At 47.4% G+C, this 57671-nt stretch carries 46 protein-coding genes, 1 tRNA gene and 1 riboswitch (2 of these 48 cut by a window edge); of the genes, 21 read left to right on the top strand and 26 right to left on the bottom strand.

Going from position 1 to position 57671, the window contains the following annotated elements:
• Nucleotides 1-6933, top strand: partial view of a S8 family serine peptidase gene (locus tag K6Q96_RS09650; RefSeq protein ID WP_251875311.1) — the 3' portion only. It extends 3243 nt beyond the left edge of the window; only the last 6933 of its 10176 coding nucleotides appear in the window; its start codon lies off the left edge, out of view; the stop codon is at nt 6931-6933.
• A 560-nt stretch (nt 6934-7493) separates the two neighbouring features.
• On the opposite strand, the gene K6Q96_RS09655 is transcribed toward K6Q96_RS09650, so the two are convergent.
• Nucleotides 7494-8648 (bottom strand): amidase family protein, encoded by a 1155-nt coding sequence (locus tag K6Q96_RS09655; protein WP_251875312.1) that lies wholly within the window; start codon nt 8646-8648, stop codon nt 7494-7496.
• Nucleotides 8649-8717: 69 nt separating this feature from the next.
• Nucleotides 8718-9848 (bottom strand): hypothetical protein, encoded by a 1131-nt coding sequence (locus K6Q96_RS09660; RefSeq protein ID WP_251875313.1) that lies wholly within the window; start codon nt 9846-9848, stop codon nt 8718-8720.
• Nucleotides 9849-10234: 386 nt separating this feature from the next.
• Nucleotides 10235-10347, top strand: a riboswitch (glycine riboswitch).
• A 129-nt stretch (nt 10348-10476) separates the two neighbouring features.
• Here K6Q96_RS09660 and K6Q96_RS09665 point away from each other — a divergent pair.
• Nucleotides 10477-11865 (top strand): alanine/glycine:cation symporter family protein, encoded by a 1389-nt coding sequence (locus K6Q96_RS09665; RefSeq protein ID WP_251875314.1) that lies wholly within the window; start codon nt 10477-10479, stop codon nt 11863-11865.
• Nucleotides 11866-11927: 62 nt separating this feature from the next.
• On the opposite strand, the gene K6Q96_RS09670 is transcribed toward K6Q96_RS09665, so the two are convergent.
• The 3 genes from K6Q96_RS09670 to K6Q96_RS09680 form a co-directional block, all read right to left on the bottom strand.
• Nucleotides 11928-12608: an HAD family hydrolase gene (locus K6Q96_RS09670; protein WP_251875315.1), complete on the bottom strand. Its 681-nt coding sequence runs from the start codon at nt 12606-12608 to the stop codon at nt 11928-11930.
• Between the two features lie 275 nt (nt 12609-12883).
• Nucleotides 12884-13141, bottom strand: coding sequence for a DUF6482 family protein (locus tag K6Q96_RS09675; protein ID WP_251875316.1), 258 nt, complete (start codon nt 13139-13141; stop codon nt 12884-12886).
• 116 nt (nt 13142-13257) lie between these two features.
• Nucleotides 13258-13331 (bottom strand) — tRNA-Cys (locus tag K6Q96_RS09680).
• A gap of 347 nt (nt 13332-13678) precedes the next feature.
• Here K6Q96_RS09680 and K6Q96_RS09685 point away from each other — a divergent pair.
• The 4 genes from K6Q96_RS09685 (at nt 13679) to K6Q96_RS09700 (ending at nt 18026) form a co-directional block, all read left to right on the top strand.
• On the top strand, nt 13679-15835 hold the full coding sequence (locus K6Q96_RS09685; RefSeq protein ID WP_251875317.1) for an adenosylcobalamin-dependent ribonucleoside-diphosphate reductase: 2157 nt from the start codon (nt 13679-13681) through the stop codon (nt 15833-15835).
• Nucleotides 15836-15899: 64 nt separating this feature from the next.
• Nucleotides 15900-16598, top strand: a complete 699-nt coding sequence (locus K6Q96_RS09690; protein ID WP_251875318.1) for a TSCPD domain-containing protein — start codon at nt 15900-15902, stop codon at nt 16596-16598.
• A gap of 193 nt (nt 16599-16791) precedes the next feature.
• Entirely contained in the window at nt 16792-17382 is a 591-nt protein-coding gene (locus K6Q96_RS09695) for an FMN-dependent NADH-azoreductase (protein WP_251875319.1), read from the top strand.
• 167 nt (nt 17383-17549) lie between these two features.
• Nucleotides 17550-18026 carry a hypothetical protein gene (locus K6Q96_RS09700; RefSeq protein ID WP_251875320.1) on the top strand — a complete coding sequence of 159 codons (477 nt, stop codon included), beginning with the start codon at nt 17550-17552 and terminating at the stop codon, nt 18024-18026.
• A 109-nt stretch (nt 18027-18135) separates the two neighbouring features.
• Here K6Q96_RS09700 and K6Q96_RS09705 read toward each other — a convergent pair whose 3' ends face one another.
• The gene (locus K6Q96_RS09705; RefSeq protein ID WP_251875322.1) at nt 18136-19491 is read right to left on the bottom strand and encodes a MipA/OmpV family protein; all 1356 of its coding nucleotides are present in this window, start codon (nt 19489-19491) and stop codon (nt 18136-18138) included.
• Between the two features lie 159 nt (nt 19492-19650).
• Complete coding sequence (locus tag K6Q96_RS09710) at nt 19651-20286, bottom strand: 2OG-Fe dioxygenase family protein (RefSeq protein WP_251875324.1); 636 nt, start codon at nt 20284-20286, stop codon at nt 19651-19653.
• Between the two features lie 322 nt (nt 20287-20608).
• Between K6Q96_RS09710 and K6Q96_RS09715 the strand changes: the two genes are divergently transcribed.
• On the top strand, nt 20609-21367 hold the full coding sequence (locus K6Q96_RS09715) for a nucleotidyltransferase family protein (protein ID WP_251875326.1): 759 nt from the start codon (nt 20609-20611) through the stop codon (nt 21365-21367).
• Between the two features lie 24 nt (nt 21368-21391).
• On the opposite strand, the gene K6Q96_RS09720 is transcribed toward K6Q96_RS09715, so the two are convergent.
• The 8 genes from K6Q96_RS09720 to K6Q96_RS09755 form a co-directional block, all read right to left on the bottom strand.
• Nucleotides 21392-22162 carry a class II glutamine amidotransferase gene (locus K6Q96_RS09720; protein WP_251875328.1) on the bottom strand — a complete coding sequence of 257 codons (771 nt, stop codon included), beginning with the start codon at nt 22160-22162 and terminating at the stop codon, nt 21392-21394.
• Nucleotides 22163-22253: 91 nt separating this feature from the next.
• Nucleotides 22254-23441: an NnrS family protein gene (locus K6Q96_RS09725; RefSeq protein ID WP_251879622.1), complete on the bottom strand. Its 1188-nt coding sequence runs from the start codon at nt 23439-23441 to the stop codon at nt 22254-22256.
• Between the two features lie 151 nt (nt 23442-23592).
• Entirely contained in the window at nt 23593-24534 is a 942-nt protein-coding gene (locus K6Q96_RS09730; RefSeq protein WP_062661225.1) for an ABC transporter permease, read from the bottom strand.
• 2 nt (nt 24535-24536) lie between these two features.
• Complete coding sequence (locus K6Q96_RS09735; RefSeq protein ID WP_002540561.1) at nt 24537-25499, bottom strand: ABC transporter permease; 963 nt, start codon at nt 25497-25499, stop codon at nt 24537-24539.
• Nucleotides 25496-26512 (bottom strand): ABC transporter ATP-binding protein, encoded by a 1017-nt coding sequence (locus tag K6Q96_RS09740; RefSeq protein ID WP_251875330.1) that lies wholly within the window; start codon nt 26510-26512, stop codon nt 25496-25498. The genes K6Q96_RS09735 and K6Q96_RS09740 overlap by 4 nt, the downstream gene beginning before the upstream one ends.
• 10 nt (nt 26513-26522) lie before the next feature.
• Nucleotides 26523-27470, bottom strand: a complete 948-nt coding sequence (locus tag K6Q96_RS09745) for an ABC transporter ATP-binding protein (protein ID WP_251875332.1) — start codon at nt 27468-27470, stop codon at nt 26523-26525.
• An 8-nt stretch (nt 27471-27478) separates the two neighbouring features.
• The gene (locus K6Q96_RS09750; protein ID WP_251875334.1) at nt 27479-29134 is read right to left on the bottom strand and encodes a peptide ABC transporter substrate-binding protein; all 1656 of its coding nucleotides are present in this window, start codon (nt 29132-29134) and stop codon (nt 27479-27481) included.
• Between the two features lie 635 nt (nt 29135-29769).
• Nucleotides 29770-30618: a TauD/TfdA dioxygenase family protein gene (locus tag K6Q96_RS09755; RefSeq protein ID WP_434802140.1), complete on the bottom strand. Its 849-nt coding sequence runs from the start codon at nt 30616-30618 to the stop codon at nt 29770-29772.
• A 387-nt stretch (nt 30619-31005) separates the two neighbouring features.
• Between K6Q96_RS09755 and K6Q96_RS09760 the strand changes: the two genes are divergently transcribed.
• Nucleotides 31006-32247, top strand: coding sequence for a GGDEF domain-containing protein (locus K6Q96_RS09760; RefSeq protein WP_251875336.1), 1242 nt, complete (start codon nt 31006-31008; stop codon nt 32245-32247).
• Complete coding sequence (locus K6Q96_RS09765; protein WP_251875338.1) at nt 32244-34307, top strand: EAL domain-containing protein; 2064 nt, start codon at nt 32244-32246, stop codon at nt 34305-34307. Before K6Q96_RS09760 ends, K6Q96_RS09765 begins: the two co-directional genes overlap by 4 nt.
• A gap of 41 nt (nt 34308-34348) precedes the next feature.
• On the opposite strand, the gene K6Q96_RS09770 is transcribed toward K6Q96_RS09765, so the two are convergent.
• A complete protein-coding gene (locus tag K6Q96_RS09770) occupies nt 34349-35467 on the bottom strand; it encodes a hypothetical protein (RefSeq protein WP_251875340.1) in 1119 nt (372 codons plus the stop codon).
• A gap of 403 nt (nt 35468-35870) precedes the next feature.
• Between K6Q96_RS09770 and sbcB the strand changes: the two genes are divergently transcribed.
• The 7 genes from sbcB to purT all read left to right on the top strand — a co-directional run bounded on the left by sbcB (nt 35871) and on the right by purT (nt 42506).
• The gene (gene sbcB, locus K6Q96_RS09775; protein WP_251875342.1) at nt 35871-37295 is read left to right on the top strand and encodes an exodeoxyribonuclease I; all 1425 of its coding nucleotides are present in this window, start codon (nt 35871-35873) and stop codon (nt 37293-37295) included.
• Nucleotides 37296-37416: 121 nt separating this feature from the next.
• Nucleotides 37417-37926: a hypothetical protein gene (locus tag K6Q96_RS09780; RefSeq protein WP_353621765.1), complete on the top strand. Its 510-nt coding sequence runs from the start codon at nt 37417-37419 to the stop codon at nt 37924-37926.
• A 135-nt stretch (nt 37927-38061) separates the two neighbouring features.
• Nucleotides 38062-38406: a CidA/LrgA family protein gene (locus tag K6Q96_RS09785; RefSeq protein WP_251875346.1), complete on the top strand. Its 345-nt coding sequence runs from the start codon at nt 38062-38064 to the stop codon at nt 38404-38406.
• 3 nt (nt 38407-38409) lie between these two features.
• A complete protein-coding gene (locus tag K6Q96_RS09790; protein ID WP_251875348.1) occupies nt 38410-39099 on the top strand; it encodes an LrgB family protein in 690 nt (229 codons plus the stop codon).
• 149 nt (nt 39100-39248) lie between these two features.
• Nucleotides 39249-40136: a cytidine deaminase gene (cdd, locus tag K6Q96_RS09795; protein WP_251875350.1), complete on the top strand. Its 888-nt coding sequence runs from the start codon at nt 39249-39251 to the stop codon at nt 40134-40136.
• A 122-nt stretch (nt 40137-40258) separates the two neighbouring features.
• The gene (locus K6Q96_RS09800; RefSeq protein ID WP_251875352.1) at nt 40259-41143 is read left to right on the top strand and encodes a DMT family transporter; all 885 of its coding nucleotides are present in this window, start codon (nt 40259-40261) and stop codon (nt 41141-41143) included.
• Between the two features lie 187 nt (nt 41144-41330).
• Nucleotides 41331-42506, top strand: coding sequence for a formate-dependent phosphoribosylglycinamide formyltransferase (gene purT, locus K6Q96_RS09805; RefSeq protein ID WP_251875354.1), 1176 nt, complete (start codon nt 41331-41333; stop codon nt 42504-42506).
• Nucleotides 42507-42572: 66 nt separating this feature from the next.
• On the opposite strand, the gene K6Q96_RS09810 is transcribed toward purT, so the two are convergent.
• Entirely contained in the window at nt 42573-43211 is a 639-nt protein-coding gene (locus K6Q96_RS09810) for a thiopurine S-methyltransferase (RefSeq protein WP_251879624.1), read from the bottom strand.
• 197 nt (nt 43212-43408) lie between these two features.
• On the opposite strand from K6Q96_RS09810, the gene K6Q96_RS09815 reads away from it, so the two are divergent.
• Both K6Q96_RS09815 and K6Q96_RS09820 read left to right on the top strand, forming a co-directional pair.
• Complete coding sequence (locus tag K6Q96_RS09815; RefSeq protein WP_251875356.1) at nt 43409-43927, top strand: hypothetical protein; 519 nt, start codon at nt 43409-43411, stop codon at nt 43925-43927.
• A gap of 207 nt (nt 43928-44134) precedes the next feature.
• Entirely contained in the window at nt 44135-45544 is a 1410-nt protein-coding gene (locus K6Q96_RS09820) for a basic amino acid/polyamine antiporter (protein ID WP_251875358.1), read from the top strand.
• Nucleotides 45545-45599: 55 nt separating this feature from the next.
• Here the strand turns inward: K6Q96_RS09820 and K6Q96_RS09825 are convergent, their stop codons facing one another.
• Nucleotides 45600-46025: a hypothetical protein gene (locus K6Q96_RS09825; protein WP_251875360.1), complete on the bottom strand. Its 426-nt coding sequence runs from the start codon at nt 46023-46025 to the stop codon at nt 45600-45602.
• A gap of 330 nt (nt 46026-46355) precedes the next feature.
• Nucleotides 46356-46724 (bottom strand): MarR family transcriptional regulator, encoded by a 369-nt coding sequence (locus K6Q96_RS09830; RefSeq protein ID WP_251875362.1) that lies wholly within the window; start codon nt 46722-46724, stop codon nt 46356-46358.
• 346 nt (nt 46725-47070) lie between these two features.
• Between K6Q96_RS09830 and K6Q96_RS09835 the strand changes: the two genes are divergently transcribed.
• On the top strand, nt 47071-47760 hold the full coding sequence (locus K6Q96_RS09835; protein ID WP_251875364.1) for a DUF2982 domain-containing protein: 690 nt from the start codon (nt 47071-47073) through the stop codon (nt 47758-47760).
• A gap of 4 nt (nt 47761-47764) precedes the next feature.
• Here the strand turns inward: K6Q96_RS09835 and K6Q96_RS09840 are convergent, their stop codons facing one another.
• Nucleotides 47765-48418, bottom strand: a complete 654-nt coding sequence (locus K6Q96_RS09840; RefSeq protein WP_251875366.1) for an MBL fold metallo-hydrolase — start codon at nt 48416-48418, stop codon at nt 47765-47767.
• Nucleotides 48419-48697: 279 nt separating this feature from the next.
• Between K6Q96_RS09840 and K6Q96_RS09845 the strand changes: the two genes are divergently transcribed.
• Together K6Q96_RS09845 and olsF are read left to right on the top strand one after the other, a co-directional pair.
• On the top strand, nt 48698-49522 hold the full coding sequence (locus tag K6Q96_RS09845; RefSeq protein WP_251875368.1) for a UDP-2,3-diacylglucosamine diphosphatase: 825 nt from the start codon (nt 48698-48700) through the stop codon (nt 49520-49522).
• Nucleotides 49523-49557: 35 nt separating this feature from the next.
• Nucleotides 49558-51294, top strand: coding sequence for a bifunctional ornithine lipid synthase OlsF (gene olsF / locus K6Q96_RS09850; RefSeq protein WP_251875370.1), 1737 nt, complete (start codon nt 49558-49560; stop codon nt 51292-51294).
• Between the two features lie 43 nt (nt 51295-51337).
• On the opposite strand, the gene mepK is transcribed toward olsF, so the two are convergent.
• The 6 genes from mepK to K6Q96_RS09880 form a co-directional block, all read right to left on the bottom strand.
• On the bottom strand, nt 51338-51892 hold the full coding sequence (gene mepK / locus K6Q96_RS09855) for a peptidoglycan L,D-endopeptidase MepK (protein ID WP_251875372.1): 555 nt from the start codon (nt 51890-51892) through the stop codon (nt 51338-51340).
• Between the two features lie 287 nt (nt 51893-52179).
• Nucleotides 52180-53817, bottom strand: coding sequence for a L,D-transpeptidase family protein (locus tag K6Q96_RS09860; RefSeq protein WP_251875374.1), 1638 nt, complete (start codon nt 53815-53817; stop codon nt 52180-52182).
• Nucleotides 53818-53918: 101 nt separating this feature from the next.
• Nucleotides 53919-55007, bottom strand: coding sequence for a DUF1513 domain-containing protein (locus tag K6Q96_RS09865; protein ID WP_251875376.1), 1089 nt, complete (start codon nt 55005-55007; stop codon nt 53919-53921).
• A gap of 3 nt (nt 55008-55010) precedes the next feature.
• Nucleotides 55011-56024, bottom strand: a complete 1014-nt coding sequence (locus K6Q96_RS09870; protein WP_251875378.1) for an imelysin family protein — start codon at nt 56022-56024, stop codon at nt 55011-55013.
• A gap of 11 nt (nt 56025-56035) precedes the next feature.
• Nucleotides 56036-57412 carry a di-heme oxidoreductase family protein gene (locus K6Q96_RS09875; protein WP_251875380.1) on the bottom strand — a complete coding sequence of 459 codons (1377 nt, stop codon included), beginning with the start codon at nt 57410-57412 and terminating at the stop codon, nt 56036-56038.
• A gap of 82 nt (nt 57413-57494) precedes the next feature.
• A protein-coding gene (locus tag K6Q96_RS09880) for an imelysin family protein (protein ID WP_251875382.1) crosses the window boundary here: on the bottom strand, nt 57495-57671 show its 3' portion. It continues 1080 nt past the right edge of the window; 177 of the gene's 1257 nt are visible here — the last part of the coding sequence; its start codon lies off the right edge, out of view — the gene reads right to left on this strand; it ends in the stop codon at nt 57495-57497.

The following is a 57671-nucleotide window of genomic DNA, read 5'->3' on the forward strand; positions in this document are numbered from 1 at the left end:
ACAGACTCGGATGGCGACGGCGTGGGTGATAATTCGGATATCGATCGTGACAACGACGGTCTTTCCGACGAGTTAGAGCTGCGCACTAAAGCTGACATTGTTGATTGGCCCGTGCTTTATGGGGCGAGCTTCTCCAATGGTGAACTCTCAGCCAATGGCGGTACTTGGCGCTATCAGGCGAACTCGGTGCGTTTCTCTGAGTACGGCTACCGCGATAACTACCGTCTGAATTTCACGGTTGAATCGCTGGGCAGCAACAATATGTTTGGCTTGGGTACTGCTGAAAGCAGCGCAAATTATCCTGATATTGATTACGCCTTCTACATTGTGAACACAACGCTCTATATCTACGAGAGCGGTTCGTACCGTGGCAACTTTGGCGCGAACAGTGTCGCTACCGGCGATACCCTCTCGCTGGAAGTGAACAAGGGCACGATCCGTTATCTCCGTAACGGCGAGGAAATCCGCACAGTAAGCTACAGCGGAGAAACACCGGACTTTTACGTTGATTCAAGCTTCTACAGTGGCGCTATCCGCCTGTCAGGTATTGAGCTTTCGCCACTTTCAGGTGCAGGTTTTGCCATCGATAAAGACGCTGATGGCATCAACAACGATGTTGACCTCGATTCCGACAACGACACTATCCCTGATGTGATTGAAGCCGGTTTAGCCGATGCTGATGGCGACCTGAAAGTCGATTCTGTAAATCTCCAAGGCTCCATCGACCCGGCCCCTGATTCAGACGGCGATGGCATTCCTGATTACCTCGACCTAGAGAGCCAGAATGCCGCCAATGACGGCACGGCCTTCGATATGCATGGCTACGACTTTGCGGCCTTCGATTCAAATGGCGACGGCAAACTCGATGGCAATGATGAGCTAGGCGGCAATGATGTGAACGGCAACGGTGTCGATGATCGTGCGGAAGATGCTGACGGAGATGGACTCTCCAACCCGAATGATGACGACGACGATAACGACGGCACCTTAGACGTGAATGACGCCTTCCCATTCGATCCAAACGAAGATACCGATTCTGATGGTGATGGCGTAGGCGATAACGCTGATGCCTTCCCAACAGATGCCACCGAAACCCAAGATACTGATGGAGATGGTGTCGGCGATAATTCGGATGCCTTCCCACAAGATGCATCTGAGACCACGGACACTGACGGTGATGGCGTCGGCGACAATTCCGATGCCTTCCCCAACGATGCGTCTGAAACCACGGACTCAGACGGCGATGGTGTGGGTGATAATTCGGATATCGATCGTGACAATGACGGTCTTGCTGACGAGTTAGAGCTGCGCACTAAAGCTGACATTGTTGACTGGCCCGTGCTTTATGGGGCTAGCTTCTCCAATGGTGAACTCTCTGCCAATGGCGGTACTTGGCGCTATCAGGCGAACTCAGTACGTTTCTCTGAGTACGGCTACCGCGATAACTATCGCCTGAATTTCACGGTTGAATCGCTGGGCAGCAACAATATGTTTGGCTTGGGTAGTGCTGAAAGCAGCGCAAATTACCCTGATATTGATTATGCCTTCTACATTGTGAACACCACGCTCTATATCTACGAGAGCGGTTCATATCGTGGCAACTTTGGCGCGAACAGTGTCGCTACCGGCGATACCCTCTCGCTGGAAGTGAACAACGGCACTATCCGCTATCTCCGTAACGGCGAGGAAATCCGCGCAGTAAGCTACAGCGGAGAAACACCGGACTTTTACGTTGATTCAAGCTTCTACAATGGCGCGATTCGCCTGAGCGACATTAGCCTCACACCAATGTCCGGTAGCGGTGTATCCGCTGACGCCGATCAGGATGGCGTCAACAATGACGTCGATCTGGACTCTGATAACGACACCATCCCAGACGTGATTGAAGCCGGATTGACCGATGCTGACGGCGACCTGAAAGTCGATTCCGTCGATCTGCAAGGCACTGTCGACCCTGCCCCTGATTCAGACGGCGATGGCATTCCTGATTACCTCGACCTAGAGAGCCAGAATGCCGCCAATGACGGCACGGCCTTCGATATGCATGGCTATGATTTTGCTGCCTTCGATTCCAACGGCGACGGCAAACTCGATGGCAATGATGAGCTCGGCGGCAACGATGTGAACGGCAACGGTGTCGATGACCGCGCCGAAGATGCTGACGGGGATGGACTCTCCAACCCGAATGACGATGACGACGATAACGACGGCACCTTAGACGTTAACGACGCCTTCCCATTCGATCCAAACGAAGACACCGATTCTGATGGTGATGGCGTCGGCGATAACGGTGATGCCTTCCCGACAGATGCCACCGAAACCCAAGATACTGATGGAGATGGTGTGGGCGATAATGCCGATGCCTTCCCACAAGATGCGTCTGAGACCTCGGACACTGACGGCGACGGTGTGGGCGACAATACTGATGCCTTCCCCAACGATGCGTCTGAAACCACAGACTCGGATGGCGACGGCGTGGGTGATAATTCGGATATTGATCGTGACAACGACGGTCTTGCTGACGAGTTAGAACTGCGCACCAAAGCTGACATTGTTGATTGGCCCGTGCTTTATGGGGCGAGCTTCTCCAATGGTGAACTCTCAGCCAATGGCGGTACTTGGCGCTATCAGGCGAACTCAATACGTTTTTCTGAGTACAGCTACCGTGATAATTATCGCCTGAATTTCACGGTCGAATCGCTGGGCAGCAACAATATGTTTGGCTTGGGTAATGCTGAAAGCAGCGCAAATTACCCCGATATTGATTACGCCTTCTACATCGTGAACACCACGCTCTATATCTACGAGAGCGGTTCATACCGCGGCAACTTTGGCGCGAACAGTGTTGCTACTGGCGATACGCTTTCATTGGAAGTGAACAACGGCACGATCCGCTATCTCCGTAACGGCGAGGAAATCCGCGCAGTAAGCTACAGCGGAGAAACACCAGATTTCTATGTTGATTCAAGCTTCTACAATGGCGCGATTCGCCTGAGCAATATTAGCCTCACGCCAATGTCTGGTAGCGGTGTATCCGCTGACGCCGATCAGGATGGCGTCAACAACGATATTGACCTCGATTCCGACAACGACACTATCCCTGATGTGATTGAAGCCGGTTTAGCCGATGCTGATGGCGACCTGAAAGTCGACTCAGTAAATCTGCAAGGCACTGTCGACCCTGCCCCGGATTCAGACGGTGACGGTATTCCTGATTACCTCGACCTAGAGAGCCAGAACGCCGCCAATGACGGTACTGCCTTCGATATGCATAGCTATGACTTTGCTGCCTTCGATTCCAACGGCGACGGCAAACTCGATGGCAATGATGAGCTCGGCGGCAACGATGTGAACGGCAACGGTGTCGATGACCGCGCCGAAGACGCTGACGGGGATGGACTCTCTAATCCGAATGATGACGACGACGATAACGACGGCACCTTAGACATTAATGACGCCTTCCCATTCGATCCAAACGAAGATACCGATTCGGATGGCGATGGTGTCGGGGATAACGGTGACGCCTTCCCGACAGATGCCACCGAAACCCAAGATACTGATGGTGATGGTGTGGGTGACAATGCGGATGCATTCCCTGACGACGTGTCTGAGAGCACGGACACTGACGGTGATGGCGTCGGCGACAATGCCGATGCCTTCCCCAACGATGCGTCTGAAACCACAGATTCTGATGGCGACGGCGTGGGTGATAATTCGGATATCGATCGTGACAATGACGGTCTTGCTGACGAGTTAGAGCTGCGCACTAAAGCTGACATTGTTGATTGGCCCGTGCTTTATGGGGCGAGCTTCTCCAATGGCGAACTCTCTGCCAATGGCGGCACATGGCGCTATCAGGCGAACTCAATACGTTTTTCTGAGTACGGCTACCGCGATAACTATCGCCTGAATTTCACGGTTGAGTCACTGGGCACCAACAATATGTTTGGCTTGGGTAATGCTGAAAGCAGCGCAAATTACCCCGATATTGATTACGCCTTCTACATCGTGAACACCACGCTCTATATCTACGAGAGCGGTTCATACCGCGGCAACTTTGGCGCGAACAGTGTTGCTACTGGCGATACGCTTTCATTGGAAGTGAACAACGGCACGATCCGCTATCTCCGTAACGGCGAGGAAATCCGCGCAGTAAGCTACAGCGGAGAAACACCAGATTTCTATGTTGATTCAAGCTTCTACAATGGCGCGATTCGCCTGAGCAATATTAGCCTCACGCCAATGTCTGGTAGCGGTGTATCCGCTGACGCCGATCAGGATGGCGTCAACAACGATATTGACCTCGATTCCGACAACGACACTATCCCTGATGTGATTGAAGCCGGTTTAGCCGATGCTGATGGCGACCTGAAAGTCGACTCAGTAAATCTGCAAGGCACTGTCGACCCTGCCCCGGATTCAGACGGCGATGGCATTCCTGATTACCTCGACCTGGAGAGCCAGAACGCCGCCAATGACGGTACGGCCTTCGATATGCATGGCTATGACTTTGCTGCGTTCGATTCCAACGGCGACGGTAAACTCGATGGCAATGATGATCTCGGCGGTAACGATGTGAACGGCAACGGTGTCGATGACCGGGCCGAAGATGCTGACGGGGATGGACTCTCTAATCCGAATGATGACGACGACGATAACGACGGCACCTTAGACGTTAACGACGCCTTCCCATTCGATCCAAACGAAGACACCGATTCTGATGGTGATGGCGTCGGCGATAACGGTGATGCCTTCCCAACAGATGCCACCGAAACCAAAGACACTGATGGCGACGGTGTGGGCGATAATGCGGATGCATTCCCTGACGACGCGTCTGAGACCACAGATACTGACAGCGACGGTGTGGGCGATAATGCCGATGTCTTCCCCAACGATGCGTCTGAAACCACAGACTCGGATGGCGACGGCGTGGGCGATAACAGTGATATCGACAAAGACAATGACGGACTTTCCGATGAGCTGGAAGCCCGCACCAGCGCACCTGTCGATGATTGGCCTGTTCTAACTGGCAATGCCGCTTTCACTGACGGAGTACTCACAGCCAATGGAGGAAGCTGGGGTTATCAAGCCAACTCAAACCGTTTCTCCAGTTATGGTTTCACAGACCAATACAAGCTGAGCTTCCATGTCGATGCTCTTGGCACTTACAACATGTTCGGCTTGGGCAACGTTGAAGGTTCAGCAAGCTATACCGACATTGATTACGCCTTCTATATCGCTGGAACCACGCTTTATATCTACGAAAGCGGTGCTTATCGGGGCAGCTTTGGCTCTGTCGCAGTCGGTGATGACCTAACACTGGAAGTGAATAACGGCACCATTGTTTACTATCGCAATGGCACCCTCGTTCGTTCGGTTAATTACAGCGGCGATACGCCAGACTTCTACCTTGATACCAGCTTCTACAGTGGCGCTATCCGCCTGTCAGGTATTGAGCTTTCGCCACTTTCAGGTGCAGGTTTTGCCATCGATAAAGACGCTGATGGCGTCAAAAACGATGTTGACCTCGATTCCGACAACGACACGATTCCAGACGTTGTTGAGGCAGGGCTAGCTGACGCTGATGGTAACCTCAAAGTCGATAACACTAACCTTCAAGGTTCAGTGGATCCTGCTCCAGATTCAGACGGTGACGGTATTCCCGATCACCTCGACCTGGAGAGCCACAACCCAGAAAACGATGGCACCGCCTTTGATATGCACGGGTATCAATTTGCAGCCTTTGATACCAATGGCGACGGTATGCTGGATGCTCAAGACGGTGAAGGCGGTACTGACCAAAACGGAAATGGCGTAGATGACCGCGCTGAAGATTCCGACAGTGATGGGCTCGCCAATCCGAACGACGAAGATGATGACAACGATGGTACCTTGGACATTTACGATGCGTTCCCCTTCGATCCTAACGAGGATACAGATTCAGATGGTGATGGCATCGGGGATAACACAGATGCCTTCCCAACAGATGCCACCGAAACCCAAGATACCGACGGTGATGGCTTAGGTGATAACCGTGATATGGACAGAGACAATGATGGTATTGCCAATGAGCTCGAATCCAATATCAATGCCAGTGTGTCCGACTGGCTGGTTCTGACTGGCAACGCAAGTTTCAATAATGGCTCTCTAACTGGGAACGGTGGTTACTGGCAGTCACAGGCAAATTCTGAGCGTTTTTCTGAATACGGTTTCCGTTCGCATTATCAATTGAGTTTCATCCTCGATAGCCTTGGCACCTACAACATGATTGGCTTAGGCAAGGAAGAGGCCTCCGCCAGCTACGGGGACATCGACTACGCCTTTTATGTTGTCGGGAGTACGCTTTACATCTATGAAAGTGGGTCCTCAAAAGGCTCGTTCGGTAGCATTGCGATTGGTGATACGCTCTCCATTCAAGTAGCTGACCGTGTGATTGCCTATTTCCGCAATAACGAACTGCTGCGTACTTCTCTCTATGAGGGTGAAACACCAGATTTCTATATCGACTCCAGCTTCTACAGTGGCGCCATTGAAATCAGCCGTTTCTTGCTTTCTCCTCTGCCGGGCACTCAGTTTGTTGCTGACTCGGATGGTGATGGCATTCCTAATGATTTGGACTTGGACAGTGATAACGATGCCAAGCCAGACATTATCGAAGCTGGATTTGAGGATTTGGATAACAACTTCATGGTGGATAACGACAATATTGGTGCGTCTGTCGCAACCCTTCCCGATTCAGACAACGACGGTATTCCGGACTTTATTGACTTGGAAAGCAATAATCCCGGCAACAACGGTATCGACTATGATATTGCCGAAACCAGCTTCAGTAACTTCGACACCAACGGCGACGGGAAGCTTAGCGAGTTGGATGAGTTTGGCGGACTAGATGCGAACGGCAACGGCGTTGATGATCTGATTGAAGCACTGTAATACCACCAAGCCAGACTGAGACATATCAGTCTGGCTTGGATTTTCTAGCAAGAAATTTGTCCGACCCACAGAGGTGAACAGAAGGAAATATTGGTTAGTTTTAAAACAATTTGCACCCTAGAGGTTAAAAAGACTGTAACAAATCTCATTCACAGCTGAGTGGGCAAAATCAAATCGACCTAAAATGAAATTTTTAATTATATATTTCATCTGGTTACATTTTTCGTCGCCCAACTAATTCACCTAGTTATCCACAGATTCTGTTGATAGGTTCACCATGAGTCAATGGCTAATATTTCCTTTAATATCTGATAGTTACTTTAAATTTAAAGAAAAAATAATTTTTTCTTGACCTAATGTCTAAAGATGAGGTCGATGTGAGTGGTCGAAGTTCGGTAAAAATAGTTCGTTAAATAACGAACAAACTGTTTGCACATCACCATGTTACATTTAAGTCGAAATAGTGAGACAAAATGAGACAGCCTGTTGACAACTAGGCTGCAGTACGAAAATGGTAATGAAATGAAAGCGCTTGTTTAAATTTGCAGCGGAAAATTAGCTTATTTAAGTAAACGGCCTGCTGCTTCAAATAGAAGTCTGTCTTCTCCGGGATGCGCAAGCAGAGAAACACCCATCGGTGCACCTTCAACAGTTAGCATTGGTAGCGTAATTTGTGCTAACCCTGCCACCTCAGCAATGGCATAGAGCCTGCGTTGGTTTATCAGAAAGGTGTCGTCGACAAACATTTCGTTTGGTGCTTGTCCTGGTGACGTGGGGATCATCATCACCTCTCCGCTACCAAAGAAACCCTGCAGGCTGTCACTGAAAAACTCTCGTTTCTTTTTCGTTTCGACAAACTCTTTAAAGCTTTTTCCGCGAATGAGCTTGAGATAATCCATCGTTTCATCAGTCATCTTCGGGCTAGCGGTATCTAACCATTGTCCGTACTGCAAGTCTATTTCTCGGCCAAGCATGACAGTATGGATGTTATGCGCTTGAGTGAGGGTGAGTTTGCTAAGGCTAGGAACTTCATCCACCCGCCAATTTGATTCAGACAGAGTAACTTCCCACTCAAGCATTGCTTCAATAGGCAACAACTCATGGAAAAGCGATTTCGCGTACTTAATGGATTTTAAACGTGCGGTTCTAGGCGCTTTTGTCCAACATTTTTCCGCGATTTGATACATCGTTGGCAACTGTTTCGTCACAATTCCAACTGCATCAAATGATGGAGAAAAGGAAGTGACGCCACGGAGGTCAATCATCCCTTGTGAGGGCCTGTAGCCAAAGAGGTTACAGAACGAAGCGGGTATCAATACGCCGCCACAACAGTCATTACCGATACCGATAGACGCTCTACCCCGAGCAACGGCCACTGCGATGCCTGAAGATGACCCGCCAATACGAACCTCAGGGGATACTGGGTTGGATAATTTGGCACGGAAAGGGTTTTGTCCGCTAATACTGGTGCCAAAATCATCAATCTGCGCCTTACCAATTAGTTTGCAGCCTGAGTGCATCAAAGTAGAAACGACATGCGCGTCACTTTTAGCGGGCTCGTGGTTATCGGCCCATTCAGGCACACCAATACCCGTTACAACGTCCTTAACACCGACACAATCACTCACTACTAGTGTTTGGCGCTTTAATACACCAGTTGCGATGTCCTGTCGTTCCGGCTTGAAGCTGCTAATGAGAAAGTTATCTTCAACCATTACATTACCATTATTTTTTATTCACATTCATAAACTTAGAACGAAAAACATGAGATTGCACAATTGGAACTAGGTACCAGTACACATTTCGAGCAGTGCTTCGCGGCTATCTCTGAATGATTCGCTCGTAAACAGTTCGTCGTTTATCTCTAACTTGCGGCTTTGTAACCAACTATCCGCACTTGAACCTTGCCCATATGGAATTTTATATACGTGGAAATGTTGATTTTGATGCAAATAAATCAAGTTCGCAGCCACTCGCAAGGGCTTCAGAGGTTCATTCAGATAAAGCCTGAACTCACCACTACAGTCATTCACGACATAAGACCCATTTGCGCTCCTGATAGAAATGTAAGGTCTGTTCGACTCTGTATAAGATGCCAAGGACCACACACCCGTTTTGCTTGTTAGCTTCAAAAATGGCAGACGCAAAGTTTCTTCCATCATTGGGACTATTTCTTCGATGGTCGGTTCGTTGTCAGTAATGGTTTGGTTTTTCGGTTTGGCATGAACCACTCGGACGGGTGGCGGTGTCACTTCTGGCTCTTCGCTATCAAACCAGGCTGTCATCGCAGACCAATTCACCATGCTCGCCCCAAGGAGCAAAACCACAATCAATGACGACATCGCCATTGCCGGTAACCAGAACTTCTGTGCCCACTGAACAGCGCCTGGCATTTTTACGCCCGAATTTCTCTCGAGCTCAGTTTCTAACATTTCGTTTTCAGACAGCGCCCGTCGTAACTCACCCGCTAACTTGCCCTGTTCGACAATGGCAGCATCTTTCTGGCTTTGAAGACGATTGCGTTCTTCCTTGAGAAGTACCATCTCACCTTCTAGCTGTGCGATTCTACGAGAGTAGTCGATGCCACTACCGCCAGCATTTCCCTTTTTGGACTGGTTGAGTTGCACCTTGAGTAGCTGATTTAGCGCGGAGAGCTCGTCCCTTTCCTTTTTCACTGCGGCCAATTCACGCGCCAGCGCAGTGCTGTTGCCGCCTGAAGAGACAGATGGAATCGCGAGGGGGTGTTCGCCTTTTCCTTTGACGATGTTGTCGTAGGAATGGCGGACAAGATGCATCAATGCCTTGGAACCACCTTTATCTGGGTGCACGCGAACAGACAGCAATTTGTAACGCTGCTTCACAGTGGATTCAGGATCACCCGACTTAGTACCAAGGATTTCGTTAAACGTGGTCATTGACAGATTTAATTACAGTTCAGATGAAGTTTTATCGGCCTCTCAGGGACTTTCTTGAGCCAGAAATCGTCTCAAAACTAAGATAGCTCAAAGCCCAACAAACTGAGAGAGCAATTGTTTAAGGTTTGTTCAACCTCTCCTTTTACTAACAAACAAAAGAAACGTTTCATTAACATAGAATTATCTTTTTAAGCCTTTGTGTTCAATTTTATACCAAACACTCTATTTTCAATTGCATTCATATTTTTGTGATCTATGATACTGATGAAAATTTGAAGACCCGGTGAACGCTGCTGGAGAGAGATGGTATTAGCCATCCGCCGAAGAAGTAAATCTTTCAGGCACTCATTAACACTGAACTTGGTGTTTGAGTAAGGACAGTAGCGGGAGGGAACTCTGGAGAGAGGTAAGCACGACTTACCCGCCGAAGGAGCAAGCTCGCCCATCCTTAAAGATGGATTCGAGTGAAACTCTCAGGCAAAAGGACAGAGGAGATAACCGCATTAATTTTCGTTATAACCAAATAACCTGAAAACACACGATTCAGCGAGCATATTCTGATCATTTGGTTATACATACTGCTATTTTTCTGCGGCTACTCTCCTCCTTTTAATCTAAAGGGGGATAAATGAACCATTCGCTTTACGACTTTCTACAAATCATAGACAACCTCGTCTGGGGTCCACCACTTCTGCTGCTGCTTGTCGGCACTGGTATCTATTTCACTTTACGCCTTGGCGCACTTCAGTTTTCTAAATTGCCTTTAGCGCTATCTTACGTTTTCAAAAAAGAAGAAGGTGTCACTGGCAAAGGCGATGTATCAAGCTTCGCTGCGCTTTGTACTGCCCTTTCTGCCACTATTGGAACCGGTAACATCGTTGGTGTTGCTACCGCCTTGAAACTGGGTGGCCCGGGCGCTCTGTTCTGGATGTGGATGGCAGCACTTTTCGGCATGGCAACCAAATATGCTGAGTGTCTACTTGCGGTGAAATACCGCGAAAAAGATGCCCAAGGAAACATGTTGGGTGGACCCATGCTCTACCTGGAGAAAGGTGCAGGCAAAAAGTGGCTCGCGCGCCTGTTTGCTTTCTTTACCATTGGCGTTGCTTGCTTTGGTATTGGTACTTTCCCGCAAGTGAATGCGATTGTGGATGCCAGCCATATCGCATTCAATATTCCACATGAAATCACTGCGATTGTACTGACCGTGCTGGTTGCTGCAGTGACCATTGGTGGCATCAAATCCATAGCGAGACTCGCGAGCAAGATCATTCCGACCATGACAGTGGTTTACGTCACCGCTTGTGTAGGCATTCTGGTGAACAATGCAGGTGCCATTCCTTCTGCGATTAGCCTGATTGTGGAGTCTGCGTTTACCGGTCAAGCAGCAACTGGCGGTTTCGCAGGTGCCTCTATCATGATTGCCATTCAAGCAGGTGTTGCCCGTGGCGTTTTCTCAAACGAATCGGGGTTGGGAAGCGCACCAATGGCAGCTGCTTCAGCACAGACCAACTCTTGTGTACGACAAGGTTTGATTTCCATGGTCGGTACTTTCCTGGACACCGTCGTCATCTGCTCAATGACTGGCCTTGCACTGGTGCTGACAGGCGTTTGGTCGATGAACATTGAAGGTGCGCGCATGACCACAGAGGCATTCTCACTTGGCCTGAACGAAGGTTTTGGCCCAATGATTGTTGCTATTGGTCTGATGTTCTTTGCCTTCACGACAATCCTTGGCTGGAACTACTATGGCGAACGTTGTGTGGTGTACCTGTTTGGTCAACGCGCAGTACTGATTTACAAGCTGGTGTTTGTCTCACTCATCCTGTCTGGTGCTTTTATCAAGCTGGACATGATTTGGCTGATTGCTGACATTGTGAACGGTCTGATGGCAGTGCCAAACTTGATTGGCCTCATTCTCCTGCGCCATGTGGTCGCGGAAGAAACCCGTGTCTACTTTGATGCGTTGAAAAATGCGGTTAGTTCATCATCTGATTCTAAAGCCGCTAAAGCCTGAATTACTGACTCGATAGAAACAAAAACAGCGCCAATTGGCGCTGTTTTTGATTACCGAAAAGGCTATGCGGTTTTAGCATTTAACATGTTACTCAAACCCAATTTACCGAAAATAGCATCATAATGAACGAAGTTCGGGATTCGGGTGTGATGTTGGACTTTAGTACCAACGGAAACAAACTCATACCCGAGTGTGCTGGTTGCCATTTTGTCCCACTCTCCATCACCAAAGTAGACACGGCGGGTAAATACTGCACCTGTGTCTTGCTTGGCACGAAAAGCGGCCAGCGCCATGATTTCGCTGCGTGTCATTGCATCAGAGCAAGACGCAAAGCTAACACCGGTGACATCAAAGCCTGCGGCACTCAGCTTCATTTTGGCAGATTCTTCCCAACCACCGGTCGCAATAGCCAACACCACATTGGGGTGTGCTTTCATGTCATTCACGAACTCAATAGCCCCTGGTGTCGCGGTCAGATCGTTTTTGTTCGAAGAAATATACTCACGCAGCTTTTGTAGAAACAGCGCTTTGACCTCTCGCAATATACGCATTCTTTCCTGACGCATTCCCTGCTGTTCAATCAATTCTTCCAGAATGCCAACGTCGGTAACGTTGGTAAACGCACCCCAATCATCCGTGAGTTCGATACCGACCACTTCCTCTACTGCAGAACGAAAGCAATCAGAATCAAAATCGTAGCTGTCGATCAACGTCCCATCGACATCCAACATAAACAGGTTCATTAACGCCTTTCCCCAAATCTAGGATACAGAAACAACCCTCAAGGCTGATTTGAAATTGCGCGTGGCCGTTACCCAATTCCGCGCAAGCCGAACATTGTATTTACAAATGCAACGTATGGGCAACAATCTTGACTGATAATTACAGATAGTAGACCCACATCAAGGTTGGCGCATACGCTAGAAAAGAAATGTGACAAAGTGATGGCTACTCACAATTTGTAACCATCACTTTCAAGGAATGTGTGATGTGGGGCGACGCCGAAGTCTGCCCAAATTTAAAGCGAAATAATGTGGCTGCTGGTTTCGCTGGCTTCTTCACCAATCATTTCATCGTAAGGATTGTCCATCACCAACGTCGCCGATGTAAAACCCTGCTGTGTAAGGGCTTCTTTTGCTGTATTTAGGCATTCGAAGAACATCAAATCCCCGTTCTTGCTCCGCTGATATGTCACTGAGCCGCGACCTGCGCTGGTACCAATAAGGTATTTGCTGGTGTCTCCGCAACTAACAATGATGGCTTCTGCATTCGACATTGGTCTTCCCTCTTGTTGTGATTTAACAGAGTTACGCGCAGTAAAGTCATAGCGATCAGAAAGTGGTGTTTTTGTAAGGCCGGAAGTGAGAACAAAGAAAATCGGGGGAGAGAAAATGGAGGCGCGTCCCGGAGTCGAACCGAGGTCCACGGATTTGCAATCCGCTGCATAGCCACTCTGCCAACGCGCCTTCGGGTACCAGAGAGTGTCTCTGGTTAAGGAACGGAATTATAGAGTCCCCAACGCGCAACGCAACGGTTTTTTACACCTTTCCAACTGAGTGTTTCTGATTTGATTACTCCGAGCAAAAACGTCTCTTTGCAAGTGCAACACCTTTTACATTGATAGGTTTTAGATGCACAACACACTATCCTGTAAGGGGAAGTGAAATTTCTGCTGAAAAGAGTGTTTGTCAAGACTTGAAGATCACAGGATATAGTGGTTTGATCTGCGCCCTTGTCGATCAGGGGCACAATATAGTGTTTCTGGCCAAGCTTCGCTCAACAAGACGGCATTACTTTCGAGGTGCAATTCATAATGGCTAAAACCAAGTCAGCTACTGATATCGAATCCACTGGCGTACTCGCTATTCCTTACCAAGATACGTCGATGGAAATTTGGGACAGCAAATACCGCCTGAAAAGCAAACACGGTGACGCAATCGACGCGACACTGGATGACACTTTCAAGCGTGTTGCTCGCGCACTTGCCGATCTCGAAGAAAAATCAGTATGCGAAAAATGGTACAACGAATTTCTGTGGGCACTTCGTCACGGTGCTATCCCAGCAGGCCGTATTACGTCTAACGCTGGCGCTTTCGAGCACAAGCCTGCTACCTCAACCATCAACTGTACGGTGAGTGGCACTATTGAAGATTCAATGGACGACATTCTGGGTAAAGTGCACGAAGCTGGCCTGACCCTGAAAGCGGGCTGTGGTATCGGCTACGACTTCTCTACCCTGCGTCCACGCGGTGCGTTTGTTTCTGGCGCCGGTGCCTACACCTCTGGCCCACTGTCGTTCATGGATATCTACGACAAGATGTGCTTCACCGTTTCTTCAGCAGGTGGTCGTCGCGGTGCGCAAATGGGCACCATGGATATCCGCCATCCAGACGTGATGGAGTTCATCCGTGCGAAGCGTGAAGATGGCCGTCTGCGTCAGTTCAACCTGTCTCTGTTGATCACTGAAGAGTTTATCGAAGCCGTTAAGAACGATGGCGAATGGCAACTGATCTTCCCAGTGACCGCGAAAGAAGCGCGTCAAGACGGCACCGATCTGCAGAACGATGACAGCATCGTTTGGGTAGACTGGCCGAGCAAAGATGGCCTGGTTGAAGATGATAAAGGCCGCGTGGCGTGCAAAATCTACCGCACCATGCCGGCGCGTAACCTGTGGAACGTGATCATGTCATCGACTTACGATTACGCAGAACCAGGCTTTATCCTGATCGACAAAGTTAACCAAATGAACAACAACTGGTTCTGCGAAGACATTCGTGCAACCAACCCATGTGGTGAACAGCCACTGCCCCCTTATGGCGCGTGTCTGCTGGGTTCAGTGAACCTGACCAAGTTCGTTCGCGACCCATTCACTGAAAATGCCTACTTCGACTGGGATATGTACCGTAAGGTTGTGGCTATCTTCACCCGTATGCTGGACAACGTGGTTGAGATCAACCAACTGCCGCTTGAGAAACAACGTGAAGAGATCGAAACCAAACGCCGTCATGGCATGGGCTTCTTAGGTCTGGGTTCTACTCTGACGATGCTTCGCCACAAATACGGCAGCGCAGCGTCTATCGCTTTCACTGAGCAAGTTTCTCAGGAAATGGCGATCACCGGTTGGGAACAAGCAATCGAACTTGCTGCAGAGAAAGGCGCAGCACCAGTGATGGACAAAGAATTCGACGTTACTCCTAAAATGATGCGTCTGCGCCCTGAAATGGCGAAAGACGGCATCAAAGTGGGCGACAAAGTGAAAGGTAAAGTCCTGCACGCAAAATACAGCCGTTACATGCAGCAAATTGGCGAAGTTCGTCCAGACCTGATTGAGAAACTGGCGGCGAACGGTGGTCGTTTCACCCACCACAGCTCTATCGCACCAACAGGTACCATCTCTCTGTCGCTAGCCAACAACGCAAGTAACGGTATCGAACCAAGCTTTGCTCACCACTACACTCGTAACGTGATCAAGCCAGGTAAGAAGTCGAAAGAAAGCGTCGATGTCTTCAGTTTTGAGCTGTTGGCATACCGCGAACTGATCAACCAAAAAGCAATGCCATACAGCGCGAAAGAAGACGAAAAACTGCCAGAGTACTTCATCACTGCCGATGACATTACTCCTAGCCAGCACGTTGAAGTTCAGGCTGCTGCACAGCGTTGGATTGACTCTTCAATTTCGAAGACTGCAAACGTACCGACTGACTTTCCGTTTGAGAGCTTCAAAGACATCTATATGGATGCGTATGACAAGGGTCTGAAAGGTTGTACCACCTTCCGCTTCAACCCAGAAGTGTTCCAGGGTGTTCTTGTGAAAGAAGAAGATCTGGAAAACACCACTTACGTATTCACGCTGGAAGATGGCACCACCTTTGAAGCCAAAGGCAACGAGAAGATTGAGTATGACGGTGAAGAACACACCGCTGCTAACCTCTACGACGCCCTGAAAGAAGGCTACTACGGTAAGTTCTAACCGCAGACAGACAGATAAAGGGGTGGCGATTTCGCTGCCCTTTGTGAGAAAGAAGTAATTCGTTATGACACGTAAAATCGAAAGCAAAATTGTTGCGTACAAAGTAAAAAGCAGAGACGCCGTTCAAGAAGCGCCTGTTGCTCCTGTTGTTGAAGTACCAACATTTGAAACCATGCATGAAGAAATGCCGCGCCCAGAAAAACTGCTGGGTTCGACGTATAAACTGAAGACGCCAGAACACGTTTCTGAGCATTCTCTGTTTATTACCATCAACGATGTTGTGCTGAACGAAGGCACTGATCACGAAGTGCGTCGTCCTTTTGAAATCTTCATTAACAGCAAGAGCCTTGAGCACTACCAATGGATCGTCGCGCTTACTCGCATCATTTCGGCTGTCTTCCGCAAAGGTGGCGACGTGACTTTCCTGGTGGAAGAACTGCGTTCCGTATTCGACCCTAAAGGCGGTTACTGGAACAAAGGCAAATACGTGCCTTCTCTGATTGCTGAAATCGGCAATGTGATTGAACAGCACCTGATGGAAATCGGCATGCTGAAAAACCCAGAGATGGACGAACACCAGAAGGCATTCCTTGAAGCCAAACGCGCTGAAAACGCAGCAAAAGAAGAAGTGAAAGAGGAAGAACCGGCAAGCACGGGTTTTCCGCCTAGCGCAACCCTTTGCTACAAGTGCCACAACAAAGCCGTTATCGTGAAAGACGGTTGTCAGACTTGTCTGAATTGTGGCGACTCTAAGTGCGGTTAATGCACTGAATACCCACATTTTAAGGGCTTCCTTCGGGAAGCCCTTTTTTCTATCTCATTGCCCTCTTTTAGCCATGTTCAATTAATTCGAACAACCAATCCAAATTTTTCTGCTTTTTCCCCTGATGCCAGCCACCTATAGTTAGTCTCAATACGACAAAACACGTGAAAAAGACACTTAATTGGAGCAAATCATGGCTAATATACTGGTTTTAAAGTCAAGCATTCTCGGCGAATACTCTTCTTCAACAAAATTGATTGACCAGTTGGTTTCACAGTTTGGTGAAGACACTTTTGTTATTGAACGTGACCTTGCAGCTCACGCAATTCCAGTATTGGATGGCGAGCTGGCAATGGGATTGCGTGGCGCAGATAACCCAACGCCACGTCAACAAGAAGCATTGACTCAATCTGACCAACTGATTGACGAAATCAAAGCAAGCGATACCTTGGTTATCGCAGCGCCAATGTACAACTTCAACATTCCAACCCAGTTGAAGAACTGGATTGATTTTATCGCCCGCGCTGGCGTGACGTTCTCTTACACCGAGAATGGTCCAAAGGGATTGCTCACTGGTAAGAAAGCCATTGTGGTCACCACCCGCGGTGGAATGCATTTGGGCCAACCAAGTGAACACATCACGGGTTACCTGAAAACTGTGCTGGGCTTTATAGGTATTACCGAAGTGCAGTTTGTATACGCTGAGGCATTGGCAATGGGTGATGACCCCGCAAAAGCTTCTATGGAACAGGCTGCCAAAGATCTCATGGCTCTGGTTTCCTGATTCAGATTTCCATTTACTGCTAACTTAAATTTCCTTTTTCATTTTGGGTGTCTGTGTAGACACCCTTTTTTTGTTGGATCTTTCTCTCAGCATCGCCTTTTCGGCATTTTCATTTGGTAAATAATCCGTTCTTATGTGGCCTTTGGTTTGCCCTGCTGGAGCCCTAAGTGATTAAAGCAAATCCATTTTTAGGAAATGACGAAGACCGCGCTGAAATTTGGGACATGTTGGTCGCAAAAGATATTCGCGCTTATACCCAAGCGGATTGGTCGATGGTAGAAGATGATTTCCTTGAGGACGAGTTCTTTGCCGTCAACGCGGGTTTCGACAGCGACCCGAGTAAATGGAATCTTGCCTTCTCGCGCTTTGAAAGCTACCGCGATTCTTGGCTGGAAGCTGCTCGCGCAAGTTTGGATACCGAATATGCAGAGCCGCTGGAAGACGCTGTTCACAAGCTGACAACACTGGAACAGATTGAAGTGAAAGACGGTAAGGCGATTGCTAGAAAGCAGTTTGATGGCACGATTCAAGTTGTAGGCAAAGAGCCAGAAGTGCTTAACTGGCAAACACTTTACTATCTGAAGAAAACACCTGCGGGTTGGAAGATTGTCGGTTTCACTGGCTACCTGCCTTACACAAAATAAGACCTAAGAATTAGAGCGTCGGGAAATTGAAAGCATCATATCCTTTCTCTCCCAAATGTCCCGGCGCTCGCCTAATCACCCTCTAAAATCCTCTAAGTCCCAAAACCAACTAGAACTCGATCTGCAAGTAAATCGTGTTGTAGTTACTCCCGCCTTTGATACGGCCAAACTGGCTCGCTTTTTCAAAGATTGCCGAGCGGTGATGAATGGAATACCCCAACCAAGCACGGTTCCAGTCGGACTTCCCAAACAAGTCCCCAAGATTCACATCAAGAGACAGATCGATGAAGTTGAGCAAATTGCTTGGCTCATACCCTTTTTCATCCATTTCTGTCTGCTCGATATAAGTGATGTTGTTCACATAAGAGAGGCCTTCTGCCACACCGAGTCGCCACTTGGTTGGCCAATCGACGGTGTAATAAGCTTTAATTGCCATCACAATTTCGGCTGAAGAAGCCTGAACTTCTGAGTTCCAGTGCCAAACAATACCTGGAGTCAGGTACAAGTCCATAGGGATACCAAACAACTCGTCGCTCAGTGGGTGGCCATAGAAGACCGAAGTCAGTTGGTTGTTAAATGGGTCTTTTTCAGTGTCACCGGCGAGGATATCGCCAATATTAGAGGGGGTGGCCCAACCATGCGCTAAACGCCAATATGGACGGGTCGAAATTTCACGCTCGCTGTGACGGCGGTTATCATTAAAGAAACCGAAGCCCGCGTAAACTTCACCATGCCAGTCGTTGCTGATGGTTTGCGCATTGCGCACATTCTCATCAAAGTAGGTAGCATAGGCCGCGCCAACCAGATAAAGATTGGAATAGACGTGGTAACGCCCTTTTACGCCCGCTTTAAAGTCCATCCCCGCACCAAGTTCTACACCATCATTTCTGTATTCAGAGAGACCGTAATAGAAACTGTTGAAGTCTGAATCTTTATATCGCGCAGAAATAGTCGCATTCAAATCGTAACTTTCACCTTCGAGTTTTTTACCCAAGGTCGCGATGCCATGGAAGCGGTTGCTTTTGTCAGAAAGTAGATCTAAATCCGCATACCAGCCATCGTCCATTTGGCGCTTCAACTGAAAACCAAAATCACCAGTGTCTCCACCAATATCATTTTGTACCGCTGTTGGGAGGTCGATAAAACGCATACGAAGAATAGTATTCAATCGCCATTCATCTTCTTCCCAAAGTCTCAGACCACCCTCGGTACCGTCGATAAAAAAAGCTTCGTCTTCATAGAACATCATCGGCACAAAACTGGAGACAATATCACTGCCGCTGCCAGAAAAAGGAATACCAGCAGAACGAATTGTTGCCGCCAAACCCCAGTTCTCACTTCGCTTTAAGCGCAATGTCTCTACAGTCTCTGACTCTTCAATTGGTTCGGGGTCGCTGTTAGCGTGTGATACTCCGGTAAAACAAAGTGATGCAGCAACAAGCGCTAAGGGAAACTGACTTTTCATTCATCTTCTATGCATTAATCCAAGTGAGGTAATTGTAACGCATTCAAAGGGAAGTGCTTCGGATTAATGCATGGAATCAGTAAGTTAAGACGTATGAAAAAGGACTGGCAGCCGATTTGGCCACCAGTGTCTATTGTTTTAGCGCTTTGCTTTTTGGTGTTAATGCTCTCTTGCTGTCAAAACAAAGAGATCCAGATGACCATGCTGTGATGGATTGAGCGGTCTAATGGGGTTCGCATTATGCCAAACAGCATGATCATCCAGCAATGCAACATCACCATTGTTCATTGCCAGAGAAAAGAACGGCTGGTCACTCCTATCTTTGTAAACCAGAATTTCGCCACCTTGCACATTCTTTCTGTCTATCGCAGCAATCGCAATGTGATCAAAACCATCTTGGTGAATACCCTCGGGAGATACTGGCGTGATGTCATTAAGGGTGATCACCCTCATCTGATGAATTTCGATATCTTGCTCGTCATCCAACTCATTGTTGTCTTTAAACAAGCGGCAAAGTTCAAACAAACCCTCAGAGTGAAGCACTGCAGAAGTGAGTTCTTCAAAGTTTCTCACCACACCACCTTGGTGCTGGTTGATAGCTTGAGATTGTACAAAGGTGTGATGCTCCATTTGCCGGAGCGCGCCATCGTGGCAGTGCACAATCGAATAGCGTCTTAACCGATACTGACCATCTGCATAAGGGGTAGTGGGCAGATCATCAAACATTGGTTCAAGTTCTTTGACAGCTTGGTCGCTGATATGACAAAGCTGCATAAGGTAATCTGGATGGTACATGTGACGTCCTCCATATTGGTCCTCAATCAGGTACTCTGGGTAAGAGTTTCCTGACCACAGTCATCACATAAAGTTAACGACAATGCAGCAAGTTTGACAAACTTTTATAGATTATAAAATCACCTAAAACGACAAATACACACAAATAATTCGCACCAGACAGAATAAGTAGAAGAATATTTTGCAATATTTGATCTGTACCAAATTGCTCCAATCTACTTTGAGAGGTTGAACGCGAACCTAACTCTTTCATTCAGCTAACATTCATGTTCCACAGATAAGATATCAATGTGGATGCCCAAGGAAACCAAGAGGTAAGTAAATGGGAAGAATGATTAAGGCGCTGATTATCGTACCAATTCTGGTGATTCGTGTTCCAGCATATGCCAATCAACCTGACACTAAGCCCCTCCCTGAACACCCTAGCCCAGCGTATGAGCAAACTCAGCCTCAACAAGCACTGTCTGATTTACTCGCTATTCCTTCTTTTCGTGCCCATCAAGTGAATCAACCCGCCAACGATTTAGATACTCTGTACAAGCTCGCCCCAGACGCACAACAAGAATTGGAAACACTAGCAGCAGGTATTGCCGATTCTGTAAACGCAAAAGTATTGAGTGCTGGCATGAAGGGGCAGGATCGTGCGGCCGTAAAAGTGGAGAAAGAACTGAATGGTGATGTGTCTAAGCTCACTGATATCGTACGAATCACCATTGAATCTGACTCAATTGACTCTTTAAACCAAGCATATGAAAAGCTTGCTGCAAGTACACAGACACTCGAGGTGATTAACCGCTTTCAGTCTCCTCGCCCCTCAGGCTATCGTGATTTGAAAGTACTGGTGACACTGCCGGAAAGCCAATTGGTTGCAGAAGTACAACTGCATCTTAATGCTATTTCTAAAATTAAAAATGGCCCTGAGCACGGTATATATGAGCAAATCCAGCGCATTGAACGTGATGCAGCGAGTCGTGATTTAACGGAGTTTGAAGTGACTAAGATTGCCCAGCTTCGTCAGCAATCTCGAAAAATGTACCAAATGGCTTGGGCGCAATATCAGCCATACAGCACAGCGGTATAACCAACCTTGGGGCGGTTTTCCGCCCTATCTTATCTCGAATTGCGTAATCTCTATTTGCTCGCCTTCAAGTGCAATAAAGCTCTGCGCTGGCACGCTTTTCCACCCTTCTCTGTCTGTGTCGTATGGCTCTGATGCAAGCACTACACCGCTGTCTAGATGCTTGTAGAACAACGTCGGAGGTACACCATGAGTGGCATATCTTAATCCCCAAAATTGTTTACCGTTACTGACACAAATTGATGCTTTGAACGGATCTTTCACCTCTTTGGCTCGCATTTCAGCTTCCACCCTAGCGATGACTTTTTGAAGCGCTTCTTTGGGTGACGATTCCATTTTGTATTGCAAAAGAAGAAGGAAGATAAGTTCACTGTCTGTAGACCCTTTTCGCTTAAGGTAGTAAGACTCCTCCAAATGCCGCTCAAGGCTGTAGCGCGTCTGTTCAAATTCAGGGACTTGCCCGTTATGCATGAACAGCCAGTGATCAACATTGAATGGATGACAGTTTTCTCGGGAGGTATTCGTACCGGTCGACGCACGGACATGCGCCATAAAACGGTGAGACCGCGTGTGTTCTGCTAACGATTTTAGATTGGCATCAGACCATGCAGGTAACACCTCTCTATAAAGTGCAGGCGTTGGTTTTTCACCATACCAAGCAATGCCAAAACCATCCGCATTGACGGCAGTCACCGCTTTGGTTGCATCCATACTTTGCGATACCAACGAATGATTTGGCTGATGAAGTATTTCGTCCAGATAACACGGCTTTCCCTGATACGCTAACCACCTACACACAGCAACCTCCTATTACTTCAGACTTTTTAAGTATGCGTGAGTTATAGGAAATTGCCGTGCCAGACAGCTCATTTTTGGTTTAGTGTTTTAATCAACCGGGGTGCCCGTCGACCCTCGCTTTCATCAACATAGGGCCGAAAACAATAGCAAAAGCGACAAATGATATTGACCACCCCACCGCCGCAACCACTACCCATGTACTCAAATATTCAGGCCAAATCGCTGGTCCCATTACGCGGATAAAAGTAGCTGCTATGAGGGAAAGAAAGGCAAAAGCAAACGGCGGACCTTGATATATTGCACGCCCGGTATGTCCCATCGTCACCCTAGCAATCATCGCGAGAATAACGCCTGCTAAGGTACCCATAGCCAGTAGGTGGATCAAAGTATGAGATACCCAAGGGCTGCTGATTGCCATTGATTTGGCAAAGAGTCCCAACGGCAAAGCAAGGTAAAACACATGCAATGCCCAAACAAGAGGCTCGCTCATTGACTTAATGCCACCCCAGCGGAAGAGACGAATCAGTTGCGCGCTGCCCGCCACCAGCAGCAAAGCCAGAGTGACAGTCGAGCCCACCAAAGGAAAGAAGCACAGAATCGCCAATAAGACCAACGGGAGATTTGCAGCCACATCAAGCCACAGTAAGGCTTTTGGCGCTTCAAACTGAAAGCGTTTTGCGGTGAAAAATGGGATCACCCTTCCCCCCATGACGGATATAAGCAGCATGAACCACCAAATCATCGCCTGCCACAGTACGTTGGAGGAAAACGGTGGTATTCCCTTCACCGTGGCATAGCTTGCGAAGTTAGCGGTAAGTGCAACGGTGAGCATTGGAATGAAAAACAAATTTCGCCAACGTTTCGTTTTCACCACCCTCATCCCCACTTCCCAGCCGACAGCCAACAAAAATGCACCATCAATTAAAGCAATCACCGCCAGTGGTGTGTCGGTCCAAAATAGAACCCGCGGTAACAACCAAAGCATCACAATGATTGCAAGGTTCCACCCGGATGTTCCCTTCACGCCTGTCCATGTTTGAACCGCAGTTAGAAGAAAACCTGCCACCACTGCTATAGCAAATCCAAATAACATTTCATGAGCATGCCACCACAGAGGTGGGACACTGAGCGACGTCGATGCGCCAGTCGAGAAAATCCAACTCCAGACGCTCACAGTAAACACGGCATAAATGGAAGCCAACAGGAAAAACGGCCTAAAGCCCAGTCGTAAAATGGGAGGAATACGGTCTTCCTTTGCCTTGTCGACAATGTTGATCATCATGGAATCATCTCTCCGAATCCTTTAAGTTGTATATATTATACATCTTAAAGAAAGATAGGAAAGTCAGCCTGTTTAGTATCCGAATATCAGTGTTTTAAGGAAAGAAAAAGCCGGCGATTGCCGGCTTTGAATAGGTTTTCGGGCTAAATTAGCTTCCCGATTTCGGGTCCAACGCATCTTGCAGTGCATCACCGAGGAAGTTAAACGCCATAACGGTGATCAAGATGGCAACACCCGGATAGATAGCCAGACCTGGCGACTGCCAAATCACTTCCTGCGCATTCTGCAACATGTTACCCCATGAAGGCATTGGCGGTTGAATACCCAAGCCAAGGAATGACAGCGCACTTTCCAGCAGGATAACGCCACCCAGCGCCATGGTGGTGGCAATAATGACTGGAGACAACACATTTGGCAGTACGTGACGGCGAATGATGCGCCAAGGTGAAGCCCCATAGCCAATCGCAGCTTTTACGTAGTCACGCTCACGCACAGACAAAGTACCTGAACGCACCAGACGTGCAGTGGTTGGCCAACCAAACAGCGCCACGATAATGATAATGCGAATAAAGCTGGCATTTTCACCTTGAGCCCAGCTATCAGGCAGTCCCAGTTTACTCAGGTCTACCGCTGCCAGAACGATCATCAGTGGCAGTGTTGGCAAAGACAAAGTGAAGTCTGCAATACGCATCAGTATTGAGTCCAACTTGCCGCCAAAATACCCAGCAAATACCCCAATCAAGGTGCCAAGTATCGCCGTCGCCAGCGCAGCGACTGCACCGACTGCCAGCGAAACCTGACCGCCATAAAGCAAGCGCAGGAATACGTCACGGCCCAGTTCATCAGCACCTAACCAGTGTGTGCTGCTGGCAGGTTCAAAGCGGGCAAAGAAGTCCACTTCGAACGGGTCATGCCCAAACCATGCCGCCAGTAATGGCGCACTGAAACACAAGATAGTCAGCAGAACGATGAATACCGCGCTCACCAATCCCGCTTTGTGCTTACAGAATCGTTGCCATACCAATACCCATGGCGATGATGCCTTACGCTTTGGTGCTGCAGGAGCAGCGTTAGTCACTTGTTGTGTCATGCTTATGCTCCTTTAGTCAAACTGATGCGTGGGTCAAGCTTGGCGTAGGCAATATCTGCCAACAGGTTGCCAAGCAGTGCTGTGAAGGTAATTACCATCAAACCGAGCAGTGCCAAGTTGTAGTCGTTACCCATGATGGCGTCAAAAATCAATTTACCCATGCCTGGCCATGCAAATACGGTTTCCGTGATCAGTGCACCTGAAAGCAGAAAACCGATATCCAAAGCAATGATGGTCACCAGCGGGATCATGGCGTTACGCAAAGCGTGCTTCCAGATAACGCGAGTTTTCGATGCGCCTTTGGCAATTGCTGTACGGATATAATCCTGACGCATCACTTCCAGCATGGTGCCGCGTACATAACGGGAATGGCTCGCGACATTCAGTACGGTTAGTGAAATCACTGGCAGAATCAGGTGTTTGGCTTGAATCCAAAAACCACCGCCTTCCGCTTCACCAGTACCACCAGCCGGTAACCAGCCTAATGTTACAGAGAAAACCAGAATCAGCATCAGTGCCAACCAGAACGCTGGCGTAGAGAAACCGACGAAAGCACCAAAGCTAATCACATAGTCAGCCCAAGAACGGTGTTTCAGCGCGGCAATAACACCAACTGGAATCGCAATCAGTAATGACAGCAGAGTCGCGATACCCACCAGCTTAACAGTGTTCCAAACCGCCGGAATCAACACATCTTCCGCAGGTTTGTAGTAAAGGCGCGAGTAACCAAAGTCACCCTGTAACGCTGCAATCAACCAGTTGCCATAACGCTCTAACAGCGGTTTATCCAACCCTTGTAGCGCTTTAAGTCTAGCCACGTCTTCTGCGGTCATGTTTGGATCGGATGTCGCCATCAAATCGATCGGGTCACCTGGCATCAGGCCAATCAGGGCATAAGAAACGAACGAAACGAGGAGCAGAACAAACAGACTCTGCAGCACCCGGCTTATCAAAAATTGCGTCATACCGTGGCCTCCTCAGACTCCATCTTTTTTACGTCGATCACTTCTCCCGGATAGTGACAGGCAACCATGTGCTTGTTGTCGTCTTCATAGACTGAAGCAACCGGTGTTTCCTGCTTACACTTCTCTGTTGCTTTGGCACAACGGGGATGGAAAGCACATCCGCTAGGAGGATCGATAGGACTCGGCACGTCACCTTGAAGCGCCAAACCACGTTTACGTTTGCCCTTCCCTACCTCGGGGACTGCAGCAAGCAGTGCCTGACTGTATGGATGAGCCGGTTTAGAGAAGAATGCATCACGCGGCGCTTGTTCAACCACCTGACCGAGGTACATCACCACAATGGTGTCGGCAAGATAATCAACCACCGCCATGTCATGACTGATGAAAAAGAAAGAGAGGTTACGTTCGCGCTGAAGTTCGGCAAACAGGTTCAATACCTGGCTTTGTACCGATACATCAAGCGCAGACAGAGGTTCATCGGCAATGATCAGTTTTGGATCGAGCACCAAAGCACGAGCGATACAGATACGTTGACGCTGACCTCCTGAAAATTCATGAGGGTAACGGTCAAGCGCGTCTTCGCTTAGGCCAACGGCTTTCAACGCCTCAATCACTTTGGCTTTGCGCGATGCTTTATCGCCTACGTTGTAGACTTCAAGTGGCTCGCCTACCAGCTCAGAGATAGGCAATCTTGGGTTAAGCGCGGAATACGGGTCCTGGAAAACCAGTCCCAGTTTTCTGCGAAGGTCTTTAAGCGCTTGCCCTTTTAATCCGGCCGTTTGGATGCCATCAATTTCAACGCCACCCTCAACCGGTGATTCCAGCAGAGCGACCATTCTGCCGAGTGTTGATTTGCCGCACCCTGATTCACCTACAATGGCGAGCGTCTCCCCTTTATTGAGGGAAAGTGAAATTTTGTTTACCGCTCGCAATTCTTGCGCAGGTTTCCCAAGCCAGCCTTTCTTGCCAATGGGATAGCGCTGACAGACGTTGTCTAGTTTTAATAATGTCATAGGTCCGTCCTTAGATATGATGGCAGGCCACGGTGTGCACCGCGTTCAGCTCCACCTCTTCCGGCATGGTTGCTATACAGGTTGGCGTTGCCTTTCCGCAACGATCTGCAAAAGGACAACCCTGTCCACGTTGATCAAGTGGTGGTACAGCACCCGGAATGGCAGGTAGAACGTCTCGCACGCCACCAATTCTTGGCAGTGTTGCCAAAAGTCCTTGAGTATATGGATGTTGAGGGTTGGCGAAGAGCTCTTCTGCCGTTGCCTGCTCTACAATGCGACCGGCATACATCACGATAACGCGTTCAGCCAGTTGCGAAACCACACCCAAGTTGTGGCTGATAAATTGAACTGCCGTCCCTGTGGTATCACGAAGCTCTTCAAGCAAATCCAGAACCTGAGCCTGAACCGTTACATCGAGTGCAGTTGTTGGTTCATCGGCAATAATCAGTTCCGGCTCACATGCCAATGCCATGGCAATCATTACGCGCTGTCGCATCCCACCGGAGAGTTCATGTGGGTAGGCTTTTGCACGTCGAACCGGATCAGGAATATGTACCTTTTCCAGCATTTCAATGGCACGTTCTTGCGCTTCAACCTTGTTGCTACCACGATGCAACTCGAACATTTCAGCGATCTGATCACCGACAGTCACAACCGGGTTCAACGCAGTCATTGGCTCCTGGAAAATCATGGCAATACCTTCACCACGGACCTGCTGCCAATCTGCTTCTTTGTTTGCTAGTATGTTTTCGCCGTTAAATACCACCTGACCACTGGCTTTCATCACTTTTGGTTGCAGGCCCATCAGGGTAAGGGCGGCAAGACTCTTGCCGCACCCTGATTCGCCGACGACACCAAGTATCTCGCCTTTCTTAATGTGGAAGCTGATATCGTTCACCGCTGGGTAACCTTTAAAGGCTACCCGCAGTTGACGAACATCCAGTATCGTCTGATCCATAAAAGCTCCTACTTCTTGGTGCTGTGCCACTCTTCAACCCAGTTACTAGAAGGGAACATGTGACCTGTTGGCGTCACGCCTTCCAGCCATTTTGGCTTCACGAAGCTATCTGAACGGAAGTACAGCGGCAGAGCTGGGAGATCTTCTGCATAGATTTTCTGGATTTCATGGAAAATCTGGTTACGCTTCTCGGTGTCGAGTTCTTTCTCTACTTTGTTCAGCAGTTCATCCATCGCTGGGTTTTTGTAGCCGATGTAGTTTTGGCCAGACCAACCATTTTCTTCAGTAGGAATGTTGGTAGACAGCAGTGTGGTACGTGGTGGGCTCTCTGGTGATGAGTACCATGCAAACATCGCGAGGCCTTTGTGCTTACGTTGGTTCAGTGTTTCACCGAAATAAACACGCGCAGGCTGGTTTACGATAGACACTTTCACGCCGATCTGTTTCCACTGAGACTGCAGCACCTGCTGAACCAGTTCACGGGTTTTATTTCCCGCGGTAGTCATCAGTTCCAGATGAAGCTCGTTTCCTTCACCATCAACCATCACACCTTTCTTCAGTGTGTAACCTGCTTGCTTCAGAAGCTCTTTCGCTTTCTCAGGGTTGTATTCGTAGCTCTTAACATCCGCGTAGTACGTTGTGTCTCTTGGGCTGACGTTGGTGTTTGCCACCGGTTGCTTACCACCGAATAACTTGTCAACCAACTGTTGACGGTTCGCTCCATAAAGCAGTGCCTGACGGACTTCTTTCTTGGCAAGGTGTGGGTTATCCATGGTGGTATCTAAGTGTTCATACAGAAGACCTGGTTCGTAATGAACATTGAATTTGCCACCATGGCGTTTTTCGAGTTGCTGAACCTGATCAAGTGAAAGTCCCAGTTCACCTGGCAAGTAATCAACCGAACCTGACATCAGGTGTGCTTCTAGTGCCGCTGTATTTCCAACCGTTTTGAAAATCAGTTCATCAAACGAAGGAGCTTTACCTTTCCAGTTAGGATTCGGCGTTGCAGTGATAAAACTACCGGCGTTTACTTTCGACAAGACATAAGGGCCAAAGTACAAACCCGGGTTAGTTGGGTCTGTAGAGTACTTGGTCGTTTTTTGATAGCTGGCAGGGTCTTGTTCATACAAAGGACCATCGATATGTGCTGGCAATGCATCAGGCACAAAGGTGTTGTATTTGAACGTCACTTTGTTCAAATAAACTTCGAAGTTTTTATCATCCAAAGCCACGACTTTCTCGACTGTCTTGGCTTCTTGTAGTCCAGGGTTACCTACCCTCTCATCCACAGAAATGTTGTAGCCAAGGAGAATATCTTTGGTTGTAACAGGCGTACCATCGCCCCAGAACAGATCGTCTTTGATAGCCACGGTCATCTTGATGCCTTCACGACCATCATCCAGTGTGATTCGCTCAGCAAGACCGTTTTCAAATGTTGGGACTTCAACACAGGTATTACACTGCAGAAGCCAGTCTTTTCCGTAGATAACACTTTTGCGATAAGACGTGCTCAATATATAAGAAGCTGCAACATTTGAAACCAAGGTTGGGTGCAGACCTTCAGGGTACTGAGACATACCTATCTTCAGAGTCTCGGCGTTTGCAGATGCGGCAGAAAGTGCCAGTGGCGCTGCCATCGCCATGGCGAGGATCGTTTTTTTCATATTATCAGTTCCTTTGTAACCAAACGGGGCAAATCCATCACGCGACAACTTATGCGCAAACCAGGTGGTGTTGTCAGCCCCAAAAACAAGATGCAGATAAAAATGGCGCATATTCCCATAATGTTAAACATATGTTTCATATGATGTCGACACCATACTGCCTACAATTCACCCAAAAGGAACCTGTCACTGATGTAAATATGAATGTAGGTCGCAATTCACTATTTTTAACATTTTTAAATTATTCAAATCAGACAGTTACTGAGATGAAATTAGAAACATTTATGAATATTTACCCAGACATTCTGCCCATAAATTCATTCTCATATATGAGACTATGGTTTTGATATGATTCACGCTTGGTTATAAGCATTTAAACACCCAGTTTTAATACAATACTGACCTGTCTTAATCGTTATTCCCGGGCTTTTGGGGCATAGGAATAGTTAAGCTTTATTTGAGGAAATAAGGGAGGTTCTTGCTTTCTGATCAAGTTCTTTAAATAGGATTCAATATGAAATATCTGACTATCTAACCCGCATTAGACAGTCAGTAGTATTGAGTTGATTGTTAATAGAAACGCTCAGGCAAACGTATATGAGGAATCCATCAATCGCAGTTTATGATTCTGTCTCTCAGACGTGATTGAACCGATAGGCTTTCGGCTCTGTTCCTTTTACCACCACTCTATGCAACTTTCTTGGTTTGTCACCATAGTCAGTCACTGCGAAATGCTGGGTACAGCGGTTGTCCCAAATAGCTACACTGCCCTCTTGCCATTGGAAGCGCACCTGAAAATCAGCCGCGTGACTTCTGGCAAAAAGATCTGTGAGCGTTACGCCTTCATCTTCCAAACATTTATCATCAAGCGATCGCGTGAATTGCTCATTCAGGTATAGGGTTGGATTCCCGGTTTCGGGATGTTTGACAACAATCGGATGATGAACCGCTTTCATATCTTTTGAAATGTTGTCCACAAGGCTCTCCCCTCCACTGCCTACGTCATCAAAACGGCTACCTGCGAAGCCGTGAACGGCATGCGTTGCGGTTTTCCCATCTAAACTTTGCTTCACATTTTCCGAAAGCGAAGCATATACCGCTTCCATATTTACCCAAATAGTGTCTCCTCCTTCATCTGGGAGATATTGGGCACAAAGTACTGAACATTTTAGCGGTGCTGATTGCCAGGTCATATCGGTGTGCCAATAGCTCTTCCCTGGCGGGTTGCCGGGTGTGGTTTCTATCTCGCTGACTTGCGGGTAAGCAAAGACATGTGGGAAAAATGGGTGCGGGGCTTCCAGTTCACCAAATCTGGCGGCAAGCCTAAGTTGGGATTCGGGAGAAAGAAATTGGTCACGGAAGAAAACCACTTTGTGCTTTATGAAAGCCTGATAGACGTCCTCAAAAGTCTGGTCGTCACAATTAGCAAGGTCAACGCCAGAAATCATGGCACCAATCATTGCATTACAAGGTATTACTTCCACTGTTTTGCCATCCTTATTTCTTTAGCGAGTACTAACTTTCCTGACAATACGACGCAATAAACCTGTCATGGCTTACCTATCAGCATCTCGTGTATACAGGTCTAACCAATAGTATGACCTTTTCTACACCCTTTTGATTTCAAAACAAATTATATCAATCAAAACCTATTTCAATTTAGATGAGCACAACAATCAAATTCACTCATGAGAACGATAAAATTTCCTCGTTGATTAAACGGATAAAAAGTTTACACTCGCCGAAAATTCATACCCAGATCACATTTACAAGCGGCCTAATTCGAGATGACAAAACATGTAATGGCAAAGAAAATTAACTGTTCTGTTAAACAGTTACATCTCCTGTCATTTCTTAAACTGTGCTTACTAATGTTGTTGGTGATTTCCACCAGCTATCAGCTTTACAACATGGCACACACCAAGCAGCTCATCGAGAAGATAGACGATGATTATCGTCGCTTGTATACGACTATACGTCGTTTTGGGCCTTTTTATAACAACTCGCAGTCTGCCACCATGCACAATGGCGTGCATAATTTTGGCGACATCAGCGTGGTGGTACACCAAGACGAAACCTCTGTGAAAAACTTGTCTGATGGTTTGGACATGCTTAACAATAAGTTAGAACAGTGTGCTCCCAAGTCAGTGTGGTCTATCGTCGTACTTGAAGTCCCAAGCCGCTATGGCGTGTTCTATCCATTACGCCCTGGCTATCTTGAATCATTTTCTAGCTATATTCCCAGCGAACGCGTCAACGCGATGGTTGAGCGCGAACGCCTAAGTAATACCTATCGCGAGTTCTATGGTTGCATCACGCGTATGACTGAGGCTTACATCGAGAGTGAAACTCAGGAACGCATTCGTACCATTTATTTCCCGATACATAACGATCAGGCGTTAGACGCCATCATCGCTGTGGACATCAAAGAAAGTCGCACTCAGGATATTATCGACCAATACAATGCTGAACATAACACTGTGCTCAACATCAATGGGACGAACAATATTTACTCTGAGAGCGGAGAACTGCCCTGCGCCAATGATGGTCCGTATCAGGCTGGATTCCACTATTTGGATATTTTGAAAACGACTTTCGGGCCATCGATATTGCTCGCCGCTCTTTTCCATCTGGCTTTCCACTCATTCCGTCGCCGCGATCGTTCAATCAAGCGAGATGAAATGACTGGCTTATTCAGGCGAGATTACTACGAGCCCAAGTTCAGCCGCATGAACAGCTTTGCCCTGTTGGTGATGGACATAGACCACTTCAAGCAGATCAATGATGAATATGGTCACCAGACAGGCGATGAAGTCATTAGAACCTGTGCCAGAATCCTCTCAACGCAAATACGCGCTGAGGACATCGCCGTTCGTTGGGGTGGAGAAGAATTTGTTGTGATGTTCAAAGGTATCCAACACAGCGCACTTTTCGATAAAGCTGAACAAATAAGACAAGCTATTGCCAGCAAAGAAATTCTCGGTATATCCGTCACAGTTTCTATCGGTGGCTACATAGCGAAAAACACAACATTTTCGGAAGCATATAAGGCAGCTGACGCCGCTTTGTATCAGTCAAAACATCGCGGTCGCAATAAGGTAACTCTGACGTGAAATTCTCTCTCTCTATTCCGAAAAGCTCTTTGAAGAACGATGTGTTCTTTGGTCTATTTTCGTTTGCATTGGTGCTGCTTTGCACTCAGGTTGCTTGGTACCCAATGGGGGGCTGGGTTTATGCACAGCTCTTCTCTGTGACCACAGGGGCTATGGTGGCTGTGTGTTATATGTACGGAAAAGTCGGTGTTGCGGGGCAGTTTTTCGCTCTAATGACTTTTTACACCTTCATTAACCCGATCCCTAGTGGTGTCGGTTATATGTACACCTTATTCATGACGGTTACGCTATATTTTTCCGTTGTCGCTTTCGAACGCATACGCAGACATCCTCATGCAGTTCGGGTTGCTTTTTGTTTTTACGTATTTGTTGTACCCAGTGTTGGCGCTTTAATACTGGCGCTACTGGCGCCAAATAAATACGACTTTGATGCAGCACTGACCCTTTACCTGACCGACTCTATTGCGATTTTGATCACCGCACCGATCATCGCACTAGCGTTATATGGTGTGAAAAAACCAAATGCCGTAAAAGACTATTTCACATCCCTGCTCAAGATTTCCAAAAGCGATTGGTTGTGCAAAGGTTTGTTGATCGTCGGTATTTTGCTGGTGTTTAACTACACCGACACGAACTCAACGACACCTTACCTGACATATTTATTATTAGCGCCGCTAGTGACTCTCGCCGTGTTCAACTTTTCTGAATTGACTCAGACGTTAATGATGATGATTGGTTTTGGTATGATTTTTCACTCTGAAGCCTACGATGACATCCACACGCTGAATACGCGTTTATCTCTGTTCTTCATGTTTTCGCTGATCATTTACATCATGCTTGAGTACAAAAGATCATTACGCGTAGAGATTGAAGGAAATCTTAAAAGTTTGTACTTCGATAAGCAGAGTAACTTTGGCTCTTACCACCGCCTAGATGCAGATTCAGCAACAAAAGAAGACTTTGTAGTGGCAGCACTCGACCTACGGCCAGTATTCAAGTATCCGCTTGAAAAGCGTGACAGCATATTGCGGCAAGTTTCCCGCTTCTTTGAGGAACACACAGCCCTGTATGAACAGTGCTATATGCTCTATGACGTATCAGCGCTGATCATACTTACCAGCAATTCTGAGCGCGCCATTGCGGAGCTTGAAGCCATACCAGCCAAGCTGGATGACTACCTTGAGCAGCGTCAGATAAATTTCTATCCAGAAAAAATCCATTACTGCCGTTGCCGCAAGGGGATCCGCATCAAACAGGCTGTTAATCGGCTAAACGTCAACATGCGCCTTGGCGACAAAGGAACACCGGGTTATGTGGTTGATTGCGATGACACAGGCTTGGATGACTACATTGCCATGCTTGAAGAGCTGCATGTCAGTGACGTTCAGATCCTACGCCAGAACTATCTGAACATTGCCAACCCGGATAAGGTGTGTTTCGAATTACTAAGCCGCTTCTGCTTCGACGGTAAAGTGCTCAATACGGGTATCGTTTTTCACTGTGCCCAGAAGCTAGGCTATCTGGAACAGTTGGAGCACAAAATCGTTATGCGCCAGCTTGTCTACCTCAGTCAGTTGGATCAGGACAGTTTTGAATACGGCTCTGTGAATCTCACTCCAGAATATTTAAGTGATGGTGCGGCTGTATCCGAACTAATTGAATGGGTAGATTCTCATCATATTCAACCTAATAGGGTCAACATTGAGGTGGTTGAATCAGGCTCTATCGACAACCCTGAGCTGTTACAGGAAAACCTTAATAGACTGAAAGAAAGAGGGTTCCGACTCGCTCTGGATGACTTTGGTGCTGGTCACGCGACATATAATCAACTACTGACCATGCCTGTTGATACAGTAAAAATCGATGGCTCCCTGGTTCGCAACTGTATTACCGATCCTGTGAAGCGCACTATTATTGAAGATCTGCGCTCGATTGCCGACACATTGAAAATCACCATTGTGGCAGAGTGCGTAGAGACCGAAGAAGAGGCCGATTACCTCAAACGGTTAGGTATCGACTATTTACAGGGCTATCTGGTGCATAAACCAATGCCAGTATAACTCTTACCTAACAGGCCTCTTCGAGGCCTGTTTTACATCGCCTAAAACATTTTCGATGGTGCGGAATCAAAAAGATCTGTCAGATTAGTGAAAACCGCATAGGTAGTGAGAAAAGGTAACTCCTGACTACTAGTGACGTTGAGTTCATCCTCACCATATCTATTTAATCGCTTCCTTTCATATGAAACTAGGGAAAGTGCTCCTCGGTTGGATAAAACACGACGTAATGCTAGGTTAACTTTCGCCTCAATATCCTTGATCTTCGCTCCTTTTACATCTGATGCTTTAACTGCAGCCTCAATTATCGCATTAACGTTTTCTACACTACCGTAAACAATATGACGCGCCTGAATAATGGTCGTTGGCATCTTCAATTGTTTCGGATACCAACCTCCGGACATTTTTAAATACATATCATTAAAATCATTCCCAATAACAAGAGTTTTAATTCTAATTCCATGTAATAATGCAAACCCAGAAATCCCTTTGGATAGGTCTACGACTCCTTTATTACTTTCGGAAGCAGTTGCACTTCCTCCTCCACTGCTTTTTGCCTCCCACGTATAGGCAATTACACCATTATCCACTTGCATCTGATTGATACTCTCGGCCATTGCTTCAACCTTCTCATTCAACTCTGTGTACTTTGAATTCAGTTGAGTGCAGTCAGCTGATTGTTTTGTAGCGTCTTCTGGCTTTCTCGAACATTTTTTGTCTTCAGACTGAAAATCTATCAATGCTCTTTGTACAACAAGATTCTGGTAAGCACCGATTTCTGCTTCCAATGATTTCAGTTTGTTCAAATAACTATGGGACTCTTTAGTACTAACATCAGAGCCTAAGTAATTGAAGGTCGCGGAATAAGTAGGCTTATGCGGGTTGTAACAAAAAATCGTGAACGCACCTCGTCGACCTGATGTATTGCAAGTTTCACCTAAATCCGGAACTGGAAGCATCCCAGAAACGGACAAAACTTTGCTCTGAAATGGCCAACCAAACATTTGAGAAAAAAAGCCTTCATTATCAAAATCTGAGGTGATTTCATCAAATGAGCGAGTTACTGTTCCACTTGTACACGCACCTAAAACCAAAGTTAAGACTAACATAACTAGAGGACGTGAAAGTGAAATTATTTTCAGTTCTAATTTTTCTGATTTCATAAATAGAACTCCTAAATTATCCCATCTAAAGTTATAGGTATAATTTGAAATCTAATTGTATTAATCATGCAACCATTCAAAAATACATTAATCAAGACGGAAGATTAATAACATCAAACTGTCAATCTCAGTTACTGGAATAAGAGATTGAATTTATATTTTTTACAGTTTTTTCTTCTCGTTAAATGGAAATTTAATTAGTTCATACCCGAAAGTATAAGTCTTTTATAAACTGACAAAAAATGGAGATAGCATAGAACGTCTTCCATACTTGATGACTTGACTACCCTCCAATCCCCAAGTAATGCTTTCTACCGTTAAGACCAAACAAAGTTTGAGAAACAAGATTTCTCCGACAAATTGCGGTAACATCCTCCCGTCTATCAAACCCTTGGATAACACTGTGACACAAGCCAACGAACCTACCTTTTTCTTCTTTGATTATGAAACCTTTGGAACCAGCCCTGCCCTTGATCGCCCCTGCCAGTTTGCAGGCGTCAGAACAGACAAAGACTTCAACATCATTGGAGAACCGTTGGTCATTTACTGTCAGCCGCCAAATGATTACCTGCCACAACCAGAAGCTTGCCTGATAACAGGCATTACACCGCAAACGGCGGTCAGTCGAGGTCTGCCAGAACCTGAATTTATTGCCAAAATTCATGAGCAGTTTTCAGTACCAGGTACCTGTGCGGTGGGTTATAACAACATCCGCTTTGATGATGAAGTAACGCGCTACACGCTATACCGCAATTTCTTTGACCCTTACGCCTGGAGCTGGCAGAACGGTAACTCACGTTGGGACTTGCTGGACACCATGCGCGCAGCCTATGCACTCCGTCCTGAAGGCATTGAATGGCCCGAAAACATTGAAGGCAATATCAGTTTTAAACTCGAACACCTCTCCGTTGCCAATGGCATTGAGCATAGCAATGCACACGATGCAATGGCGGATGTTCATGCCACCATAGAAATGGCAAAGAAACTGAAAACTGCGCAGCCACGTCTGTTTGATTATCTCTACACCTATCGCAACAAAAACAAGCTGACGCCATTGATTGATGTGGTTTCCATGAAGCCGCTGGTGCATGTTTCAGGTATGTTTGGCACTGAACGTGGTAACACAAGCTGGATTGTTCCGGTCGCATGGCACCCTGAAAACAAAAACGCCGTGATTGCGGTTGACTTGGCGCGTGACCCATCGCCATTGTTTGATTTGGATACCGATGCGCTTCGTGAACGTTTGTACACCAAACACTCAGACCTAGCACCAGATGAATTGCCAGCGCCTATCAAACTCATCCATATCAACAAGTGCCCGGTATTGGCCGAAGCAAAAACCCTTCGCCCCGAAGACGCAGCGCGATTAGGTATTGATCGCCAACAGTGTCTGGATAACCTAAAAAAGCTACAGGCAAATCCGGAAGTGCGTGAAAAGCTTGTCACGCTTTATGCGGAAAAGCCGGATTACCAATCTTCCGGCAATGTTGATGCGGCTCTGTATGATGGCTTCTTCTCTCCGTCCGATCGTTCGACTATGGACATCATACGTCAGACCAAACCAGAGAATCTGGCAGCATTAGATATTCAGGTTTCTGATGATCGCATCAAACCCCTCCTGTTCCGCTTCCGCGCGCGCAACTACCCATCCACACTGAGTGACAGCGAGCAGAAAAAATGGCATATGCATCGCCGTGACTATTTCGAGGCTGAACTGCCTGCATATATGGCAAATCTCGAAGCGCTAGCCGAAGCAAACCAAAGTGATGATAAAAAATTTAATATTCTTAAATCGGTTTATCACTACGTCGAATCACTGGTGTCGTAGGCTCTCGACATAGATCAAGCGTTTACCGTGTGATGTTCGCTTAATGAACCTGTATTTTCGGGTGCGTTTCATTTGAATTTCTGTGATTTGAGTCCACACTTTTCTTATAAGAGATTGCCATGTGGAAAATGAGATGGTCACAAAGGTCAACAGTCGCTGCTACCGATTTTTAGATGTGGATTTCGAACCCGAGAGCCGTTCCCTGTATTGGCGTGACAGCACTGTCACAACACTGACCTATGAAGAATGTCGATTGTTAGAGATGCTTTGCTACCATGCGGGCGAGGTGCTTTCGGCGAGAGTGCTCTACACGGCAACTTCTTTGCCAGATTCATCTTTCTCTCAGCATCAAAACAGTATCTGCGCTTTGCTCGCCAAATCTTACCGACAAGGGCAGAAGGTCCTCCCATTGGATGTTGTCGGTGACCACGGCTATCGAATTGCTCTTCCTCAGAAAACATACCAAAAACAGGACGAGCTTCCACCCGATCCTTCCGAGCCTGACGAACTCGACATCGACATTGAAGAAGCTATTGCCGAACCACAGCCAAACCCTAAAAACGCCCATATATTCATCACCACAGTCACAGTGATGGTGGCTGTTGCGGTAGGCATTGCTTACTTCATCTGAACTGACTTACCTAAAACAAACGGTGGCTTAGGCTACCGTTTTTTGTTTTCAGTGAGATCTTCCTCGAATTGGACAAGGTTTCATATCCCGGCTCGTATTAGAATGTTGATATTTCTAACCAGTCGAGCCTAAAACGTGAACTACTTACTTGGATTCGCGCTGATAGCGCTTTATTACGCGATTGGCAGCTTAATCACTGAACTTCTGCATCTCCCTTTTCCCAGCAGTATCGTCAGTATGCTGCTGCTGTTCGTCAGTCTGACCACGGGTATCGTTCCCGGTCGATGGGTCAAAGATGCCTGTACCCTGCTTATCATGGTGATGCCACTATTCTTTATTCCAGCCAGCATGGGGCTGATGGATCATTTCACGCTGCTAATATCTGATTCTCTGCCGCTATTAGGCGCAACGATTTTAAGTTCACTGGTTGTATTAGTAGCCATGGCAAAGTGGCTGGATAGAGAAAAGGGAGAAAACTGAGCAATGTGGGTCATCGCAACACTGATCGTCTACGCCATCGCCAGACAGCTCGCGCTGAAACTGCGTCACCCTGTATTTAATCCATTACTACTGAGCCTGATGGTATTAATGCCAATGGTGATTTACACCGGCGACACATATCAAATCTACTTTGACCAAAACAAAGTCATTAACTTTATGCTGGGACCCGCAGTGATTGCGCTGGCATACCCACTTTATGAACAGATGCATGTCATCCAGCGGCACTGGCGAACCATTTTGATTGCCTGCGCCCTCGCGAGTATTGCTTCGATGGTTTTGGGCTCGTTAATTGCAGTTTGGTTGGGTGGCGATCTGCAAATTGCGGCATCAGTTTTACCCAAGTCGGTTTCAACACCCTTTGCACTGAGCACGGCAGACCATATTGGCGGTATACCAGCCGTTACAGCCGCTCTGGTTGTGATCGCTGGACTTTTCGGAGCATTGATTGGATATCCACTATTGAATGCGCTGAAAGTTAAGTCGTCACTAGCGAGAGGATTATCCATTGGCGCAGTCTCGCATGCTATTGGGACCGCAAAGGCCGCTGAGAGCAATTATCAGGAAGGCGCAATGAGTTCTCTGGCCTTGGTCATTTGCGGCATCATCACGACTATTCTCGCGCCCTTCATCTATCCGGTTATTGTTTTTATTGTTAGTTACACAGGATTTTGACCTATCTCAAATGAAATCGAAATCATGTGAGTTCACCCTAATTTGTGCAATAGAGTAACCATTTGCAATTTTAAGGTGATCTTTATCACATCAATTTGACCTAAGTTAGCTTTAGAATACTCTCCCATAACACGAACATTGGAGCGAACATGCGAGCTAGCGTTCAGGAAGCAATTGCAGTTTTACCTACTCCGTTCAAAGAAGCAGTGACTAAGATTGTCTCTACACCCGAATTTGATGCCACAATTAGCGCTCAGGACTTTGCAGCGCTGCTTGAAGAAACTGGCCTTTCAGATGCCGAAGCGCGCGTTGCGTTATTGCCAATTGCCGCGGCTTATTCTGTTGCCCCAATTTCAAAGTTCTATGTTGGCGCGATTGTGCGTGGCCAAACTGGCCGCCTATATCTTGGTGCTAACATGGAATACGAAGGTGTTCAGCTCAATCAATCTGTTCATGCAGAACAATCGGCTATCAGCCATGCTTGGCTGAAAGGCGAAACTCAACTCACTGACATTACCATCAACTACAGCCCTTGCGGCCACTGCCGTCAGTTCATGAACGAATTGAATGGAGCGGAGTCGCTAGAAGTTCAATTACCTGAACGTGACGCCAAACTGCTGCACAGCTACCTGCCAGAAGCATTTGGTCCGTCAGACCTTGGTATTGATCAGCCGTTGCTCGCTCCGGTTAATCATGGCCTCACGGCGCAGGAAGACGATGAGCTCATCCAAGCTGCAGTAGATGCGACCAACCGAAGTCATGCACCGTATACCCGCAACCTGAGTGGTATTGCGGTTCGCGATATCAAAGGAAACGTCTATACAGGCATGTATGCGGAAAATGCCGCATTTAATCCGAGTTTACCGCCGCTTCAGGTCGCACTCAATTTGATGAACCTCACCAATACGCCTCTGGCTGATGTTAAAGATGTGGTTCTCGTTGAAACAGCCAACGCCAACAACAGTCACCTTCAAGACACTCAAGCAATGCTAGAAGCGTTAAACCCAGATATTCCCTTGGGTTACCTTGCGATTTAATTGACGGCCGAAGCACTTAAATCAAAAAACGCCGGATATTTCTCGGCGTTTTTACGTTTACCCCTTCCCAAGCACGTTTTTTTCGCTAGTATCGGAACACTTTTTCTATTTCCTACACGCACATGAGCGAACAACACAATCCTATTCTTGGCGCCACATGGATGCTTACCGCCGGACTATGCTTCGCAATGGTTAACAGCCTAGCGCAGTATGTGAGCTTCAAAATGCAGCTGCCTTCTACCACGGTGGCATTTGTCCAGTATTTCATCGCACTGATTGTCATGCTCCCTTGGCTGAAAACCGTGGGAATCCGTCAGGCATTAAAAACCGATCACCTCGGCATGCATTGCCTGCGCGTCTTTTTCTCGGTCATTGGTATCCAACTCTGGCTGTGGGCACTAGCTTATCCTGTCCCAATCTGGCAAGGCATTGCGCTTCTGATGACTTCACCGCTGTTTGCCACCATTGGCTCAGGTCTTTTCCTCGGTGAAAAAGTGGGTCCTGCCCGTTGGTCCGCAACCTTAAGCGGTTTTGTTGGCGCCATGATCATACTGGAGCCGTGGGCTGACGATTTTAACTGGGCAACACTCCTGCCAGTTGGTGCAGCATTCTTCTGGGCTACTTATTCACTGATGGTGAAAAAGCTGTCGCACCACGATTCACCAACCACCATGGTTGTTTATCTTTTATTGCTGATTACGCCATTCAACATTCTGTTGGCAGCGCCTGATTGGACGATGCCAAGCGGTCAAACTGTTTGGTTGATGCTCTTGGGGGCTGGCCTGTTGACCGCACTGGCTCAGTGGGCAATTGCCAAAGCTTACGCCGTGGCGGATGCGTCATTTGTTCAGCCTTTTGACCATGCAAAACTGCCGTTGAACGTTCTCTTCGGCTTTTTGGTATTTGGTTGGGTACCTCCGGGGAGACTCTGGCTTGGCGCCGCGATTATCGTTGCTGCGGTGTTCTTTATTACCCATTGGGAAACGCGAAAACCGGCAACTTGCTGATAGAACCAAGACTTTTAACCGTAAACACCCCCTAAGCCGCTCAAATCGAGCGGCTTTTTTATTCCTCCCTTCTGAGCTTTTCCAGAACAAAAGGTTTTCAAGTGTCTCCAGGAGGAAGCAAACGTTTGCGCAAACGCTTGCTTAAGGTAAAATTTCGGCCAAACATCTGAATGAATGGAAGAAAATCATGATTGGTACTGCTACCCGTCCAGGCGCAACCCGCGTCCTCCTTTTAGGCTCTGGTGAACTTGGTAAAGAAGTGGCGATTGAATGCCAACGACTTGGCTTGGAAGTCATCGCTTGCGATCGGTACGCTGATGCGCCAGCGATGCAAGTTGCCCATCGCAGTCATGTGATTGACATGTTGGATGGTGATGCGCTTGCTGCCGTAATCTCTGAGGAGCAACCTGACTATGTTGTGCCAGAGATTGAAGCCATTGCTACCGATCGTCTGGTTGAGCTTGAAAAATCAGGACTCAACGTGGTTCCAACAGCGCGCGCGACACAACTCACGATGAACCGTGAAGGTATTCGACGTCTTGCTGCCGAAGAACTCCAGGTTCCTACTTCTCCTTACGCGTTTGCTGACACTCAGGAAGTCTTCGAAGAAGCCATTCAGCAAGTCGGTTTTCCATGTGTTGTTAAACCAGTGATGAGCTCTTCCGGGAAGGGTCAGAGCGTGGTGAAATCTGCTTCTGACATTCAATACGCCTGGGACTACGCCCAAGAGGGCGGGCGAGCTGGCCGAGGTAAAGTTATCGTCGAAGGGTTCGTTAAGTTCGATTATGAGATTACTCTGCTGACCGTTAGCGCCATCGACGGTATTCATTTCTGTGCACCCATCGGCCACCGTCAGGAAGAAGGCGATTACCGCGAATCATGGCAGCCACAGGCAATGAGTGAAAAAGCACTCAAAGCTGCTGAAGATGTTGCGCGCAAAGTGGTCACTGCATTGGGTGGGTATGGTCTGTTTGGTGTTGAGCTTTTCATCAAAGGCGATGAAGTAATGTTCAGTGAAGTCTCCCCTCGCCCACATGACACTGGCATGGTGACACTGATCTCTCAGGATCTCTCTGAATTCGCACTTCATGTTCGCGCCTTCCTCGGCCTGCCTGTAAACGCGGTTCGTCAGTTTGGACCGTCAGCTTCTGCTGTTATCCTTGCAGAAGGTAAGTCAGACAACCTGAGTTTTCAGGGACTCACTGAAGCATTACGTTACAGCGATACCCAGGTTCGCTTGTTTGGTAAGCCAGACATTAACGGCCGTCGTCGTTTAGGCGTTGCACTGGCTACTGATAGCAATACCGATTCTGCCGTCAGCAAAGCCGTGAGCGTCGCTTCATCTGTTCAGGTAGATTTCTAAACGCCAACAATCGCGCATAAAAAAACGCCACCTTACTAGGTGGCGTTTTTATTTCCATTACATTTATTACGACTCTATCAACCAGACTTCTTCTGCGAAGAAATCCGCGGTTTTACCTTTGGGGGGCCTATCCGCCTGCTCATCTCGGTTTAGATGGGTGATCTTATAGCCATTAAACAATCGGCGTACTTCGTCACCCTCCACACTGAATGGAGGACCATCCATTTGCTCTTGGGGATAATGAAGCGTCACCAACAAGATGCGTCCGCCCGTTTTAAGAAGCGACAACAGCCTTTCAGCATACTGTTGGCGCAGGGATTCCGGCATGGCGATCAGCGCTGCACGATCATAAATCAGCGGATACGTTTCTAACGGCGCAGTGAAATAATCACCGGCATAGATAGACAGCTCATCAAATTGATACAGCTTCATTGTCGGGCTCATCGACGTGACCGTCGGCGTGTAAAGATGCTCTGAAAAAAACGCACGAACGGCAATTTCACTCAGTTCAACACCGACGACTTCGTTGTGCTTGGTCGCCAGCCAGCTCAGGTCGATTGACTTTCCACACATGGGAACGAAAACCGCATCCTCACGTTTTGGATTGAGCAAAGGCCAGTACTTCACCAGAAGCGGATTGGTGTCGGAGAGATGAAAACCGATGCGATTATCTGCCCATCGGCTGTGCCAGAATTCCTGATCCATGTTGTTTTTCTCGTTGTTGCTTTCCACATAAGGGCGACATCTTAACAGCGTCACTCAGCCAGAAAAAACCATTTCTCCAAGGCGAAAAGGATCATATTCGTGATCAACTTCGCGATGTTTTCCACTTTTCTATTGTTTTTTGATTAATTTATAACTACTGTATACGCATACAGTATTGGATATTCGTACAGGAAAATATGATGAAACAGTCGTTTGCGATCAACCAATCCGTTCACCATACCAATATGACCCGTTCTGCTGTTCGCGAGCATTACGCACGTCTAGCCGCTGGTGCACGCAGCTTTCACCAAGCTCATCGCTTTCAAGGCAATAGCGCCTTATTGACTGGCGATTCCGTTTCCTGTGATTTGGTCTCTGTGAATATCTATCAGAACAATATGAGCGAGTTGGCTTACCTGCTGAGATTGTTGAAAAGCCTCGCAGAGAGTCACAAATGGATCACCCTGATTGCGCCACCATCTAATTTTTCTCTTTCGCTGTTCACAAAGGCTGGCATACAACAATCACAAATCCGTATTGCTCGTCCAACAGCAACTCACGATGCACAGGCGCTAATGAATAAAGCACTGGCATCAGACACCTCAGCCGCTGTCATTGGCTTCGGTGAGCTCAGTCAATTTGCAGAATCTGTGTCAGAATCGGAAATCCGCACACCGGGTTTCGTGATTTCTGGTGTGCCTGAGCAGCTCCACTAATCTCCAGTTCAAAACAATACGAACACTGCCTCGCGGCGCCTGGAGTCATAATGACTCTAAGCGCCGCGAAACCTTTTCAGAAGCTAGACAAACATTGCGGTTTCAACAGTATCACCAAGGCGTAATTTCCCATTTCTGAACAGATTGTCGCGCTAAGTCGTTGCCTATACTCAGCCTTCACTAGGTGTGATCGAGGAATACTTGGTTTTGAGCAATAAATTGGATTTAAAGGCACTGACCGCCTTGGTCATAGGGTCAATGATAGGCGCTGGTGTGTTCAGCCTTCCTCAAAATATGGCAGCAGTTGCGAGCCCTGCGGCGGTGACCCTTGGCTGGCTGATCACCGGAATTGGCATGATATGTCTGGCTCTGACCTTTCAAGAGCTCACGTTAAGTAAACCTGAAGTTCAGGGGGGAGTCTTTGGCTACGCGCAGGCTGGTTTTGGCGACTTATGCGGATTCTTCTCGTCATGGGGATATTGGCTTAGTGCCGCTGTAGCAAACGTTTCTTATCTGGTGATTGTGTTCAGCACTCTCGGACTGTTCTTTGATACGCCAACCTTTAAACTCTTTGGTGATGGCAACACTCTCCTCTCTGTCGCATTGTCATCGATTCTGATTTGGCTGGTCCACACATTGGTTTTACGTGGCGTCCAAACAGCAGCTATTGTTAATTACGTCACCACCATCGCCAAATTAATTCCGATTTTCGTTTTTATCATTGCTACGTTTATTGCCTTCAAATGGGACACGTTCACCTTTGATTTCACCGGAGTAAACATCGCTAACGAGCCAAGTCTGTTTGACCAAATCAAACAAACTATGCTGATCACTGTATGGGTGTTTATTGGTGTAGAAGGAGCTGTCGTCGTATCTAGTCGGGCAAAGAACGTCAAGGATGTCGGACGCGCAACCATTCTTGGTTTACTGATCTGCCTCTTCCTATACGTTTCCGTCACCCTCCTTTCTATGGGAGTGGTTTCGACACCTGAGCTTGCCAAACTGCAAAATCCTTCAGCGGCAAAGATCCTCGAAACCCTGATTGGGGAAATCGGTGCGGCGATTATCGGCATAGGACTTATCATATCGGTCTCTGGTGCGTATTTGAGCTGGACATTATTGGCGACAGAAACCCCATACACTGCAGCAAAGATAGGCATGTTTCCCAAAATCTTTGCAGAAACAAATCAAAACGGTACACCGACTTATTCTCTCTGGCTAACCAGCTGCGCAGTGCAGCTGTGCCTTATTCTGATGTTCATCATCGGTGGCGGGTATGACGACTTGCTGACCATTGCGTCGGAAATGATTCTGGTGCCCTACTTGCTCGTGGCCGCTTATCTGATGAAATTGTCTTTCTCTGAGCTGGATACATTCAAAGTGAAAGCCATTGCATTTTTAGCGACCATTTATGGCATCTGGCTACTTTATGCATCTGGCATCCATCACCTGCTGCTGGCGACGCTACTATATCTGCCAGGTGTGGCTTTTTACATTCGCGCAATGCGGGAAGCTGGAAAACCCGGTTTTGATGGAAGAAGCAAGATTCTGTTAGCGGTGATTATCTCCGCCAGTACTTATGGCGTTTATTTAGCTGCTGAAGGGGTGAAGCTCTAAACTGACAGCAAGTACCGATACAAAAGAAAACACCGCCTACCCGGTGGTGTGTTTATTAGAGGTTAACCTGCAGGTAGTCCCTGTCGCCTTCATGTTGGGTAATTAATGCACCTGTTTTCCTTTGGATCTTATCCAGCTCTGCAGCATCCAGAGCGTAGGGAAGAGACACAATCAATGCTTCAATATGCTGCCTCTTGGCCTCTTCCACCAGAGTGACAACATTAGACACATCGCTATAAAGTGATGAAAGAGAATGTGAGACAGAAAGCGTAAACGCTTCGCTTGGAAAGAAGCCTTCATAACTTTCGACCTGCCGGCGCTTGAATCGGCAGAGTTGAGCCGTTAGTGCTTCTAAAAACGTCCAATGTTGGCGGCTGGATTCACACAAGAACTGCGTGTAATCAAAGCTCACAACATGATCATTTTGCTTATCTGTACTGCCGAAATATCCCGTCATAGCAAATCCTGTTGCTTTTATCATTCTAGAGATATTCCAAGCGGCTTTTTCTGAAGCGGCTCTGAGCGTTTCTTAGCTCCGATCTGGCAAGTATAAAATCGAAAGTTGACGCCTGAGACGCTACCGAAAGCCTGCTTGGTTAATGTTCAACTTATCATCCACTATATGTATTTTTAGAGATTAATCTCGCAGATAAACAAGAAGTTTGGGCTTGATCAGCCAATAATTTTATCTGTCTAGAAAACCCACTAATATTCTCTACAGGGCTTTAACACACAGTTAAAGAGCGCCGAAAAAAGGCTACAAAAAAAACCAGCCCGGAGGCTGGTTCTTTAAGCTTAGATCTGTGTGCAATTAAAGTGCTTTATACAGTACTTTATTACCAGATTGGATACGCTCTATAACACCTTCTTCAGCCAGTTTCTTCAGCGCGCCTGTCGCCCAAGATGCCGCTTTTGAATCTTCCTGACCTGCTGCCAGACCGATACCTTTCGGGTTGATACCTTCCGCGTTCTCGCGAACGATATCCAACACTTGCTGTTGTTTAGGGGTAAGTGAAACTTCCGTAACCACTTTGGCCGGGGCTTCCACTTTTTGCTCAACTGCCGGCTTTTCCGCTTTTACTGGCGCTTCTTTCTTAGCAACGACTGCTGATGCAGATTTTGCTGCTTTAATGTGTTTCTGAAGCTTAAGTTGAACTTTACGTTTGTGAGAGATCTTCATTAAATCGTCCTACTCCGACGTACTGCATTGAAAATTACCGACAGTCTTCGAAAGCGAATACTCGTTCCAAAAGCCCGTTTGGGAAGGCAAAAGCGTTGTTTTACTTCCCTAAACCAGCCTTTTATCACCACTTCGGTATCAAGCATAGTTAAAAACAAAGCGCGTTTTATACCAAAAATCCCCCGCGTTTTGTAGCACTAACGACGACTGAGAATGAAAGTTGAGCCAAGTGTCGGAAACTACACTTTATTTTGTTTGTAATTCGACCGATAGTATTCAGTCAAGCAACAAAGCTTTGGTGATCGAACTAAGCTTTTAAGAAGTAATAAAAGGAAACAACCATCAAGTGAGTAAACGTTTGCTGATTTACCCTCCCCACCAACAAGTAGGCAAATACTTCCGCGTCGCTGTGTTGATTCTTGCGATGGTGGTAGTGACGTTTATCTTGCTGAACCCTCAGGTTAAACCTATCCCGGCGCTGATTGGTTTATGCCTTCTGGGCTCACTGGGTGTGTATATCGGCTTTGTGATTGACCAACAACGCCTATCCTTTTCTCTCACCGATATGCACATACAGCACCACACGCCAAAGGGAGGCTGGAGCCTGAAATGGCGAAACATCTATCAAATTGGCATTCCTTCCGTTTCGCAAGAGGGTTGGCATCAATCCTTACCTTGGTTTGGCGTCAGGCTAAAGGACTACGAACCTTTCCTAGAAGGCATCAGCTACCGTCTAGCAGGTCAAATCATCATGGAGCAGAGAGGGCTTTTGCTCAGCGCATACCGACGCGCAGAAGAGCCATTAAATAGCAAACTTGAGGACATGATGTTCGACGACACGCCTTATACATCGGAGAGCGGCAAAGTCTACAAAGGGCTAGTCGCCATGCTCGCGAACAGAATGAAGTACACTCGGGAGCTGCTGGGTTATGACGTGTTTGTCAGTGAAGACCTGTTGGACAGACCATTAGAAGATTTTGTTGGGTTAACACGGCAGTATCTAGCTTCTGCGGGTAGAATACCCGCAGAAGAGTAGATTACTACCAGATCGGCATATTGTCCGCCACATACGGGTTTTGCTGACGCTCAATGCCGAAAGTCGACGTCGGTCCATGACCCGGTACGAAAGTGATGTCGTTGCCCAATGGGAACAGTTTCTCTTTGATTGAACTAATCAGGGTTGCATGATCACCTTTCGGGAAGTCTGTGCGTCCGATACTGCCATTGAACAACACATCGCCTACCCAAGCCATACGATCTTCTTCACTGAACAGCACAACGTGACCCGGCGTATGCCCCGGTGTATGGATCACTTTCAGAACGCTTTCACCCAGAGTGACTTCATCACCGTCTTCCAGCCATTGGTCTGGGTCAAACGCTTCGGTACGGGCAAAGCCAAACATTTCGCTTTGAGCAGGTAACGCCTGTAGCCAAAAAGCGTCCTGCTTTTCTGGACCAATCACAGGCACGTTGTAAGCATCACGAACTTCTTCAGTTCCACCAACATGATCCAGATGGCCATGAGTCAGAAGCACTTTAACCACGTTCACACCGAGCTCGTTAACTTTTGCCACCAGTTTTGATACGTCACCACCTGGGTCAATCAGCGCCGCTTCGTTGGTTTTATCACACCAAATGATGGAACAGTTTTGCTGAAACCCCGTAACAGGAACGATTTCGTACTTCAAAGCCATAAGAAAATCCGTATAAATGCAAAAATCAGCGAAAGCATATCATGCCCGCGTTATCATTTTAACGAGAACCGTTCCTTAAGAGATCCTTGTTCTTATGCGGTAACAACATTTCGATGAAGTTTTATATGATCAAAGAATTGGAAAGAATACTGCATACTTTGTCATCAGTTTGAAAACAGTCTGACACCACTATGTCACCCATCTGACAACTACCCTTCATCTAAGCAAATTAAATTTAACGTCGAAGGTTTATTTGTTTTGATCATCAGATGGATGCCTATGAACAAAATCTCAGTGCGTACCGTGTGGATTTCAGATCTGCACTTGGGAAACAAGGATTGTAAAGCACAATACCTGCTCGATTTTTTAAACCGACACACCGCCGAAACCATCGTTCTTGTTGGTGACATTGTCGACTTCTATTCAATGAAATCGAGTCACCATTGGCCTGAGTCACACAGTCAGGTGCTATCACTTCTGCTCAAACGCGCCCACGATGGCACCCGCCTTATTTACATCCCCGGAAACCATGACGCTGCTGTACGCGATTACCTCAAATTTGATTTTGGGCGCATCGAAGTACGCGCTCGATTCGAACATGAGACTGTCACAGGAAAACGCATTGTGGCTGTGCATGGCGATGAATTCGATAACGCAGTTTGCCACAGCAAACTGACGGAAATCGCGGGTTACGTCGGTTATGACTTCCTGTTGTTCCTCAATAGATGGTGGGCAAGGTTTCGCCGTAAGGCCGGATTCCAGTATTGGTCCCTCGCGTCTTACATCAAGTCAAAAGTGAACTCCGCCAACGTGGCAATTCAGAGATTTGAAAATGCAGCCGTGCAATTTGCAAGACGCCGTGGTGCAGATGCCATCGTATGTGGACACATTCATCACCCAGACATCAAGCAGTTGGAAGGTACCTTTTATTTCAACGACGGAGACTGGATTGAAAACTGCACCGCTCTGCTCGAACAGCATGACGGAACAATCCAACTTATCCGTTGGACAGAAAAAGCCACACTGCTGGCAGAAGCTGATGCTTTTATGGATCACGAGTTAGTCAAACTGCGCGAAGAGAAAGAAAGTATTGAAGCCGCCTGAGTTCTCGCATAGAGAGACGGGGAACAAGGATAGACATGTTTAGCATTGAAGACGTAATTGCAAAAAACTACCCAAACATCGCTGACAAACGATGGATTTCACGTCCCGTCAGCTCCACACTGCGACGCTTACTGCATGAAGAAGCTTTTCAGGATTTTGCTGAAAAATACCCCTATCTAAAAGGCTTTGAGTTCGTAGAACAGGTGCTGGATTACTTCCATTTCAGCTATGCCACCAGCGACCGCGAACGAGAACGTATTCCTTCAAGCGGGCGTGTTGTCATTATTGCTAACCACCCTATCGGCTCGCTTGATGGTCTCGCGCTACTAAAGCTGGTTCGCGAAATTCGACCTGACGTCAAAGCGGTTGCCAACAATCTGCTGATGCAATTGCAACCTATGCACAGCTGCCTGCTGCCAGTGAACAATATGTCTGGAAAGACGCCGAAAGAAAACCTGCGCAAAATCGATGAATGGCTGCAAAACGAAGGGGCACTTATCATCTTCCCAGCAGGTGAAGTCTCCCGTTTAAGCCCAACTGGTGTGAAAGACGGCGCTTGGCACCATGGCTTCTTGAAAATGGCAACTAAAGCCAAAGCCCCTATTCTTCCCATTCATGTTGATGGTAGAAATTCTGCCGTTTTCTATGGCGCGTCGATGGTTTACAAACCGCTGTCTACCTTGTTGCTGGTAAATGAGATGTTTGGTCAGGAAAATAACACCATCAATCTGACCATTGGTGAAACTATCCCTTTCTCCAGCTACCATGCCAGCGCGAATTTACCTTCAAAAACGCGGGTGAAGCTGTTTAAGAAACACCTCTACAGTATTGCAAAAGGTAGATCGGGAGAGTTTCCTACCGAATCAGCCATAGCTGCACCTGAACCTAGGCTCAAGTTAGCGAGAGAGCTGGAACAAAGTGAGTTACTCGGTGAAACTCCAGATGGTAAGTATATCTATCTTTACCGCTATAAAGATGAATCCCATGTGATGCGGGAAATTGGACGCCTGCGTGAAGTAGCTTTCCGTGCAGTGGGTGAAGGAACAGGACAACGCCGAGACATCGACAAGTACGATCAGCACTATTTCCACTTAGTGCTGTGGGACCCAAAAGTGATGGATATCGTTGGTGCCTATCGTTTTTGTGATACTCAGGCCGTCATCGCTCAACATGGTTTAAAGGCTGTCTACACCCATACCTTATTCGACTATGGCCAAGGTATGTCAGATGTTCTGAGTAAAGGTCTCGAACTGGGTAGAAGCTTTGTGCAACCCAAATACTGGGGCAAACGCAGCCTGGATTACCTCTGGTTGGGAATTGGCGCATTTCTGGCGAAGCACCCTCATTATCGCTATCTCTTTGGTCCAGTCACTATCAGTAATGCGATGCCACAAGCTGCGAAAGAACTACTCATATTCTTCTACCGCAACTATTTTGGCGCAAACGAGGCCATTGCACGCTCGAAGCGGCCATTCAATCTCGACAGCAAAAAAGAGCATGAACTGCTGGCCCACTTCTGCGGTGATGACTATCAGAAAGATTTGAAGACACTTAAGATGCTATTGGACAATTTGGGAACGGGTATACCGACCCTTTATAAGCAGTACAGCGAGTTGTGCGAGCCTGGCGGAGTGCAGTTTCTGGATTTCAGCATCGATCCCGATTTCGCAGACTGCATTGATGGTTTGGTGATGGTAGATATGACCAAGCTGAAAGAAAAAAAGAGACAAAGGTACATCTCCTCACACATTGAAGAAATCGAACTACTCTAGAAAATGAAAAAGGCGCCAAGGCGCCTTTTTCCAACTTCGATAGTTATGACCAGCTTCTAACCGGACCTGTATCGATATGGATAAACCCACTACGCGGGTAATATCCTACACCGCCAGCCTTCAACTCCAGCGCCGCATTACGCAGCTTGGACAATGATATGCCCTCAATGAAGAAGTCGATAGCTTGCCCAGTGGTGTGATAACTCTTCTTCGCCTGACCACCGCCGTTTTTACGCAGCATTTCATTGGTCGCAGGTGAACGATAACCCGACACCATGGTGATTGGATTCCGTCCATCGACCATGTCGTAGATAGTCGATAGAAGGTCGTAAAGTTTCGGATCCATATCGGTAGAAACATTACGTCTGTGATCACGGCATAGCTGATTAAGCACAGCCAATTCTTTGTCTACATACTGCTTACCGTTGAAATAGCAAACATCTGCATGTTCACCGGTATTAATACTCAGCATGTCCAAATTACGTGGTTTTCCGACTGCCATCGGCAGAGCGAGCGCAGTTTGAGGTAAAGCTGCCGCCACTAAACACGCCGCACCGCCCAAGATTAGACGACGACGTTGGGTATCCAAACGGTCCATAACAACTAACTATTTCCCACAAAGTACTAAATACACAATAAGAGCTGCTAACTACGCAAAATTCCGCGTTTTTGCTTCTGCAACTCTTAAAAACAATTGGAATTTATCGACAATGAAAACGTTAATCAAACCCCGACCTGTCTCTAAAGTGAGCAAAATGCTGTAAAACTCATCGCTTATTGATGATTTTTCGTTGGTTTTTGAGAATGTCAGAGGAACGTAAAAGTATGTAATTGTGGTGAGGGTCACAATGCCCCCACCAACAAGCACGCAGACAAGGAAGAGTATTACTGGTTTTGAGCGGTCAGGGATAACGAGGAAGAATTACGCTTTGGGCGCGTATCATAGTCGTAAACATCCTCACGGAATTGCACCTCTCCCTCTTCGTTTACCCAAGCCGTTTGATAGATGGTATGCACTGGGATTTTCTTACGTAATGTCACCCACTTGGTTTCTGGAATACGTTGGTAGTATTCATAATCGCCAAATTTCAGACCGGAACGCTTCAAAAGAACTTCAGCCAACACTTTGGCTTTTTGCACTCGAATACACCCTGAGCTGTATGCACGACGCGCTTTGTTAAACAATCCTTTCGCCGGAGTGTCATGCAGATAAATCGCATTGCCGTTTGGTGTATTGAATTTGTAACGTCCCAACGCATTAAAGTTACCTGGCGATTGCTGTAAACGGTAAGGGAAGTTATTTGGGCTTACGGTTTCCCAGTCTATCTCTTCCGAAGAAATGACAGAGCCGTTTACCCAGCTACTCAGAACCGTATAAGAGTGTTTATCCAGATACTCATTGTCCTGCTGCACTTTTGGCAGAATATCCTCGCGCATGATTTTGACAGGCACATTCCAGCTAGGGTTGAAGACCACAGAATCAAGACGTGATTCAAAAAGAGGCGTTCTGCGGCTTGGTCGACCCACTACGACTTTGCTGTCGAGCACAAGCTGGCTGTCCATCCACAGTTCCATTTCGTAGTTTGGGATATTGACCAGAATGATCTTCTCACGCTCTGTCGGCCAGAGGCGTAAGCGCTCCATATTAAGCGCCAATATCTGTATCCGCGTGTTCACAGACATATTCAGCCAACGGCGCGTTTTGTTTCCTATTACACCATCACGCTTTAGTCCGTGCTGCTCTTGAAAGCGCTTAACAGCTTCAACCATTACAGCGTTATAAAAACCGATCTGCTCTATTTTCAACCGCTGCGCTTCATAAGTACTTAATACACCCTGGCGCTCTAGGTTGGTAATGAGGTTGTCGGCATTCTTCAGCTTGTCGCCATGGCGAATCAGACCTGTCTGCTGCACTTTTGGCCAGTAAGTTGATTCCTGATCCTGTAATGCCACGATGGCTTTCGCCATTTCGCGGTACTGCTGTGTGTCCGGGCGTAGATTGAACACAAAGTCGTAAAGGCTATTTCGGCTAGCCGATACCTTAAGTTTATTGACTAAGGTTAACGTCGGACGAGGCAGAGCTTCACCAATATCCGTTCCGAAGTACCAGCTCTTACCGAACTCAGGCACGGATTCAATGTAACCGACCAGCGCAAACAAGCTGTCTGTGGCGAACACATCGTAGGCTCGCCAGTCTGCACTTGCCCTCAGCTGACGCAAAAGAACTGCTCGCCACTCGAAATCCTGGCTGATCCCTGCGAGAGAAATGATGTTGATTTGGGTTTCAAGCTCGTCTTTAGCGCGGTAATCGTGCCATATCGGTGCAAAAGAGAAAAATTCGTAAATGTTAGCGAGGTCTTGTGAATAGGTGACAACCCCTGGCTCTGGCTCTGCCTGATGCACCCAAAGCACAGCTTCTTGAGAAGCTGCGTTGGGTGATTCCACTGTTTCCAAAGCGTTAGCTGCTAAAGGCATAGCAACACATACAAACAGTGTCTTGATAAGCGTACGAGCGGAAAACATGCGCTACCTCCAGTTAGAGATCATAGTATGGCAAATGGCGCAATTTTCGTTGGCGGAATTTTTCTGAATATTGGAAAACAAAGGGTTAGAAAAGCATCATCCTAAAGCATGACCCAATGATTATCCCAAACTACGCTAGAAGACTGAAAAGAAATACTTTTTTGATGATTACGTATGACTAATCGCCCACTACCCGCACTAAGAGCAAAGCGGTCCTTCACCGCAGCCGCACCGGATGCATCAACCAGTGCTCCCATCTCGATCAGTGCGCCTGAAGCTAAGTTCCAAATTCCAAAACAATTTCCACGTGGAGAGGTCGCAATGATCTGCGATTCTGTACACGCAACACTGCCAATGTATTGCTGAAAACGCGTCCACTGTTCTCTACTGGCTTTGAGATGCACAATGTCACGCCCTGGACTTTTTATTGACAATAATGGAACGATGTTCTCATCGTCTCCTTGATATTGCTGCGCAATCACCACATCACCTTTTGGGCTCAACGCCAGGTGACGAATACTCAGTTTTGGATCCTCTAAGGTGTATCTCTCTTTTACCTGTCCTGACTCGATATCCATCAGTACCAATGATGGTTGCATCGAATCCAGGTTCATTTTCTTCCTACCTTCAGTGCGTATCCCACCAACAGCGACCGCCAGTGTGGTGCCATTGAGAACCTTCATTTCATGAGGACCGATACCAAAGCCAGAAATTTCACGTATGCGGGTCAGTGAGCCATCTCGATGGGTGTGATAAACACCAATACTGCCCTCACTGGTTGCGATATCTCCCTCTACGACAAAGAGTTGGTTTCCGAGCACGTCGCCGTGCCCGTAGAAGAACTTTCCAGCTGGCGGAGAAGTCGCATTACGAACGGCGCCTGATTCCAGATTGACGCTTTCAATGAATTGTCCTGGACGCCGCGCAAACACATAGGCAAGCGACCTATTCTGGTTTATTGCTATACCGTGCCCACGTCCGGGTAATGGGGTTTGGAAGCAAACCTCTCCATTTGTATTTACTGCCGTTACCGCGAAACTCCCGTCTAATGTTTTGGCACAACCAAGAAACGCTGGCCTGGCCTTATTGGCTTCATTCTGATAAACGCGCCAACCACCCGCTAAAGCCCCTGTGGTCAGCAGACCCAATGAAGACAACAACAAGCGGCGGCGCTTTTGGCTCACACTCACGCTTTAGTCTCCATCCGTTGAATTAAACCCAACGACTAAACCCAACGTTGGCCCTACTTCGTCACTCAGTGCGGTTTGCAGGTAATCAATGTTGTTAGCAACGATCATCAATGACTGATAACCCGACTTGTCCGCCAGCAGTGGTGCCATTGACTTGCTTTCCGGCACACTTTTCACCGCTGACTTGAAATGGGATTCCAAACGGTTTGCAAGCTCGGTATGCCCTTTTTCAACCAACAGCGGTTGGAGTATGAATTCGTACCGTTGTTGTAAAGACAGCAGTCCATCTCTCAAAAACGTATTCGATTGACCAGAGCGCCAAGCCTGTGACTGATAAGGTTTAGGGAAAGCCGGCTTGCCCATCGGTAAGGATAAAGTCTTTGAAATTGCATCAAGTTGGGAGGTCACGCTGCGAAGCGTCTCTGCTTCCAGTTGCTTCCCAGTCACGTCATTCCAAGGATTAACCTGCCACGCGCTGTCTAGCGCCTTCGCTGATTGCACAGTACGACCGACTACCGACAGCGTAAGAGGACAACGCATTTCCATGGACTCCACACCCGCCCCGTCAAACAGTAGCCATTCAATCGCGCCTAGCCCCTGCACAGCAACACTTTGCTGAGCCAGTTCATCAGCAGTTGGAACCGCACTTTTCTTCAAAAGCTGGGTCAACTGGCGACCCGTGGTGTTTTTCTTGTCAGGATAAAACTGGATGTTCCAACTGATCGACATCGCTGCTTCGTTGCCAGAATTTCCTCCCACAAAAGGCTGCCAAGCCCTCATGGTTTCGATCCACTTGCTCTGGGCTTGGTTAAGTTTTTCTTCAGAAGGTGCTTCGCAGAGTCCACTAACACTCCGCTCCAACGCTCGTGCTGCGTCAAGAAATCGCTGAGTGGATTGCTTTTGCAACTCCCACATTACCAGCTCACTCTCTTTCACTGCTGCTTCACTGAAACAACCTGACAATAGTGACAGCGTCACACATAGCGTGAGTGTTTTAATTGGTGTTTGAATAAACATGGCTACCACTCCTACAACGAATTCAGGAACGCAATCAGGGCTTCGCGCTGGGTTTTATCAAAGCCCAACACATTTTGTTTGCTGCTCTCGGCTTCTCCGCCATGCCACAGAACCGCTTCCATTACGTTTCTTGCTCGCCCATCATGCAGGTATTCGGTATGTCCATTCACTTCTTCGGTATAGCCCAAACCCCACAATGGCGCGGTTCGCCATTCCTGTCCGTTTGCAATGAATTCACCATGGTTGTCTGCCAATCCTTCGCCCATGTCATGAAGCAGCAAATCCGTATAGGGATGAATGGTTTGATTACTCAGCGCTGGCCTATCAGTGCGCTCTCCCGTTTGCAGCGTTGATTGATGGCAACTTTCACAGCCGGCATCTGTGAAGAGCTTCTCCCCCAGTTGCACTTTAGGATCGTCAAGGTTTCGACGCATAGGTACTGCCAGATGCTGGGAATAGAACTCAACGAAATTAAGCACCTTTTCTGTGACTTCAGGGCTACCGCCATTTGGCAGTCGTTCACAGAGTGTTTGGGCTGTAGTGCAGTTCTCCGCTGGGAACAAAGCAGTGGTTAAGCCAAGATCGCCATTAAATGCCGCCGCATTTTGCTGCATCAAGGTGGGCTGGCCAGCTTTCCACCCAAATCGGCCAACGACGGTTTTTTCCTGCAGAACATCCCACACTTCATTTGGACGCCCTGATACGCCTTTGCTCTCTTTGACTTGCGCTTCAGCAATACCCCTCATCGTTTGCTCAGTGACAGACTCAAGCAAACCAAGACCAATCATAGGTGGCGCGATACGAACAGACTTCTCTATCTGAGGGTGCATGTCTCCGTAACTAAGATCTTCGATAGTAACGACAGGTTTTCGAAGCTCTACCGAATATCCGTCTTTGAACGTTTCATTGTGTTTCTCGAAACGCAGGGCAATCCGGCCTTCCGGCTTCTCCCCCGGAAGTGCGAAGTCCTGGAGTTGGCCTCCATAAACCGGGTCAGGAATGTTACCTGATATGATCAGTGCTTTTTTCTGGGCATCTGTCATTGCCGGAATACTAAGACGGATAAGCATAGATACGGCGTTGTCATCGCCTGGTTTAGGTAGATGACCGCGCCCATCTTTGATATGGCAGTTCTGGCAACCATTGGTGTTGAAAAGTGGGCCCAGTCCATCCCTTGCATCCGTCGAAGCAGGCGCACTTACCCAAGGGTTTCTGAAAAAGCTGTTACCGACGCTGAAGTCGATGCGCTCAATCATAGGAAGGTTGGTGGCAGGTTGTGAGAAGGCATTGACACCCTGCTTGTTGGTCGTGGTATCTCCACCGGATTTGATAGCAGAGGCGTTAGCAGAACAGGCTATAACAGCAAAAGCGAAAGGAATATATTTCATAACGACATTGAAACCAGCTAAACGACAGAAGCCTCCCTAAGGCCCAGACCTCGGGAGGCTTAATAATACATAAGAATCAAACTCAGAACTGATGATCAGCGCTATCAGGGTTCAGGTTGGAAATCCCTAACTCCGCTGCGACAGTTTCAATGCTACGGGTTTGTTGAACCAGTGCCGAAATGGCGTTGTTCACCAGTTTGTTACCATCAGCGTTGTCAGACGCAATAAGCTGATCAAAATGCACATTATCTTTCTCAGC

The sequence above is a fragment of the Grimontia kaedaensis genome, from assembly GCF_023746615.1.
Lineage (GTDB): Bacteria > Pseudomonadota > Gammaproteobacteria > Enterobacterales > Vibrionaceae > Enterovibrio > Enterovibrio kaedaensis.

Coding starts and splice junctions, on each gene's coding strand:
- K6Q96_RS09655 (WP_251875312.1), bottom strand. CDS start 8,648: ATGGTTGAAGATAACTTTCTCATTAGCAGCTTCAAGCCGGAACGACAG.
- K6Q96_RS09660 (WP_251875313.1), bottom strand. CDS start 9,848: ATGACCACGTTTAACGAAATCCTTGGTACTAAGTCGGGTGATCCTGAA.
- K6Q96_RS09665 (WP_251875314.1), top strand. CDS start 10,477: ATGAACCATTCGCTTTACGACTTTCTACAAATCATAGACAACCTCGTC.
- K6Q96_RS09670 (WP_251875315.1), bottom strand. CDS start 12,608: ATGAACCTGTTTATGTTGGATGTCGATGGGACGTTGATCGACAGCTAC.
- K6Q96_RS09675 (WP_251875316.1), bottom strand. CDS start 13,141: ATGTCGAATGCAGAAGCCATCATTGTTAGTTGCGGAGACACCAGCAAA.
- K6Q96_RS09685 (WP_251875317.1), top strand. CDS start 13,679: ATGGCTAAAACCAAGTCAGCTACTGATATCGAATCCACTGGCGTACTC.
- K6Q96_RS09690 (WP_251875318.1), top strand. CDS start 15,900: ATGACACGTAAAATCGAAAGCAAAATTGTTGCGTACAAAGTAAAAAGC.
- K6Q96_RS09695 (WP_251875319.1), top strand. CDS start 16,792: ATGGCTAATATACTGGTTTTAAAGTCAAGCATTCTCGGCGAATACTCT.
- K6Q96_RS09705 (WP_251875322.1), bottom strand. CDS start 19,491: ATGAAAAGTCAGTTTCCCTTAGCGCTTGTTGCTGCATCACTTTGTTTT.
- K6Q96_RS09710 (WP_251875324.1), bottom strand. CDS start 20,286: ATGTACCATCCAGATTACCTTATGCAGCTTTGTCATATCAGCGACCAA.
- K6Q96_RS09715 (WP_251875326.1), top strand. CDS start 20,609: ATGGGAAGAATGATTAAGGCGCTGATTATCGTACCAATTCTGGTGATT.
- K6Q96_RS09725 (WP_251879622.1), bottom strand. CDS start 23,441: ATGATCAACATTGTCGACAAGGCAAAGGAAGACCGTATTCCTCCCATT.
- K6Q96_RS09730 (WP_062661225.1), bottom strand. CDS start 24,534: ATGACACAACAAGTGACTAACGCTGCTCCTGCAGCACCAAAGCGTAAG.
- K6Q96_RS09735 (WP_002540561.1), bottom strand. CDS start 25,499: ATGACGCAATTTTTGATAAGCCGGGTGCTGCAGAGTCTGTTTGTTCTG.
- K6Q96_RS09740 (WP_251875330.1), bottom strand. CDS start 26,512: ATGACATTATTAAAACTAGACAACGTCTGTCAGCGCTATCCCATTGGC.
- K6Q96_RS09745 (WP_251875332.1), bottom strand. CDS start 27,470: ATGGATCAGACGATACTGGATGTTCGTCAACTGCGGGTAGCCTTTAAA.
- K6Q96_RS09750 (WP_251875334.1), bottom strand. CDS start 29,134: ATGAAAAAAACGATCCTCGCCATGGCGATGGCAGCGCCACTGGCACTT.
- K6Q96_RS09760 (WP_251875336.1), top strand. CDS start 31,006: ATGTTGTTGGTGATTTCCACCAGCTATCAGCTTTACAACATGGCACAC.
- K6Q96_RS09770 (WP_251875340.1), bottom strand. CDS start 35,467: ATGAAATCAGAAAAATTAGAACTGAAAATAATTTCACTTTCACGTCCT.
- K6Q96_RS09790 (WP_251875348.1), top strand. CDS start 38,410: ATGTGGGTCATCGCAACACTGATCGTCTACGCCATCGCCAGACAGCTC.
- cdd (WP_251875350.1), top strand. CDS start 39,249: ATGCGAGCTAGCGTTCAGGAAGCAATTGCAGTTTTACCTACTCCGTTC.
- K6Q96_RS09800 (WP_251875352.1), top strand. CDS start 40,259: ATGAGCGAACAACACAATCCTATTCTTGGCGCCACATGGATGCTTACC.
- purT (WP_251875354.1), top strand. CDS start 41,331: ATGATTGGTACTGCTACCCGTCCAGGCGCAACCCGCGTCCTCCTTTTA.
- K6Q96_RS09810 (WP_251879624.1), bottom strand. CDS start 43,211: ATGGATCAGGAATTCTGGCACAGCCGATGGGCAGATAATCGCATCGGT.
- K6Q96_RS09815 (WP_251875356.1), top strand. CDS start 43,409: ATGATGAAACAGTCGTTTGCGATCAACCAATCCGTTCACCATACCAAT.
- K6Q96_RS09825 (WP_251875360.1), bottom strand. CDS start 46,025: ATGATAAAAGCAACAGGATTTGCTATGACGGGATATTTCGGCAGTACA.
- K6Q96_RS09830 (WP_251875362.1), bottom strand. CDS start 46,724: ATGAAGATCTCTCACAAACGTAAAGTTCAACTTAAGCTTCAGAAACAC.
- K6Q96_RS09840 (WP_251875366.1), bottom strand. CDS start 48,418: ATGGCTTTGAAGTACGAAATCGTTCCTGTTACGGGGTTTCAGCAAAAC.
- K6Q96_RS09845 (WP_251875368.1), top strand. CDS start 48,698: ATGAACAAAATCTCAGTGCGTACCGTGTGGATTTCAGATCTGCACTTG.
- olsF (WP_251875370.1), top strand. CDS start 49,558: ATGTTTAGCATTGAAGACGTAATTGCAAAAAACTACCCAAACATCGCT.
- mepK (WP_251875372.1), bottom strand. CDS start 51,892: ATGGACCGTTTGGATACCCAACGTCGTCGTCTAATCTTGGGCGGTGCG.
- K6Q96_RS09860 (WP_251875374.1), bottom strand. CDS start 53,817: ATGTTTTCCGCTCGTACGCTTATCAAGACACTGTTTGTATGTGTTGCT.
- K6Q96_RS09870 (WP_251875378.1), bottom strand. CDS start 56,024: ATGTTTATTCAAACACCAATTAAAACACTCACGCTATGTGTGACGCTG.
- K6Q96_RS09875 (WP_251875380.1), bottom strand. CDS start 57,412: ATGAAATATATTCCTTTCGCTTTTGCTGTTATAGCCTGTTCTGCTAAC.